Source organism: Taibaiella soli (assembly GCF_003236175.1).
Lineage (GTDB): Bacteria > Bacteroidota > Bacteroidia > Chitinophagales > Chitinophagaceae > QKTW01.
The window spans coordinates 1-57,671 of record NZ_QKTW01000013.1 but is presented as its reverse complement, the minus strand read 5'-3'; the positions used below and the strand labels follow the sequence as shown (position 1 = coordinate 57,671).

The window sequence follows — 57,671 nt, the reverse complement described above, 5'->3', positions numbered from 1 at the left end:
TCTGTGTTGAAGAATACAAGTATTGATGGGTTGCGTGGCAACTTTCTGGTGCGCGACGGATTGCTGACTTCGCACGAAACGGGGTGGCAATTGCAGGTAGAACGGAAAACAATAGATGTATTACTAGCACAAATTCCATGGGGTTTTACGACAGCGGCATTTCCATGGAGAAGAGATTTGATTTTGACAGAATGGTAAAATCTAAAAAGCATGCTGAATGAATCGGTAGAAATATTAAATGGAAACAACGGATCAAAATTGGGACAGAATGCGCAAAGTTTGGCGCACGAGGTATCCTGGTTTGTAAAACGGGTCAATGACCGGCTCAAACATTATTTTGCCGCAGACGAAAATACATTGCAGGAAAATCAACAGTCCGTTGAGCTTGCCGCACCCGATCTTAGTAACGATCCCTCAGTTTATGCTGAGTTTGTCAACTATTACCGGCTTACGGAAGATGAACGAATGTTGTTGATGTTGGCGTTGATCCCTAATATCCAACCAAATTTGCTGGATGTTTTCTTTTCTGCCAATAAAAGTTCAGGTCGTGGCTACACTGAGTTTGGTGGTATTAAAGGTGCGCGGCACAGTGGTTTTATACCCACCGTAGAAACGGCGCTTTTTTTATTGGCGGGGCATGATCTGACACATCGCTTTTATTGTTACCGCTTATTTGAGCCCGATCATATTTTTTCGGCGCATAACATTATCAATATTGACCACGGCAGTTCTGCGGAACCTTTTTACAGCAGCGCCATTAATATTTCAGAAGAATACGTTGATTTTTTTACAACAGGTGTGTTTCGTAAACCGCAGTTTAGTCTTGAGTTTCCAGCCAAACGTCTGACGACGAAGATGGATTGGGAAGATCTTGTTGTGGATGAATATACTGGTCAGCAACTGGATGATTTACGCATCTGGCTGCAGCATGGCCGCCGATTGTATGAAGAATGGGGCATGGATAAAAAATTGAAACCCGGATACAAAGCATTGTTTCATGGTCCGCCGGGAACCGGCAAATCACTGACGGCTGCATTGCTTGGAAAGCTTTATCAGCTTGATGTGTACCGTATTGATTTATCTATGGTGATCTCGAAATATATTGGTGAGACAGAAAAAAATCTGGAAAAAGTTTTCTCCAAAGCAGAAAATAAAAACTGGATTCTTTTCTTCGATGAAGCTGATGCATTGTTTGGTAAACGGACAGGTATATCAGATTCCCATGATAAATATGCCAATCAGGAAATCGCTTATCTGCTGCAACGCCTGGAGGATTATCCAGGGTTAGTAATTCTTGCATCTAATATGCGTAACAACGTAGACGAGGCATTTACACGCCGTTTACAATCGATCATACATTTTCAGAAACCGCAGCCCAAAGAACGTCTGCGGCTTTGGACGAATGCGTTTAGCGGTGCCTGTACACCTCCGGATCGTGGCGAGCTGGAGCGTATTGCTAATCAATATGATCTTGCGGGTGGAGCTATAATGAATGTGGTACAATACGTGTCATTGCTGGCTTTGAACCGGAATGAGAATGTGATTAGCCCTGATGATATTATTAAAGGAATTAAAAAGGAATTGAAAAAAGAAGGTAAAACCCTTTAACCAACGCCCCATGACGAAGCACGACAACAGCAATGCAAATAATCAGCCAAGTGCACCGGCTGCTTTTCTTCAGACGAAGCTAACCGTGGGTGCCGTTAATGATCCGATGGAAACCGAGGCAGATGAAATGGCTGATAAAGTGATGCGCATGCCCGAAACAAATTTTGTACAGCGAAAATGTGCACATTGTGAAGAGGAAGAAAAGGCACAGCGAAAGCAATTGCCGTCATTCCTGCAAAGAAAAGAGGTTTCGGCGGCGGGAGGTGCTGCTTCCGATAAAGTAAATAGCGGTGTGCAGACAAGCAAAGGAAATGGAGATAGAATGGACAGCGATACCAAATCTTTTATGGAACGTGGATTCGGCGCTGATTTCGACAGTGTAAATATTCATACGGATGGTAAAGCCACTGAAATGAATACAGAATTGCAGGCCCGTGCATTTACCGTAGGCAATGATATTTATTTTAACCAAGGACAGTATCAACCAGGATCATCCGACGGAAAACGTTTGCTGGCGCATGAACTCACGCACACCATGCAGCAGGGAAATGTGGCCCGCAGAGATATGCCGAAAGATCCGTATGGTCGTCCTTTAGGTTTTGTGTCAACGCCTGAACAGGAAGCTTATGATCGCGATACTGCTGATATAAAAAAGCAGTGGGAAGACGCATTGCAACGCCTGGACAAAGGAGAACTGGACGATAATGACCTTAGTAATACACGGCTCCGAAACCGGATGACAGGCCTTACAACTGCGGAAGTAACCGCGCTGATCACTAAAATACGACAGTGGCAAACGACTCATCCGAAGATTCATACTTCAAAAATTATTGAATGGCTGGAAGTGCGCAAAGTGATTTCGACACCAATGCAGGACGGCGCTACCGTAAAAAGGAATGCAAGTAACGCCGTGGAATCTTATTCCATGACGATAAACGGTGTGTTGATACGAGTGGTGCAGGATTCAACCAGTACAAAAGGAAACGAAACAAGTCCGGCAACCAATTTTTCCCAAAGTCTGCATTGGAAAGCTAACGCCAGCACTGGCGTACTTACCGAGTTGAAAAATGATGCTGGCGTTAATGTTAATCCGAGGCAGATTGTGGTTACTATAAAAACCGTTTACAAAGGCGATGTAGATGCGCCTTCTGCCTATGGTAAAGGAACTACTAAAGAGGATGTGGAAGAAAAAACCACCACGCTTCGTGCACACGAGGGACAACATGGTACTGATTTTATCGATTATATACGGAATAATAAGCCACCGGCAGATCTTTCGCGTGGCCTTGTAAATGTCTTGACGCATGATGATCTTGACGCCATTATTCAATACACCAATGAGATTTCGAAAGCATCCTGTGAGCTGACTGATCAGATTGGTACTACACAGGATGAATTTTTGGCAACACCGGAGGGACAATCAAGTGGGATTACGAGTTGCAGAAATAATCCGTAATCAATTGACTATGGTCAAACGTCAATGGGCAATCCTTTGCGTCTTTGCTCCTTATGCTTCATTGCGAGAAACTTTTTATAAATGGACAATAAACAATGGTTAAAGGTACCCATCCACTTGTCGTTCTATGTTTGCTGTAGAATGTTTTATTCGGGTTTGTCCCGATGAAAGAGGGATCCGGCGAAATGTGGGCCCACATTTCGCGGGACGTCTCCTTAGGTCGACGAGATATGGGAAAAATACACCACTTGTGATCCTGAGCGGAGTCGAAGGGTAACTCTGGCAAGGGTCTTACGTAAAACGTAAAATAATGAGTTATGAAAACGCAATCAATTCATCGTCAGTCGGAAGGAGCCAGCGCGGCTCAGCATGAAGCATCTGGCTCTATGCGTCGACAGGATGCGCCGGTGTTTATACAGCGAAAATGCAAAGACTGTGAAGAGGAAATCCGGTTGAAGCCGGCGAACTCTTTTGCACAAAAAAAAGGCGCTGAAACACAACATGCTTCTGATGCGGTGACAAATAAAATTGCACACACAAAGGGCGAGGGTAATCAGTTGCCGGAACAGACGCGCAACTTTATGGAGCAGCGTATGAATGCAGACTTCTCCAATGTGCGCGTGCATAAAGATGCAGATGCTGCACAAATTTCTGAAGATTTGAATGCGCATGCGTTTACAGTTGGCAGCGATATTTATTTCAACGAAGGGAAATACGCGCCAGAATCTTCACAGGGACAGCATTTGCTCGCACATGAGCTGACACATACAATGCAGCAGGGTGGTACTGCACAGGGCATTCAGCGTGATGATAAAGATGGTGATAAAACTTATGCTCCGAAGCCAGAATTTGATTTTAAGTTTTTACCTCCGGATCTTCAATTCAAAATTTTTCATCTGCTATTAGAGGCTGATACCAGCAAAGTGCATTTGGATTATCACACCAAAACTTTTATGGCTGGCTTGTCCTATCAATATGGTGATGCACTTTCGTTTAACCTCAAGTACAAAGATTTTACAACTAAGTTTGGCTGGACACCAGGCGATAATAAGTTCGCCCTCGGGTTTAATACCGGCGCATTCAGCGCAAATCTTTCTGCAACACCTGGCGAAAGTAAGTATGGGCTTGGGTTACATTATGGCGCACCTTTGTTGCCGTATAATTTCCAGATGGCAGATACATTTAATGCAGGAGGACGATCTGTTGGAAATCTGGCTGGTGGCTTGCCGGGTGCAATCAATGATCCGATCGGATTTTACAAACAATACAAACCTGATATTGAAAATGTTTCCAAAACAGTAGATCTCGTAAAGAAAATTACAGATGAGGGGAAAAGTAAAATTCGCTTTGGTGCAGATTTTTCACTCTCTTATGATCCAGTGAATAAAGTATTGGTGACAGCAAAGGTGGGACTTCTTTTTTAGCATTTAAACTATTATGAAGCATGGCAGAACATTCGTTAGTAGCACCGGAAAGTAAAGCCCAGGCAGCCGCGGAATCGGTGGGCCCAGAAATGGATACCGAATCGTTGAAGGAACCATTGTCTTCGCTTTCGATTCAGTGTAAACTCGTGGTTGGTTCTGCTGATGATCCGTTGGAGCAAGAAGCGGACCATATGGCCGACACGGTGATGCGTATGCCTGATTTGTCGGCGAACCAATCAAATACAGTGCAAAGAAAAGCGGGCCATAGTGAAGATGATGAAATGGCGCAGCGTAGGCCTTTGGGTTCATTTATACAGAAGAAAGAAGCAGAAAGCAGGCAGACAGCCGGTAATTCAGTTTCGGATAGGATCAGTGAAACAAAGGGTAGCGGCGGATCTATGAATGAATCTACCAGAAGTTTTATGGAACATCGTTTTGGCACTGATTTTTCGAATGTAAATATTCATACAGGTGGTTACGCTGCGCAGCTTTCCAACGACTTAAACGCGCAGGCCTTTACCATTGGCAACAATATTTATTTTAATGAGGGCAGGTACTCGCCGGAATCGGCAGAGGGAAAACACTTGCTTGCTCATGAATTAACCCACACGTTACAACAGACAAATAGCGCTAACAGGAAAATACAACGTCGCGAAATTGACCCCGGATTATGGTGGCGATTGTCTCATGCGCGACAGCCACAGGATTGGTACATGGCCGACAGGATAGAATGGCAGGATGCGAGCGTAGGCGGCTATATCGCCGGACTCTCGCAATCCAATACTTTTATATTGGCAACGATATATAATACGCACAATTTATTGCCTGGCGAATATCAGAATGTTGAGCAACGGCATGACTATTACGATATCATCAGTTATGTGATCGCGAATGATCCCAATACGCCTGCGGCCATACGGGATATTCGTTTTTTTGATGCTACAACGTTAGTAACGGGCTCTCCCGGAATCGGATCGGTAGATTCTCCTGCGGGGGCGGTGATGCTCATGCAACAAAGCAGGATCATTTTAAGAGAAGTAAATGCGGAATTGTTTGCTTTAAACATGAGAATCATCAGAGACTTGTTATTTAACTGGCAGGAACCAAGACATCCGACGAATCCGCAGGGAGCCATCACACCGTTCGATTTTGATATGCTGATGGTAGATACAGAACAGAGTACGGTAGAACAATACATCAGTAGAAACCGTTCCAGATTTACGCCGGAAGTCATAGCAGATATAAATGATACGCTCGTTCCTACAGGATTGGGTCGCTTTAATCCTGAATCAACTATGTTTCAATGGGCGATGCAGGCGTTAAGTGTATCAGCATTAGATTTCACTGTCCTTGCGCACAGAGTTGCCATAGGCAGAGCCGCAGTGCATATTTTTCACCGAAGGTCTTTACAGGATTATCTGACTTATATGCAGCAGCACCCGATTGTTCAGCCACAGGCTGGCACAGGTGCTACGGGTGCCACGCCGGGCGGAACAGGAAGTACAACTGCACCACCGGTTGCACGATAATTTCATGGATGGCTAAACGATTTTTTTTATGTCTGAAAAAGCAGCAGTTACCCCGGTTAATGCCGCGCAGCCGGCGTCGCAAAAGGTTGCGCCTGCTGCAGAAAAGTCCGATCATGAATCGAAAGAGGATTTGCAGTTTCAATCCATTCAACGAAAGCTGACCGTTGGCGCTGCTGATGATCCGATGGAAAAAGAAGCGGATGAAACTGCGGATAAAGTAATGCGCATGACAGAGCCATCTTTTGTGCAACGCAAATGTGCTGCTTGTGAAGACGAAGATCGTGTCCGATTAAAGCCGCAGAATTTTGCGCAGCGGAAAGCGGAACCTGTAGCCGCGTCTTTGTCGCAACAGATAAATAATTCAAAAGGAAATGGATCTCCGCTACCTGATCAGACGAAGAGCTTTATGGAATCGCGCTTTGATACGGGTTTTAATGAGGTGCGTATTCACACTGACGACAATGCCATTCAGATGTCGCGTGATTTAAATGCACAGGCATTTGCAGTGGGCAGAGATATTTATTTTAACTCAGGAAAATTTGAACCACAATCAGAAAGTGGCAAACATTTATTGGCACATGAATTGACGCATACTATTCAACAGCGGAGTACAACTGAAACCGTAAGTCGTCAGGTAACGGAAACGGATGTGCATTTTCGCTCGTTTGATCAGATGATGCATATAACCGTTACACAGTTTATCGCGTATGTTCAGTCGCAATCGGACTGGTTTACTAATCCCGCATTCACAGATGATCAGCGGGAACGGGCACGGAGGTTGTTATTATTTATCAATGATGATATCGCGGCTATTTTCGGTTATGCGGGCATGTGGTATGTTGATATGCTGATCAATCAGGTGAGCAGTGAGGAGTCTGATGCGAATGCAGATGCGCTGCACACTTATGCTTCTGCAATGTCGGCTTCCCATATGCCTTTTACCATGTCTAATAATGCGAGAGCTATGCGAACTGCTATTGCGATGGGCAATGACATGATTAAACTCCGCCAGGAGTTCCAGGATTATGTGCTGCATGATGCACTTGATGAAACTCAATTTCTGCATTTGCATTGGTTGGGTTTTGTGGACGATGTGGTCCGTTATCATCGTGATGCTTCGCAGCGGCCTACATTTCAAGCTTCAGATGGAAAGGATTTTGAATCATTCATCAGTTTCAATCGTGAAAATGGCAGAAATCCTTTGTTCTACGACAGCACAGCATTGCGCGGGCGCATCCGGAATTTTCACCGTTTTCAGAAAAGAGCGTTGGATAAACTGGTGGATAACTACGGAGATACTTCCAAATCAAAACCACTTACATTGATTCTGCATTCTGCATTGGATCATAATGGTGCTTTTCATCGCGACCCGAATCTTACTGCAGTAATCACTGCGCATACGCGCCAAATGCTGACGCTGATGATTGAGGGCTTCGAACATTTGTCCGATTATCAGGCTTTGGTGAGGCCTTTGGCAAGCACCTACGGACGGAATAACCTGATTGATCAGGTAATGTTTGCAGGTCATGGTAATGCACAGATTATTGAAATGGCCGGAACGATCCGTGAAGATCCGGCCCATCCGGGACATATAGATGAAGTAGACCAGTCGCTCCGTGTAACGAGCAGCGATCCTGCGCACAACGATCCTGCAACGATGAGTTTGCTGCGTGAGGTGCGAAATTTTATGGCTAATCCTGCAAACGGTACGGGCGGCATGTCGCCACACAACAGAGTCGTGTTTAATGCTTGTCTTACCGGATCTAATAGTGTGTCATCGGCAGTGACGGCGGGAGATGTGCCTGGCGCACAAACGGAGATTGTCAACTTTATCAATACACACCCAAGTTTGTCGATGTTTATGCAGCAGCTCGGTGGTCCGGGATTACAATCCGTTGGTGCCAATGGTTCTTTCGGCACTGTTGGGTTGATTGATCGTACAGGAACATTGGATATTCTCAGTGAAGATGATCCGCAACTCACCGATACGAAATTGCGATATACAGAAACCGGTACGGAGCCAACGGGCGCGCTCCGTGCGGCTCTGGAATCATGGGCACATGATGCGGGCGCTACGCGATTGGCTATGGAACGTCGCGTAACACACGCTGCGAATGACTGGGACAGCGTTCTGATTAAGAAAGCGTACCAGATCGTTCTTGCGCGGTATATGAATGATGCGGAACATTTCAGACTCGTAGGAAGCGCAGTAGAACTGCTTTCTGAAATGAAATTTGACAGCATCGCACAGGTCGGTAACGATACGCTGAGGGCGTTCCAAACGATGGATCGCCTGAATATTAATGCAGATGCCGGTGAATTGATAAATGCGGTACTACATACACCCGAAGGCCGGGTTTTCGGTGTAGGGCTTGCATTGCTGCAAGTCTGGATGACGCTTGATGCAAATAAACAGGCTGATTTCATGACTGCCATCGGTGCGCATACTTGTAATCAGATGGTCAATTATATAGACGTTCCTTTCCTTGAATCGAAAGGTCTGATGAATACGTTACTTACCGGTGCGGGCGCGGCAGAATCAAAACTCCGGTTGGCGTTGCTGGGCATACTGGGCCAAAATGATAATCCAGCCGCAAGAACTCATCTCAACGGTATATTGAACGGTACTCATTTTCCTGCCGGCACCAATGTTACGGCTGCATTGGGTGGTGCATCTACCGAGCTGGCAATACTTACGAAGCTGGGTGCCTTTGTTGCGCCTGGTGCTCCTCAGATGGCGAACGTACATGCAGACGGTGCAGCAAGAAATACCATTTTTGTGGAACGACTTAACACGCCCGGTACTGTTGAAAATCCATATGGGGCTGATGTGCATGAAGCACCAGATGATACTTCGGCATTGCTCGCAGAATTGAATGTGAATGACCCTGTAGATATAATTGGTCACACCGGTGATTGGTATGCAATTGATTTTATGAGAAACGGCGCACATACAACGGCTTATGTATCGCGTTGGTCTGTACGAACTTTAAGCGCTTATATTTTTTAGTTATGGTTTTAGAAGAAGGATATGGTTTCAGTTTTGCATTCGCAAAAGACAGCCATTGGGCATCCGCGGATATTGGCATATTGCATGTCTGGAACGGGTATTCATTAGTGGAAAGCTATGATGTGCCAGGCTTTGCAAAAGGCAATCTGTTTTTCGGGGATGATGGCGTTTATGCAGGCTTGTTTTTTATCTCGACGATTACGAAAGAAAAAAAATACTTGTCTGAGATAACCGTGCAGCTGGCTGCAGGAACGAAAGCACATTATAGTCAATACCGCGTTGATGAAGTTTTTCATTCCGCTGAAAATGGTCTGATGTTAGTAGCAGTTTCATACCAGCCGCCAAAAGGTCTGCGGACATCGGGCAGTTTTTCAGACGTTACCAATCGCTTGTTGTTATTCCGTCGCAGCGATCAGATGCTGCTTAAAACAGTTGCCGAGAACGCCGACCATGTACCTTATAGTCATTTGTTTTTGAAAGACGGTTGTATTGTTTTTTCGGTAGATGGCTATCATACGCGCATTGCATCAGCAGAAGGGAATGGTATGCCATCCGGTATGCCAGGGTTTACTGCTTTTGCACTTTGTGGCCCATCTATATTAATTGGCGCCGGTGTGCAGCGGATTTTGTCTTATGATGTTGTTACGTCAAAGTTGCTCTGGCAGTCGCCGGAATCTGTAGATTTAGTCAATGCGATAGCGACGATCAATGATGTTGGTTTTCTTGCAGCGGTAAATGATCAGTATTTACAGTTGTGGAAAATGGATGGAGGCGGCTTTTTACTTCAATCATCGATAGATCTCAAAGATACTATAGAGGGCATCGCCGTTGGTCCGTCAGGAAAATGTTATGTGGCGCTTGCAGGCGAGGAGAATTATATAGAAATACTAGACAGGGAACAGTTGGCCGTTGGTAGTTGACAACGGTTGCAAGCTAATCTCTGCTTTTTGAGTCAGGCGTGTTGTTCAATTGGAACGCTGCTGATGAACGGAGCGTCGCAACGATGTTTCTTCGGCGTAGTAACGCTGGTTTCAAATAATTTCCGCGTAGATGTTTATTTATCCAATAATTCCTGTGCGTGTTTTTCGATAGTTTCAATATCGTCTCGCAGCGGACTGGTATCTTCGGTGCGGTTTTTCTTTTTATGCAGTGCTTCCTGTTTTTGCAGCGCCGGCAATTCATTCAGAAACTCCTGATAGTATTTTTCTACCTGCTGCGCATACTGTCTGGCATAGTACAAAAGGGAATCTTCCCAATCGCCTTTTTTTGCGAAATCGATCAGTTCGTCTGTAATTGCAGAACCCGACTGGCCCGAGCTTCTGAGTTGCGATGATGCGGTAAGCATGCCCATGGTATCGATGACGCTGCACATGTCTTTGTACCGAAGCAACAGGCCGAAATTGAGATTGTCTTTCGCCGGTTGCATTTCCTGCATGATAAAAGACTTGCCGTTGAATTGACAAACACTTAATAGCGCCGGACAGCGATTTTGCATTTTTTGTTGAATGGCAATCACGCGTTCTGCTTCGCTTTCCCAGGTTGGCTGTTTAATGGGTGTGTAGGACGACAGGGAAGAAGGTGCCGCTTCTTTCATATCGAGTAAGATGTATTTGTGGCCGATGTCGTTGGAGCTTTTCAGCAGAAATGCATATCGCTCCAGGCCAACGCTGCCGGTGCCTGCCAGTCGAAATACCACATCCACCACGCTATAATTGTACGGGCTTTTTTCATCCGTTTTTAGCCATTCATTTATATGGTTAATCAGCTTTTGTTTAAGGTGATTTCTTATTTTGAAATGCTTTGGATTTGCGGTATGCATCTGAACTCTTTTCTTTTTGAGCGTAGTACGTTTAATAAGAATACGCCTTTGCTTGCGACGGTTTACCTTGGTCAGGAACTCACAGATAATCCCCTTGGCTGTTGATGCTTCTACATAATCTGGCTTGCCTTTGAGCAATGTGTTTTTATATGATTGCAGGAAAAGATGCGCCATTTTTCCAGCTTTCTCATCCTCAATGTTTAAGGATTTGAAACCGACGTAAATACTGATCAATGCGCGGAGTAATTCCCAGGTTGCGGGCGCGAGAATTGCTTCGTCAAAATCATTTAAGTCGAAATAAACTTGCTCATTATCTCCGGTAAAGCTCCCGAAATTTTCCAGATGCAGATCTCCGGATATCCATACTGGTGGTGCATTTAAAAAATTGGAATCGCCGGCGAGGTCTTCGTAAAACATATGGCAGGTGCCTCTGTAAAAGCGGAACAGATTTTGCTCCATTAGCCGGTACTTTATCGCTACCATTTTCGGTAATCTGGTTTTGTTGAACGCAACAATGCGGCTTAATGTGTTGTTCATGTGTTGGTTGATTTATGAATACTGTCGTTAATAGAAACAGAGAAAAATAGCGTGCCAACAATATAGTTGATCGTCGGCAATGGAATAACATGGTCGGAGGATGCGGTTGGAGTTGTCCTCCTTTGGATGAGTTAGAGGAGGCCAGCTTTGTGTGTTAAGTTTTTGTTTCCAAATCGTTACCTCATTTTTACTAATCTGAAATTGGATCATTTATTCAGAATCTGTTCAGGATTCGACGGAAAGATTTGCCGTAAATATTCAAAACCGAATGCGGCTACCTTTACGAATCTTCCTGATTTCTACTGCACTTTTCTCGTTGTCACCGTTGGCGCGGGCGGCCGTCCTGAAAGGGGTGGTGCTTGATAATAAAACCGGCGAACCATTGGCCGGTGCTCCAGTAACACTGGCAGGCACATCTTATATTTCTGTTACAGGCCTGGATGGTAGTTACGAGTTTAAAAACATTCCCGGTGGTAATTATAAGATTGTGACGCACTACGCTTCTTATGAAAAATGGGAAAAGGAAATAACGCTCACGCAAGATGAAAACATAAAGTTCAACATCGCGTTGAAGCAGGGGACCACACAGCTGAAAGAAGTGGAGGTGAAAACGCACCTGAAAAATGGAACCGATGAGCAGGCGCGTAACAAGGAGAAGAATTCCGATCAGGTGATGAATGTCATGTCGGCCCGCAGTATTGAAATGCTGCCTGATATTACCGTTGCGAATGTATTGCAGCGCGTGTCCGGCGTAACGGTTCAGCGTGATGCCACAGGAGATGCCCGCTATGCAACGATTCGTGGCATGGACAAGCGTTATAGTTATACTACGGTAAATGGTGTAAAGATTCCAAGTCCGGATGATAAGGGACGTTACATACCGATGGATATTTTTCCGGCAGAGATTCTGGATCGTCTGGACGTAGTGAAAACACTGACACCAAACATGGAAGGCGATGCGATTGGCGGCGTAATGAACCTTGTAATGAAAGATGCGCCTGACCGCTTTACGTTTTCAGCAAGCGCTGCTACTGGTGTAAATGAATTGCTGCTCAACCGTAGTTTTGAGAAATTTAATTCTTCTGCAATCAATGCTAAAGATCCTGCGGCACGTAACGGAGGAATAGGGTACAATGCGGTTACAAATGATTTTACCCGCGCCAATAGTGATTTTCAGCATGGAAACGTAATGCCGAATGCATTGTTTAGTCTTACCGTTGGGGATCGTTTTCTGAAAGATAAAAAGCTCGGTGTGATTTTCTCCGGCAGTTATCAGAACACATTTAAGGGAAGTAACCAGATCATTTATAAACCATCGTCTCAGCCAGACATCGGCAATGAGGTTTCGTTGACAGACCTGTTGCTTCGCCAATATTCTACTCAGGAAACCCGCACGGGCCTGCATACAAAAGTAGACTACCGTTTTAATTCACGTAACCAGATCAGTTTATACGGTTTATTTCTTCAGCTCAATGAAAGGGAAAGCCGTTATACAATCGATACAACTGTGAACATCAACCGCACAGGCGCAGGCACAGGCCCGGTGGATATTACAAATCGCTCCGCTTTGCGCAAGCAAAACATCATCAATGCGACATTGATGGGCAACCACATCCTTACTGATAAATTGAAAGTGGACTGGCGCGGTGCAATTTCGCGTGCTACCCGCGATGTTCCGGACTTGTCTGAAATTCATACTTCTACCGGCGCGGATAAAGATAGTTTAGGAAACCAGGTAGTGAAGCCTGAGCTTATTAATAAATGGAGCCATAGCTGGGAGAATACCACAGATCAGGATTATGAAGGCTATTTAGATATTACCTACACGCCGAAAATTTTTGGAAAGGATGTAGAGTTTATGGTTGGCGGTATGTATCGTCATAAAGACCGGGTCAATTATTACAATGATTACAATCTGGTACCTAACGGTCAACAGTTGTTTACCAATATTTACGATGGATCGTTCAGTGTGCAGACGCCTGCCGGTGAAACCCAGTACAACGATCTTTCTTACACAGTGACGGAAAATATTTCAGCTGCTTATGCGCAGGGTAAAATGATGATGGGCGATAAGCTGCAGGTATTGGGTGGTGTGCGTGTAGAAAACACTTTTCAGCATTATACGATCAAGGAGGATCCGAACAAATTTGTAGGGCAGAACGGAACGATTACCTATATGAACATATTGCCTGGCTTGCATTTTAAGTATATGCTGGACAATAAACAAAACATCCGTCTGTCTTATTATAGCTCCCTTTCCCGTCCGGGTTTCTTTGAAATCGTACCATACACATTCCCTGGCGAAGTATTTGACGAAGGCGGGAACTACAATCTGAGACCTGCTGTGGCAAATAATCTGGATGCCCGTTACGAATGGTTCCCGAAAGGTATTGATCAGTTGCTGGTTGGCGCTTTCTACAAAAACATCAGTGATCCGATTGAATATGCTTTACTTCAGAATGGTGGTCCGTCAAACCAGATCATCAAGCCAATTAATCAGACCAGTCAAAATGCAACCAACTACGGATTGGAAATTGTATTTACTAAGTACTTCCATCGTTTCGGTGTTTCCTTGAACTATACTTATACGAACTCAAGTATTGTGGATTCGGTACGTTCCTATATACGTGACGCAACAGGCAGTGCGCATTTCTATAACGTAACAGAAACGCATCCGCTGCAGGGACAGGCAACCCATATAGGTAATATGTCACTCATCTACAAGTACCAGGAAATAGGTCTGGACGCCCATTTTACAGTCGCTTATACCGGCCGCATGATTGCCTATATCTCTCCGTTCGTTGGGCTGGATTATTGGCAAAAGGGAATGACAACACTTGCTCTTTCGGTGGAGAAAAGAATTGCGAAACATGTCTATGCATACGCTAAAATCAACAACCTGCTGAACACTGCGCGCGTAGTGGAGATGAAAACTTCTAAAGATAAATACATGGCCTATCCGTACGAGCTTCCGTATCAGACTTTACCAAACAGTGTGCTGATCGAGAAAGATCTCTACGGTCGCAATTATCTCGTGGGTATCCGTTTCAAACTTAATTAATCAAACAACCAATTTTTAAACAATCAATACAAAATGAAGACAAGAAACCATTTTCTGCTGATGCTTGCAGCAGGTGCCATGTTTGCAACCTCCTGCAAAAAGAATGACAGCGGTAGTACAACTATCTCAACGCCGCCATTGCAGGTTGGTCAGACCGTGAGTGATGCACAGCCTCTGTGTGGTGCCATCAAAGGAACGATGCTTTCAGGTAAAACGTACACGATCGGTTGCGACGTAGTCGTGCCCGCGGGCGATACACTGCTGTTGCAGGCTGGCGTACGCGTGAATGTTACAGGCAATTATTCAATCGCTGTAAAAGGTACATTGATTTCATTGGGTACGAAAGACAATCCAAACTGGTTTACGGTACCGGGTTTGACTAAAACAGATGTTGCTTCTGTCGATCCTTCTACCGATCCTGCGTTTGCTGGTAAATGGCTGGGGATTAATGCGGATACTTCTTGTCAGCTCCTTGTATTGAAATGGACGCACCTGGAATATGGCGGTGGCGCATGGACTAATCCAAGTGTAAATGGTGTGAAATCTGGTGATCTTTCCCGTTTGATCTTCTTCCAGAACCCCGCCGGTTCTTTGATTATCGAAGATAGCTGGTTGTATGGTTGTGTGGATGACGCAGTTCGTATTGCCGGTGGTAAATTCAGCATTATGCGTAACACAATTGAGAAATGCGGTTATCAGGGTGGTGACGTATTTAACGCAAAAAGTGGTAGCGTAGGTGATATGGCGTACAATATGTTTGTGGGTACTGCAACTACTGGTACCAAAGCATCTAACAAAGGTGGTCTGAATCCACAGACGAATATCAACATGTACAACAATACGTACGTAAATGGTGGTTACCGTCAGATTCAGACTGGTCGCGGTGGTAGCGTTAACTACGAAGAAGGTTCAAAGGGCAGTGCGTACAACAACCTGATCGTAAACTGTAAATTCGGTCTGCGCATCGTAAACAATCCGGCTGCAGATACATTGAACATGCACTATGGTTATTCTTACAACTATGGTGATTCATTGAGCATCGTAAATCAATTCTATCCGCAAGGTTATATCACAGTGCCGCAATCTTCTGATATGCCGAATCCATCCAGTTATCTGCCTTCAGGATATGTACTGGGCGCACCTTACAATGCTTCGGCATTGGTTGGTCAGAACAATCCGCAGTTTGTAAATTATCCATTGCCTGCTCCGGGTGTGCAGAACATTACTTACGCTACAGGTTTCGATTTCCATCTGAAATCAACTTCTCCGTGTATCGGTAAAGGTTACACAGCATTCTCAGCGTTGGCTGTAGTGCCGGTAGATCCAAACTTTGGTGCGACTACAATTTCTCAACCAGGTAAAGACATCGGCTGTTATCAGGCTGATGGTTCAGGTAACCAACACTAAAAATTATCAGGACTGTACTGCACCTGCTTAGCCTGGTAGCGGCAGGTGCATCTATCCTGAAACATCGAATAGCCGCAACGATGAAAGAAAACATATTGAAACATACGATCGCAATATTCTTCCTGCTTGTAACCCTTTCTGGGAGTGCAACCGCGCAGACTGATACACTGCATGTAATGGCCTATAATGTGCTCAACTATGGCGAATATCCGTTATGCCAGGGCGACAATGGTACTTATCACAATTACCTGAAAACAATAGTTCAGTTTACTAATCCAGATATTTTGAGTCTCGAAAAAATGGGCTCTATCAAATTAAGTGCTTCCGATTTTCATGGAACAGCACCGCTTGGTTTTGGCGATTCGATTGTGCAGTACGCGCTCAATGCGGCGTATCCCGGTAAGTATGCTTATTGTATGCCTACCAACAATTCGCAGGCAGATAATATGTCTGTTCTGTTTTACAACCGCCAGAAATTAGGTTTTGTAGCGATCGTTAGTTCGTATGCCAATATCACGGATTTTAACACCTACAAATTATTTTATAAAGATCCGAACCTTGCAGCAACGCACGATACCACATTTTTGTATGTAACAATCAATCACGACCAGTCGGGCTCTTCAAGTACTTCGAGAGATCAGCAGATTGCCGGAGAAATGCAGCAATTACAAACACATTTTTCTCATTTGCCGAATATGATCAATATGGGGGATTTCAATACGCGCAGTTCTGCTGAACCATGTTATCAAACGTTGACCGCAACGCCTGACACTGGTTTCCGGTTTTACGATCCACCTTTTACTTTAGATAATCATCTGACGTATCCCGCAAATTGGGATGCGCTGCCGCAAAATTATTCAGCTTATCTCACCACGTCTACGCGGCAAAGTGCCAGCGTTCCAAATACTTGTGGAACCAGCGGTGGTGGTAAATCCTGGTATGATCATATTTTTCTTTCACCCTGGATTGCACACAATACAAATTATATCAGCTATCTGCCAAATTCGTATCGCACTATTGGTAACGACGGCCATCGCCTGAGTGTTTCAATAAATGATAACAGTACAACGGCCAATAATGCTGCGCCGGCAGATGTGATAGAAGCATTGTTTCAGATGTCGAATAAATATCCGGTAATGGTGGATTTGTTAGTAACACAAAACACAACGGGCAACAGCCCTGCAGATCCCGAAATGGCTGCCACTGCCGTTCCTGGTATGTTGCTAAAAAATGCAATTGCTGTGGTGAACCCTGTTGGTGGTGACATCTTGCTGCATTGTGCAACATCTCTAATGAACAAGAAAATAGAAATCGGTTGTTACAATACAGATGGAAAAGTAGTCCTGCAGAAAGACTTCGTGGTGGATAATCCGGTTGTGGCAATACCGTGTATGTTCAATCCGGGTATCTATTTCATACGTGTGGTAACGACTGGTCAAACCTTAATTCAGCAAACAATCATTAAATCATAAACACATTTCTTTTTCCAACTCAAGTAAAAAAACAAAACAACAGTATGAAAAAAGTTAGACTCGTGATTGCCTGTGTAGGCGCTTTAATGGCCATGACTCCTGCTGCAGATGCGCAAACAACATTGCTGCACTACTGGAATTTCAATGGCATCACCACAGCGTATCACAATCCTTCTATTCCGGTAATGCACGCCAATTATTCCGCGATCGACACCAACAAAGCCAACGTGGTGTATCATCTGACGGGATCCAACACTTATGCAGGTTATATCGACAACGTAGCCGGCGACACAATGAATGCACGCATGAGTGCGGTAGCTGGTAATGCATTGCGTCTCCGCAATCCAAGCGATAGTATGGATTTGCGTGTGTACGCGCCAACCACCGGTTACAATGGTAATATAACTATCAAGTACGAAGTGCAGTCTTCGAGCACCACCAGTGGTCAGCTCGCACAGCTTTTCGATTATAGTACAGATAGCGGCGCTACATGGAAAACAACCGGCATCAGCATGACGATCGATTCTATCAGTCAGTCACAGTTTCAGGGGGCTTCATGGGGATTGATTGCAGTTAATTTTATAGATACTACTGTTCGCAATAACGGAGGTTTTGTATTTCGCGTGAAATTTGCCGGCAATACTTCACTTACCAGTGGCAACAATCGCTTTGATAATCTGAGCGTTGAATCTACGATAACCACCACTACGCCGACCGCTGTAACTAATGTAGTAGCTAATGAAGAAAAATATACGCTGTATCCGAACCCGGCGAGCGACAATATTCACATCGTTACACCAGAAGCCGGTGCTAAAACCGTTTCCGTATATAATATGTCCGGCAGCAGAGTAGTGCTCGTTTCATCAGCTGATAAAGAAATAATGGTTAATACAGCCGCTTTACCCCAAGGCGTGTACTACGCTTATATCACTACGGGAAGCCACACACAGGTGATTCCTTTCGTGAAAAACTAAATTCCTGCCAAGGAAGATTGCAGAGGTATACAGGTGGCTTTCGCGCCACCTGTTTTTGTTTTTTATACTGCCAATATTAAGAAATTGTTACTCCAGAAAGTCTCCATAATCGTCGCTCAATTTCGCTACGGGTTTATGAGCTCGTCACGACGAAGGATGCAATCTGCACGATGTCTTTGTCGTGCAGAACGGAGTCGAAGCACGACAACTGAACCTCGAACACAAACAAGTTTTTCAAAATAATAAACATTCAAAATGAACTTTGCCGCAAAAATTACACTAGCCGCAGCGCTCCTGAGCACAACGGCCTCCTTCGCACAAAAAACAAATTACCGCATGCTACAATCCTTTCCTGTAGCGGGTAATGAGAAGTGGGATTATCTTGCTATCAATCCGACGACTAACAATCTTTATATCGCACACGGTTCACAGGTTAATATCATCAATAAGGTAAACGGTGATTCTGTCGGTGTTTTGAATAATACCAGCGGTGTTCACGGTGTAGCTTTTGTGCCGGCACTCAACAAAGGTTTTATGAGTAATGGCAAACTCAATACGGTGACGGTTTTCGATATGCAGACAAATGTTGAAATTGTACAAATTCCGGTAGGGCAAAATCCGGATGCGATTATGTACGAGCCAGTTTCTGGTTATGTTTTTGTCGGCAACGGAAAAAGTGCGAACATAAGTGTGATTGACCCGAAAGAAAACAAACTGCTGAAAAGCATCGATTTAGGCGGAAAACCAGAGACTGCGGTTTCTGATAATGCCGGAAAATTGTACGTGAATATTGAAGATAAAAGCGAAATTGTGGTTCTGGATGTGAAATCACTGGCGGTGGAAGCACATTGGCCGCTAGGCGCCGGCAAAGAGCCTTCCGGTCTGGCCATCGACCCTAAGCAAATGAAACTTTTTGCAGGTTGTGACAATGAGAAATTGATTGTGATGGATGCAAAAACCGGAAAAGCGGAACAAGAATTACCTATTGAGGAAGAATGTGATGGCGTAGCATTCGACCCTGTTTCTCAACATATTTTCAGCGCCAACGGCGAAGGAACCCTCACCGTTATAGCCCGGAACGCTAATGGAAAATATTACGTAGCGCAAAACGTAAAGACACGTAAAGGCGCGCGTACGCTCACTGTTGACCCAACAACCAATAAGATTTATTTGCCTGTGGCTGATTCGGAATCACCCGCTGGTGAAAATGCACAAAAGCACACGAAACCGGTATTTAAGCCAGGAAGCTTCCGGGTGTTGGTAGTAGGAATTTGATGTTAGCAGTTAAAAGAATTTTTCTGGAAAAATGAAGTTGCTGATCGTAGAGGACGAAGCGCCGCTCAATAAAAGTATGGTTGAATATCTTTCTTCGCAGAAGTATCGCTGTGAGTCAGTGATGACTTACGGAGATGCACTCGAGAAAATTGAGTCACATCAGTACGATTGTATTGTGCTGGACATTATGTTGCCCGGCGGTAGTGGAATTAAGCTTTTGCAGCAACTTCGCGAAACCGAAAAGGAGGTAGGAGTAATCATTATTTCCGCACGTGATCAGATGGATGATAAGATCACCGGCTTACAACTGGGAGCAGATGATTATCAGACCAAGCCGTTTCATATGGCTGAATTGAGCAGTCGTATTGCCGCTATTATCCGCCGGAAAAATCTCTCGGGCAGTAATATGATTCGTTTCGAAGAAATTCAGATTGATGTAAATGCAAAGCAAGTGACTGTGAATGATGATGCGTTGACACTGACCCGGAAAGAATACGATTTGCTTTTGTACTTCATCATCAATAAAAATCGGGTACTTTCGAAAAGCGCTATTGCAGAACATCTTTGGGGGGATAACATGTATCTCGTCGATAATTACGATTTCATGTATGCACACATCAAAAACCTCCGGAAGAAATTAGTGAAAGCAGGCGCGGGTGATTATATCCGCAGTTTGTATGGTATGGGATATAAAATCTCCGTGAAATGAAGCTCTTCACGCGCTATAGCCAACTGAATATTGCAGTTACCATCGGTATTTTTCTTTTAGGTAGCTGTACGTTTTATTTTTTGATTCGCTACGTACTTATCAACGAACTCGACAGTACGCTGTACACCGAGCAGCAGGAAATTACCGAGTATGCCAGGGAGCACAATGCACTGATGGAAATCCTGCCGGCCAACGATCAGTTTGTTACTTACCGGATGGTTGATAAACCAGTGGTACAGCGTTTCGATAATACGGAACTTGTCGTGGATCAGCGTCTGGAGCCATTTCGGGAAGTTGCATTTGGCCTCAGTGTAAAAGGGAATAATTATCTCATTACGGTTAGTAAACCATTGAAAGAAACGCAAAAGCTGCTCGCAATTATTATCCTTGTTTCGATTTTAATGATTGGGCTTATTCTTCTGGTAAGTTCTTTAATCAACAGACGTTTGCTGCACAAGCTCTGGCAGCCGTTTTACAATACTATCGAAAAGGTGAAGGGATACAAAGTTGCACAGAAAGGTGTGCTGGAGCTGGAAGAGACAAAGATTGACGAGTTTTCGCTGCTCAACCAAAGCATCACAGCAATGACCGAAAGAGTGCAGCAGGATTATGCATCACTGAAAGAGTTTACGAGTCATGCGGCGCACGAGATGCAGACGCCGTTAGCCGTTATCAGAGGAAAGCTGGATATGTTGGTGCAAAATGAAGCGGTACTGAAAAACAATCCGACACAAATATCTGATATAGAGAAAGCGGTACACAAATTATCTCGTTTATACCAGGCATTACTGTTGCTGACGAAAGTGGAGAATCGTCAATTCATTTTGAATGAGCCGGTGGAAATACATGAAATTATCGAGGAAAAACTTGTAGAGTTTTCAGAGCTGATGGAATCACGTAAGATAGATTTGCAGGTGTTTTTAAAACCTGTAGATGTTGTTTTTCACAATCAACTGGCTGAAATTGTGATCGGCAATTTGTTTTACAATGCTATTCGTTACAATAAGCCCGGAGGGAAGATTGAAATATCGCTGGATCTAAAACGTCTGATGATTAGCAACACATCTGCTGTTTCCATGCTGGATAACGATCGTTTATTTCAGCGCTTTTATCGTCATGAAGAGGTAAAGGAAGACGGCAACGGGCTCGGGCTTTCTATTGTAAAACAGATCTGCGATATGGCGGGCTATCAGCTTTTTTATTTCTACACGGAAGATAGCATGCACACGTTCGAAGTTTATTTTGATCGCTGATGTCTGATTCTCTGATTTCTCGCACAAGAAAAAAGCTTCGCATCGCGAAGCCTTTAATAAAATATTGATGTTTGACTTTTGACGTCTCTTGCAAATCAGCGATCGAAAAATCAGACATCAGCGATTTTTACTTTTTCTTCCGCTTCTCATTCTTCTTCGCTTTCTCTTCCTCTTCCAAAAGCAGGCGCCAGTTGTCGTTCGGAATATCTTCAGTGAGCTGTACCGTCTCAAAATAGTCGGCTTTATCTACTTTCATTACGGTCACTTTCTTGTCCATATACTTTTCAATAGCGTCAAGCAACGGTTTTTCTTCCGGAGCGCAGAATGAAACCGCATGGCCTTTCTGCACACCACGACCAGTACGGCCTACACGGTGTACATAGTTTTCTGGTTCTTCCGGCAGATCATAGTTTACTACATAATCCACGTTTGGAATATCTATGCCGCGAGCGCTCACATCCGTCGTGATCAGCATTTTCACAGCATTACCTTTTTTAAAGTCATTCAGCACGTTCAAACGATCATCCTGTTCCATTCCACCGTGCATCATAATGGAGTCGATGTCCACACGTTTCATAGCATTGTGTACACGCTCAGCGCGCACCTTAGTACGTACGAACACCAGAATTCTCGCTTCCGGCAGCTCTTTCACCAGTCGTTCCAGAAAGAAGCGTTTATCATCCATGCCGATGAAAGCCACCGAGTGGTTGATGTTTTTAGAAACCGGATCTTTGGGCGATATCTGAATGCGGATTGGATTACGCACAAGCGAATACGCCAGATCTTTAATTTCTTTATCGATAGTTGCGGAGAAAAATAACGTCTGATGTTTGCGTGGCAGAAAACGGATCACGTCCTGGATATCCTTGATAAAACCAAGGTCCAGCATGAGATCTGCTTCATCCAGTACTAGGATTTCGCAGGAGCGGATGTCGATATATTTCTGATTGATCAGGTCGAACATACGTCCCGGCGTAGCCACCAATATATCTACACCTTTATCCAGTTTGTTGATCTGTGGATCCTGATCTACACCGCCAAACAAACCCAACACCGAAAGACGCGTGTATTTGCACAGTTTTTCGAACACTTCGGAAATTTGCATGGACAGTTCACGTGTTGGTACCATCACCAGGCATTTTACTTCCTTCGGTCCCTTCCGTTGACGTTGCAACAACTGGTGAATAATCGGAATCGCAAACGCAGCAGTTTTACCTGTACCTGTTTGGGCAATCGCCAGCACATCATCGCCCTTCAAAATAGAAGGTATCGCGCGGAACTGTATATCTGTAGGCCTTTTGAAACCCAGTTCTTCCAGGCTTCGTTTAATCTCAGGCGCTATATTGTATTGTTCAAATTTCATAGAAAATCAAAAGTCAAAAGTGAAAAAGCTGAAAGCTTACTCGTGTTGGGAGTCGTCCTCCTTTGGAGGAGTCAGAGGAGGCCCAATTAATCCACCGGGCAATTTGTAAAAATCGCATCGCTCAGCATTTCCTCCAACGGCAGATATGGTGCAGGGCAGGCATCCTGCATGGTAACGCGGAATACTTCACCGTCACGCTGCATATGGAAACGAACCCGCTCGCCTTCGTACAGACAATATACCTGAAACAGATTGAGGTCCTTGATATTCATTGGATGAAAATCAAATTCAATATTGTTTCCGTCTAATGGCAGTACAGTTTTGAAACGCTGGATCATGCCGCAAAGATAGCCAACCATAAGAGAATAACCCAACCGCGCCAAAAGCCCCGAATATGCCTAATTTTGGGTGGTACAACGCAAATGGAATCCGCTAATAGGGCACGGAAGATTATTCATATTGATATGGACGCATTTTATGCGTCTGTAGAGCAGCGTGATCATCCCGAATATCGTGGCAGACCTATTGTTGTGGGTGGATCGCCGGAAGGGCGCGGTGGTGTCGTAGCAACAGCGAGTTATGAAGCCCGGAAATTTGGTATTCGTTCGGCAATGGCTTCCAAACGTGCACAGCAGCTCTGCCCTGAAGTGTTATTTGTACGCCCGAGGTTCGATGTGTACAAAGATGTTTCGCAAAAGATCCGCAGCATTTTTCGGCGCTATACAGATTTGATCGAACCGCTGTCACTTGACGAGGCTTTTCTTGATGTCTCTGAAGATAAACTGGGTATCGGTTCTGCAATCGAAATCGCGAAGCAAATCAAACAGGCAATTAGAGATGAATTACAACTTACGGCCTCGGCCGGTGTTTCCATCAATAAGTTTGTTGCGAAGATTGCTTCTGATATGAATAAACCGGATGGACTTACGTTCATTGGTCCGTCGGGCATCGAAGATTTTATGGAGAAATTACCCGTAGATAAGTTTTTCGGAGTAGGAAGGGTAACCGCGGCGAAGATGAATGGCATGGGATTACATACCGGCGCCGATCTTAAAAAACTCTCGGAATCCGAGATGACGCAGCGTTTCGGAAAGGTCGGACGTTTTTATTATAACATTGTCCGCGGTATCGACAACCGTTCGGTGCAGCCACATCGCGAAACAAAGTCTTTAGGTGCAGAAGATACTTTTCAGGTTGATCTCACCGATATTGACAGTATGTTTACGGAACTTTCTAAAATTGCTGAAACAGTAGAAGAACGCTTACGGCGGCATGGATTAAAAGGCCGGACGATTACCCTAAAAGTTAAGTATCACGATTTCCGGATCATCAACAGAAGTCATTCTTTTACCGAGCCGGTCGATGATTATGAAACCATAATTACTACCGTGCAGCAGCTATTGCTCGGTACCGCCCCGGAAGATCACAAGATCCGGTTGCTCGGTATTTCACTTTCCAATTTCGGAGAATCAAGGCCTGGAAGAAAAATCAATCCAGAACAGCTGAGCCTCTTCTAAAAGAGGCCGTTAATAGGTTGGTAGGTTAAAAGGTTAACACGTCGTGGGGTAAAAACTCATTATTTCCCAGACTATGTTGGGTCACCCTGAGCGTAGTCGAAGGGCCATAACACAATGCTTCGACTACGCTCAGCATGACCACGCGCGCAGGTAGAAGTAACAACTGATTTAACCCTTTACCTCTTTAACCATTTAACCACTCTTCAGAAACCTGATCAAGATAAGACGCATTGCCGGTTAGCTGCGCCAGTCTTTCAATCACACGTTCTACCAGTGCATCCGGACAAGAAGCACCACTGGTAATCATCACACGCAATGGTGTACGTTGTGGCAGATAATTTTTCGTCTCCAATTCCGTATGGCTGTGCAGATCAAAATGACGAACCGTTTCCCGATCTACAAGACAATTTTCCTCCTTGATAAAATACGTAGGCAGTTTTTCCTCACAGAGTTCTACAAGATGTGAAGTGTTAGAGCTATTGTAGCCTCCAATCACCAAAGCCAGATCAGCCCGGTGTTCCAGCATGCCTTGTACAGCACTTTGGTTGTCGTTCGTAGCGTAGCAAAGGGTATCACGTGTATCCGCAAAACGCTCACTTGCGTTTTCAGGAGCCACATTGTAATGCCCCAATATCTCTTGTTTCAGATAATCTGCAATAGCTTGGGTTTCACTCGCCAGCATGGTTGTTTGGTTCACCACACCGATGCGTTGAAAATCTTTTACAACATCAAATCCTTCTGAGAACTGACCGGCAAAATCGCTATAGAATTGTTCCGCAGGAAGGGCGCCAGTAATGAATTTGGCTAGATGTACAGCCTGTGTCATGTCCTTTACAACAACCGTCGGCGTTACATCCTGACTATGTGAAAAAGTAGCACGTGTTTCCTCATGTTTCGGTTTGCCGTGAACCACAATTGTGTAACCATCTTTGCCGATTTTTTCCGCACGGTTCCATACTTTTTCTACAAACGGACAAGTGGTTTCATAACGCGCCGGTTCAATACCGATAGAACGCAATTGAGCTGCCAGCTCCAGCGTGGTGCCAAAAGCAGGAATGATTACGATATCGTCACTGGTCAGATCATCCCAGTTCATCAGCATTTTGCCGCCGGTATCCATGATAAAACGCACGCCCAGATTTTGCAGATCAGCATTTACACCCGGATTATGAATCATTTCGCTCAGCAGAAAAATACGTTTGCCCGGATTTTCCTCCACCGCCCGGAATGCAATCTCAATGGCATTTTCCACACCATAGCAAAAACCAAAATGGCGCGCAAGAATGACTTCCAGTGAACCGATCTGCAAAACAGTCGGAACAAAATCCTTCTTCATCTTATCTGCCGATTTTCTTTTCTGCTTGATCGCGGTAACCAGAGGGCTGCGGTAATGTGCCGGAACGTTAAATGACTTCATGTGCCGCAAAGTTACGTTGATAGGTTGAAAGGTTAATACGTTAATAAGTTGATACGTTGCTACGTTTTATGTGGTTGTTTTTTAATTTTTATTGGGCTGATTTATAGGTAAAATTGGTGTGCTCGCGTTTGTCATGTCGACGGTATGAGACATCCCGCGGAAATATGTGCTCTCATAACGCGGGTCATTGCTGAGGAGTTGCCCAACAGCGAAGCTGTGGAAACGACGTGGCAACCTGATTTCGCGTCGGGAAAAAATATTTTTGCAGCCAGCTCTTCCACTCCCATTAAACTCCCTTGCGTCGCACCTTTCAGCGCCAGAATTGCTACTGAATCTGCTTGTATAAAAAAACAACGGTCTGACGACTTTAAGCCGTCAGACCGTTTGGCATAGCGCCGTATTGACTTTTTTACATATTAACCTAGGAACGCACTTTCGTCAGTTTCACCTCCATGCCTGGTTTCACCTGCATCAGGCCCGTAGTCAGAATAGTATCGCCGGCACTGAGTCCTTGCAAAACCAGCACCCGGTCAGTAGTACGATCGCCGATGATGACAGTATTCAGTTCTGCTTTACCGCCTTTTAAAACGGCTACTTTCTTATCTCTCGTAGTAGGAATGATCGCCTGAGAGGGTATCAGAATCGCATCCGCTTCCGTATTAAATGGAATCATCACATGGGCAAAAGAGCCGGATACAAGTTTGTTATCGCCATTCGCCACCAATGCACGCACTTTGATGGTACGTGTGGTCGGGTCGGCACCAGGATCAATGGCGCTGATCTTGCCGCTCAAGGTATCCAGCGTTCCGTCCACGTTAAAAGAAACAGTATTGCCTACTTTGAGGTTTTCACGGTATTGATCCGGAATGGTAAAGTCCATTTTCAGCGGATTAATCTGCTGCAGATTGGCCACAATTGTAGTGGTTGCAATCACCGCTCCCGGACTGATGTTACGAATCCCGATCTTACCATCGAAAGGAGCTACGATTTTGGTTTTTTGGAGTAACGCACGCTGGTAAGCGATATCAGCATCAATTGATTCAATTTGCGTCTGCGTGGTTTCATAGTCCTGACGACTGATCCCGCCGATTTTCAGCAGGTCTGCCTGGCGCTTTTCCATTTTTACCTGTAGATCACGCTGTGCCTGCAATTTTTGAATCTGAGCAATGATATCCGCATCGTAGAGTTGAACGAGTAATTGCCCTTTCTTTACAATACCACCTTCTTTAAAAAATATTTGAGTAACACGGCCACTGATTTCCGGATGAATGTCGATCACTTCATTCGGAAGCAGAGAGCCGCTGGCGGCGTAATCGTTGTTATACCGTTGTGTGGTGACTACCCAGCCTTCTGCCCGCAGCGATTTCGGAGCGCCCTGTGCTTTAGATTTGCTGGCGTCTGTTTTGTTTCCCTGGCAAGCCGTAATAGAGGATACGACAGCCATTCCGACAAAAGCTGCGAAAAATTTGTTAGAAAAAAATAGCATTCACGTTGCTTTTACAGGTAATTTAGAAATAGAGAAACAAAGATAGGACTAGAATGGCTTGCTCCGGTTTAAATCTGCTTGATTATGCGCTACAGAAATAAATTGATCATATTGGCGATACTCGTAATGCTTGTGGCTGCAATGCAGTACATCTTGCCGAATAATGCCCATATGGTCAATGTGTACAATGTGTATATATTTCGGCCGTATCAATCGTTTCGCAATATGCTGCTTGGTAAGATTCCAATCAGTGTAGGTGATATCCTGTATCTGGTGCTGGGCGTGCTGATCTTACTCACCGTAGTGCGGTGGTTTTATTTTGTCTTCAAGTTCAAAACGCACAAGCACTATCTCGGCCATTTGTATATCCGGTGCATGATTTCGCTTTGTATCGCTTACGTATTGTTCTTTGTGGGCTGGGGCGGTAATTATTACAAGCCTTCGTTGGCTGATTATTGGCATCTGGAGATTCCAAAGCCTTCGGCGCAAACAGATACTTTACTGATTGCTTACGATAATATGCTTATCGGAAAGCTCAACGAATATGCCGCACACTATAAGGATTTAAGCTTTCGCCAGGTAGACCGGCGCGCACAGAGTTATTACAAAGCTTTTACCGATAGTAAAACAAAACTGCACGGGCTCAATGCCAAGCCTTCCATTTTCGGATACATGATGCAGTATTTTGAAATACAAGGCTATTATAATCCGTTTACGGGAGAAGCGCAGGTCAACCGATACTTGCCGCCGTTTATGCTTCCGTTTGTCGTTTGTCATGAAATGGCTCACCAGTCGGGTATTGCAGCAGAAGGTGATGCCAATCTGCTTTCTTATGTGATTTGCTCCGCCGTAAAAAAAGACACCGCCTTTGGTTATTCCGCTTATTTCAATTTATGGTTGTATGCGCACTCGCGTCTGCGTGCCTGGGATTCCACAGTTGCTAATTCGTTGAAAAAACAACTTAATCAACTTTCACTTGCACACTTAGATACTTTACGCGCCATCAGAAGGCAATATCGTAGTAGTGTAAGCGATTACTCGGGTTGGCTCTACGATGGCTATCTGCGTATGCACAATCAGAAAGATGGCATTGCTAGTTATAGTACGGTAGTTATGAGCGCCTGGGCCTGGGATGAGCAAAGAAAATTTAGTACAGACTGGATGATACGAATTCCTTAGAAGCTGAAAGCCTAAGACCTAAAGCTAAAAGCTTTTCCACGTTGTCATGCTCAGCGGAGTCGAAGTATAGACGTCAATGGTCAATGGTGAATGGTCAAACGTGAAACGTGAAACGTCAATGGCAACTCGTTAATGCCGTCGTTACTCGTTCCCGGCTTTGCGCCTTTGTGCACGTTGTGAGAGATTTGCCTTTCATGCGTCTTTGGGCGAAAAGGCTAATTTTGTGACATGAACGCCGGCACTATTTTAAAAAGCACCGCCTTACTCGATGGCACTATTTTCGACAATGCAACCATTCTCATTACCGAGCATAACGAAAACGGTTCGATCGGTTTTGTGATCAACAAACTCTTTGATCGAAAATTGAATGAGCTGGAAGAATTCAGACACAGCATTCCTTTTCCTTTATATGATGGCGGCCCGGTAGATCGGGAACATCTTTTCTTTATACATCAACGTCCCGATCTTATCAAAGACGGAGTGAACGTGCACGATAACACTTATTTCGGCGGCGATTTCAAAACCGCTGTAAGGCTCATCAACGACCATAAGCTTACAGAAAAAGATATTAAAATATTTATCGGCTATTGTGGCTGGGATGCCAGCGAACTTGAGGCAGAAATTGCGGAAGGCAGCTGGTCAATGGTGAATGGTCAAATGTGAAACGTGAAACGTCAATGGTCAATCTTACTTCGTTGTCATACTGAGCGGGTTCGAAGTAGACAATGGTCAATGATTCTCGCGATTGTCATTCCGACTAATTATTCGGTGCCCACAATCAAAAGACAATGACACCTTGATTTAGCAATAGTCCTTCAAGTCTGGCTTCGAACCATCATTCTCCTACTTTTTTTATGCCAAACGGCGAAGCCCTCATGAGCGACCCGAGAAGATATGAACGCGAGTGAAAAAGTAGGTAAAAAAGGGCAGTCTAAGCCAGATCACTCCGTGGCTTAGGTGGTGGCTCAATTGAGCTTCATTGCTACTGTGCTGCCAAACTAAGAGCCTTGAAATTGAACTTATACCAATTGACTACCAAAAAATGGCATGGTTAATTGTGTAAACATGGATTTACGGAACACCACCGGCCTAAGGAAAGCAGGCGTTAAAAAATGAAATGCATACAGCGTCCGCAATTATGATGGTGAACGGAGCAACACAGACCAATTATAGATTAGCAAGGAAGGAGTATAAAGCAGCATAGTAAGCTTTAATAATTGCAGCGAAATGCCTTTTCATTTTAGCCGTAGTTTCCTTCAGCCTTGAACTTTTGGTTACTTTTGCTTCAAGGCAAAAGTGACAGAAAACACTTCTGGGAAATTGATTGAGCGGAAAATTTTTAATCCCGTTTTTGAAGTCCAATTGGTATTAATTTTAAATGTGTCATTGACACGAAGGAGGGATCTTGCGGAAATACGGGACCACATTACGTGAGACGTCTCCTTTGGCCTACGTGATATTTTAAAATAAACATAAGAGGAATATAAAATTGAAAGGCTCCGCTAATGCGAAGCCTTTCAATTTTATATTTCAAACGTCTGATGTTTCACCACGACGTACTAACGTATTAACCCTTATACTCTCCCCATACGCCACGCAGTGTGTCTGCAATCTCACCGAGTGTACACAGATTTTCAACAGCTTCAATCACCGCAGGCATCAGGTTTTCAGTGCCAAGTGCGCATTGTTTGATTGCTTCGAGGCTGGCCGCAGCTTTCGCCGCATCACGTTTCCCACGCAGTTGCTGCAGCTTTTCCATCTGCACCTGACGGATTGAATCGTCAATTTTAAATACAGGCGTGTCACTCATTTCCTTTGAAGTAAATTTATTTACCCCAACAATGATTTTTGAACCGTCTTCAATTTCTTTATTGTAGGTGTATGCAGAGCGTGCAATTTCATCCTGGATAAAGCCTTGTTCAATCGCTTTTACAGCGCCGCCCATTACATCGATTTTATCCATCAGTTTTTGTGCCGCAGCTTCCATTTCATTGGTGAGAGATTCTACGAAGAAAGAACCTGCCAGCGGATCTGCCGTTTGTGTAATGCCGCTTTCAAAAGCAACGATTTGTTGTGTGCGCAATGCAATGGTTGCGGCTTCTTCCGTAGGCAAAGACAATGCTTCGTCATAACCATTGGTGTGTAGTGATTGCGTACCACCCATTACTGCTGCCATCGCCTGAATAGCGACACGTACGATATTGTTTTGCGGTTGCTGCGCCGTTAGCGTACTACCTCCGGTTTGTGTGTGGAAACGCAACATCTGTGCTTTCGGATCAGTGGCGCCGAGTTCTTTTGTGATGTGCGCCCACATGCGGCGTGCCGCGCGGAATTTCGCTACTTCTTCAAACAAGTTGTTGTGTGCGTTGAAGAAGAAGGAAAGACGTTGTGCGAATACGTTGATGTCAAGACCTTTCGCGATAGCTGCCTGCAAATAAGCTTTACCATTCGCCAGCGTAAATGCCAGCTCCTGCACGGCATTAGAACCTGCTTCGCGGATATGGTAACCAGAAATGGAGATCGTATTCCACTTCGGAACTTCTTTACTACAGTATTCGAAGATATCCGTAATGATACGCATGGATGGCTCTGGCGGATAAATATAGGTGCCGCGTGCCGCGTATTCTTTCAGGATATCATTCTGGATGGTGCCGGATATTTTTTTGATATCAGCTCCTTGTTTCTTCGCTAGCGCGATATAAAATGCCAATAAGATGAAGCCTGTTGCATTGATAGTCATGGACGTGGAAATATCCTGCAACTGAATGTCGGCAAACAGACGTTCCATGTCTTCCAGAGAATCGATGGCTACACCTACTTTTCCTACTTCGCCTTCCGACATAGCATGGTCAGAATCATAACCGATCTGCGTTGGCAGGTCGAAAGCAACAGAAAGTCCCATCACACCCTGGCTCAGCAGGTAGTGGTAACGTTTGTTGGATTCTTCGGCTGTACTGAAACCTGCATATTGGCGCATGGTCCAAAGGCGGTCACGGTACATCGCCGCATGTACGCCGCGCGTAAATGGAAACTGCCCCGGTTGCTCGGTCATTTCTACAGGTTGATCATAAACCTGTTTGATCACAATACCGGAATCGGTAATGAATTTTTTATCTGACATTTCTTACTATTGACGATTTTAGATTGAATATTTGCGATTGTTCCGTTAGATTCAATCGCGATGGATATTGACCATTCACCATTGACGTTTCACCATTGATCATTGACCATTCACCATTCACCATTCACCATTCACCATTCACCATTCACCATTCACCATTCACCATTCACGTTTGACCATTCACCATTCACCATTGACCATTTCACCATTAAACTCCCATACTTCCATACGAAAGCACCTTCTTCGCTTCATCATTAATAATCTGCAAAGCTACGTCAGTTGGCAATTCACCTTCCACAGATAGTAAATATTCAACAATACGGGCATGCAGTTCTTTTGCAGGTGCGCCGGCGTTGAGCTGCTGCGCGATCTGATTGATCATATTGAGCTCTTGTTCTTTCACGCTTTTCACAGTGCTCCAGACACCTTGTGTTACATAAACCTGCTGCGAAAGATTGTGTTCAAACTCAACATTGATATTGTATATCAGCATCTGTTGCAATTCACTTACAGTCATGCCAGGTTCATAGATACGTGGCACCAGCTGACGGGGATGAATACGTTCAACAAACAGCACCAGACGTTCGTAGGCCTGCAGACGCAGTTTGATGGTCACATCATTCGTGTCTTTCAACAATGCCAGTTGTTTCTTCTGTACTTCAGTGACCAGAAATTTCTGAACAATAAAATAACAGGCAGCCAACACTATAAGGGCAGGTAAAATGTATTTTAATATCTCGATGAGCGTGCTCGTATACATGCAGTAAAATTTGGGCGACAAAATAAGACGTTTTTTCCATTCTCTTTTTATTACAAAAAAGCCACATGTTGTTGCCTCATTTCTACAATCAACAATAGGTACACTCTATTTGCGGTTTGATGTGTATGGTAAATTTTTATCTTATATGTTTGATAATGAGTTGGTTAATGTCTGATCGGACATTCTTAACGCTGGCAGGTTTTCCGTTGGCAAAAAATTGTTAGCGTATTAGGCAAAACTGATTTTTATGTGGACAGACAAAAATTTTCAACCGGATAATAACAATAGAGAGGCAGCTAAGGCGAATATTCCATTCATGAGTACGATGGTGGAAGTAATGAATAAATCAGTTCGTATGGGTTACATTGATAACTTCAAGGTTACGAAACGAGGTTTATACTCGCTGGCGAAAAGCCGTTACTATCGCCCCGAACAAGTAAAAGTGGTAAACTTCTACCGTTTTGAAGGTCAATCTGACCCGGCCGATAACTCAATCCTTTATTTGATAGAAACTACTGATGGGCAAAAAGGGTCCTTAACTGACTCTTATGGCGCTTACGCCGATGCTTCAGTCAATGCCTTCATTCAGGAAGTGGAAAATATTGAAAAGAAAATCACCGATAGCCAGAAAGGCCATTGTTAATCTATACTATTATTTCTGGGTTTGTAAAGGTGCATATGAAGAAAAGCCGTTCGGATACTCCGGACGGCTTTTGGTTTGTGGAACGTAAAATGTCAAAAAAGTAAAGGGTTAATACCAATTAACCATCAAAAAATGGCAGGGTTAATTGTGTAAACATGGATTTACAGAACACCTCCGGCCTAAGGAAACGTAGGCGTTAAAAAATGAAATGCATACAGCGTCCGCAATTATGATGGCGAACGGAGCGTACAGATCAATTATAGATTGGCCAGGAATGGGTATAAAGCATCATAGTAAGCTTTAATAATTGCAGCGAAATGCCTTTTCATTTTAGCCGAAGATTCCTTCAGCCTTGAACTTTTGGTTACTTTTGCTTCAAGGCAAAAGTGACAGAAAACACTTCTTTAAAATTGATTGAGCGGAAATTTTTAATGCCGTTTTTTGATGATCAATTGGTATAAAGGGTTAATTAGCCGTTTTGACAAATTACCCCTTTGACCTATTAACTATTAAATTTTTTAACTGATTAACTCTCCAGCGGAAAGTACAATTTAAAAGTAGCACCTTCATCTGGCAGGCCGTCAGCTAGAATATAACCCATATGATTAGCCATTACACGTTGGCAAATTGCAAGACCGGTTCCCTTTCCTTCGTATTCTGAACGCTGATTGTGCAGTCGTTGAAAAAGCAGGAACATTTTGTGCATAAACTTGTTGTCAAAGCCAATACCATTGTCCATTACCGTCACTTTGTAAAATACTTTGTCCACGAGATTCTGGTTGATACCTGCTAGCTCAATGCCCGTTACTTTTTGCCCGCTTATCTGAATGTTTAAAGGCTTTCCTTCCTTCGAAAATTTAATTGCATTATCGATCAAAGCTTTAAAAAGTAACTGCAATTGTCCTGGATAACCATTGATCGTGATCAACGGCGTTACTTGTATTAATGATTGCTTTTGCTTGATCTTCTGATCCAGGTCCAGCAATACTTCTTTTACTACTGCATTGAGCGAAGTCTGTTGCTTTTCGCCCTGATTCTGGACCAGACTGGTGAGGTCGCCCAGATCGTCTATCAGTTCCTGCATACGACTTGCTGAAGCCTGAATACGTTCCAGCGAATTCATCGTTTCCTGATCAGCAATCTTTTTCTGGTACAAAATCTTATTGGTGAATACCTGTATTTTCCGGAGCGGTTCTTTCAAATCGTGCGACGCTGCGAATGCAATCTGTTCGAGCTCGGAATGTGACCGCTGCAGATCTATCAGTTTCACCTGCAATTCTTCCTGGTATTTAAAACGTTTGTTCAGCTCACGCATCATGATCACAAACAAAAACAGGGTCACGAAACTGAAAATGAAAAACAGATACTTAATGCTGGAGTAGGTGAGTTGCTGGTATTCCGTTTTTTGTTTCATCCGGTTTTCGAGCAAATCTTTCTCCCGGTCTTTCATCCGTTTAATGTAATACTGGATTTGCAGTACGTCTACCTTTCCTTTATCATACGTAGGCGGCAATGAATCTGATTTTGCACTGTCCTTATAGGCGATATCGGCGTTCAGATTCTCCACGCGGTTTACCAGATAGCTGCGTATCCAGATCAGGTCCTGATGCGAATCTTCATTGTCTGTTACCAGTGTTTTGATTTCTTCCGTAATCGGAAATATGCCTGAAACTAAAGGCTTAAGTGTTTTTAAATACTGGCTGTCGCGGGTAAGCAGATAACCTCTTTCATTTTTGTCGATATCCTTCAGCGTGATCTCCATTACATCAAACTGACGCATTACATCGTAAGTGTGCTCTACCATTTGAGAGTAGCTGCTGAGCGTGTTAAACCGTTTTACGGCATAAAACGCAAGCATCACCATTATGGCAAAAGAGAGCGTGAAAGGAATTATAATAAACCGGAGTCTTTTCTTCATGTGCTTTATCAAACCTACATAAATTTTAGAAGCTAATAAATTAGTTGGGCGTTCCTGGCGAAAGGTTGATGGCAAAAAGACAATAGTCCACAGTGGCCATTTTGCGAAAAAAAACTATTCGACAGCTGTTTGCTGGTCGAGACGGATTAAACGATATAACTATGTGTTTATTAGGATTGTAGAAAGCATTCCCCAGTTTTTGGGACAATCAACAAGATGAGAACAAAATTAATTTCGTATTTCTTATTTTTTATATTCATAATTGTTTTTTGTGCAGTTGATTAATAATTTTTTCGAAAAATGAAAACTTTGGCTTCATGCTTGATTTACATAAATCATACAGAGAGAACTACTCAAACACCATAAAGCTATTTTCTATGATTTCGCAGCAACAGACACAGAAACAACTTTTAAAGATCTTGCCTCAGCAAATTCAATTGCTGAACCTGTATTTTTTGAATGCGCAGGAGCTGGAGCAAAGAATCATTGCCGAACTGGATGAAAACCCGATTCTGGAAGTAAATGAAAAAACGGACGACGATGAAAATGCTGATAAGAATACAGAAGGAGAGTCTGTACAGGATTTTCAGGATTGGGATGAATATGGTTATGATGACATCCCTGACTATAAACAGGAATACCAGAATTATCTAAGCACGGAGGATGTGCCGGAAAAACCTCTGGTAAATGTTGATCATTTTAAAGAGGATCTCAAACAACAGTTGCGTCTGTTACATCTTTCAGACGAAGAGTATATCACTGCAGAATATCTTATCGACATGCTGAATACACACGGTATGCTCGATAAACCCATGGACGAGATCGCTGATGATCTTTCTTTTCAGGTACAATCATTGATCGATGTGGAAACGCTCGAAAAATCATTGGAGATTGTGCAGTCGCTGGAACCGGTTGGCGTAGGTGCAAGAAGCATTCGCGAGTGCCTGTATCTGCAGTTGAAACAAATGAATACCAAACGTCCGGATGTGAAATGTGCGATGAAACTCGTAGGCCAGTTTTACGAAGACTTGATGCACCGTCAGTTTGAGAAGCTGATGCACCATCTCGGCGTTGATGAAGAAGAATTACGTGTAGTATTGAATTTTATGGGGACACTCAAGTTTTACCCGGTAACGGAGCCCGCTGATGCATTTGAACCGAAGAACACGATTATACCGGATTTTATTATCAGTAAAAATGGTGAAGACATACATGTTGCTTTGTACAGCAGTCGATCCAACGCTGTCTTTGTAAATCAGACTTTATATGATCAGCTGGCCGAACAATGCAGCAAAGGCGATAAATCTGCAAGTCAGTATATCAAGAGTAAACTGCAGTCTGCACAATGGTTTGTTTCTGCCGTGCGCCAGCGCGAAGAAACCATGATGCGTATTATGCAATACATCACGCATCATCAGAAAGAATATTTCGAAGAAGGAGATATTCGCCTGTTGAAACCAATGGTGCTGCGTCATATTGCAGAGCAAACTGGATTGGATATTTCTACCATTTCACGCATCACCAGCAATAAATATGCTGAAACGCATTTTGGTCTGGTGTATTTGAAAAACCTCTTCAGTGAGGGTATTGCAGACAAAAATGGTGAGGTGATCAGTAATAAGGTAATCCAATCAGTGATTGAAGAGGCGATTACCTGCGAGGATAAGAAACATCCTTATACCGATCAGCAGCTGGTACATATTCTATCTTCAAAAGGTTACAACATCGCACGTCGCACTGTGGCTAAGTATCGCGAACAATTACGTATCCCGATCGCGCAGATCCGGGCTGTAAGGGCATAACGAATAAAAGATTGTATATTTCTGTCACCACACACTACAAATTAGAACGAATTATGGCAAATAAAATCCTGGTAATTGACGATGATAATGACATGTGCCTTCTCCTCAACCGTTTTCTGACTCGTCATGGATATGAAGTGACCGGAAAGAACAACGGGCATGCTGCAATCGATTGGTTGAAACAAAATGCACCGGATCTCGTACTCTGTGATTTCAGACTGGAAGATATGACTGGTGCCGATTTGCTGGTAAAAATCAAGGAAATGCATCCGTCTGCCATTGTAATTATTATCACCGGATACAGTGATGTAAAAGATGCAGTAGAAGTAATGAAAATGGGCGCATACGATTATGTTACCAAACCATTGTTTCCGGATGAGATTTTGCTGACGATCAAAAAAGCATTAGAAGAAAGTACAAGAACAGCGAAAGCTGTAGAAGCAGTTGCCAGCAGTGTCAATCATCATCACGAAACAGTTGATACGCCGGCACAGCCAAAGGTGAAACTGAACGCGGCAGGAGAGAGTTATATCGCAGGTTCCAGCTCGGCTTTTGTACATATTGCAAAGCAAGTGGAACTTGTCGCGCCAACTAATTATAGCGTCATTATTTATGGTGAAAGCGGTAGCGGTAAAGAAGTAATCGCGAAACTGATCCATGAAAAAAGCAAACGCGCAAGCAAGCCGTTTATCGCTATCGATTGCGGCGCATTGTCTAAAGAACTGGCAGGCAGTGAACTTTTCGGCCACGAAAAAGGATCTTTCACCGGTGCCTTAAATCAAAAAATAGGGAGCTTTGAGCTGGCTAATGAAGGAACCATATTCCTCGATGAAATAGCCAATCTTTCTTACGATATACAAGTATCGCTGCTGCGTGTAGTGCAGGAACGCAAAATGCGCAGAGTGGGCGGTAACAAGGACATTGAACTGGATGTACGCATTATCGTAGCCAGTAACGAAAAGCTTTGGGATGCAGCCCGCAACGGCAAGTTCCGCGAAGACCTCTTCCACCGTTTCAACGAATTCAGCATTGATGTGCCACCATTGCGCGAGCGCAAAGAAGACATCATGGTTTTTGCATTACACTTTCTGCAATTGACCAATGCGGAGCTTGGTAAAACAGTAAGAGGTTTTTCGAAAGAGGTAGAAGAAATATTTCTGAATTATGTGTGGTACGGTAATCTGCGTGAATTGAAAAACGTTGTGAAACGCGCTACACTTTTAACTGACGGACCATTGGTAGAAGTAAAATCACTGCCATTTGAAATCAGTAATTTTCATAAGCTCCAATTTGACGTAGCTGGCAATGCCGCTGCAACAGCACCTTCCGAAGCCACGAAAGCGCCGGAAAAGCATATACCCTTTGAACATAAATTGAAATCGGCCAACATTGATGCCGAGTATGAGGTAATACTCGACGCCCTGAAACAAACGAATTTTAACAAGAGTAAAGCTGCCAAACTATTGAATATAGACAGGAAGACGCTCTATAATAAAATGAAGCAATACAAAGAATTTAATAATCAGTGATCGTATGAAACAGAACGGTGAAGTCTATACCGGCATTGCGTACAATAATCAACCCTACTTTGAAATGACCCGCGAACTGAGCGTTTTAAAGCAAATGGCATCTATGATAAGTTCGCTTGTCTGGGTTTGTGATGTGCAGCAAAATTCTGTGGTGTTTGTAAGCCCGCGTGTCGAAGCTCAGCTTGGGTGGACTGACATGACCAATGTGCCAGCAATGCAGTTTTGGAATCATATCCTTCCGAAAGGAGACCAGGTGGCTATTATGACCATTGCAGATGCCGCAATGACCAATGCCGAATATACAGATCAGCCGCTTCAGTGCAGCCTGAAGCACCGTGATGGAACAAGCATTCCTTATGCGGTACGGTGCTCGCTTTTTAAAACTGCAGATGCAGGAGATGTACTGGTATTTACTGCTGAAAAAACGGAAACTGTTGAACAGCTGGAAAAAGCACACCAGGATATTGAAGAGAAAATGGCTGCGCAGCTGGAAGAACTGAATCGGTCTAATCAGGAGCTCGAAGAATTTGCCTACGTAGCCAGTCACGACCTGCAGGAGCCTTTACGTAAGATCAGCACCTTTAGCGGCCGTATCCAATCTAAGTATGGAGATCTGCTGCAGAATGAAGGCAAAATGTATCTTGATCGTATACTTGTGGCAACAGAGGATATGCGTACGTTGATCGACAATCTGCTGGATTTTTCCCGTGTGATCCGGGCTGACCATACTGTTTCTACTGTTAATCTCAGCGCTGTCGTACATGATGTCGTTCGTGATCTGGAGCTGGTGATTGAAGAAACGAACACCACCATTACGCAGGGCGATCTGCCAAAGATCACTGGTGTAACGGTGCAGATGAAGCAGTTGTTTACCAATATCATCAATAACGCAATTAAGTTCCGCAAAAAAGATACCCCCGTTCATATCGATATTCAGCAGGGTTCTGTGAGCGCGGAAGAAGTGGCCAGATGGAATCTGCTTCCTGAAAAGAAATATTTTAAGATTACGATAGCCGATAATGGTATTGGCTTTGAAGATGAATATGCGGAAAGAATCTTTAAGATATTCCAGCGTTTACATGGAAAAGCGGAATATCCGGGTTCCGGAATCGGGCTTGCCATTTGTAAGAAAATTGTAGATTATCATCAGGGCAGAATCTATGCTGAGAATATTGCAGGTCAGGGCGCCCGTTTCACTATCATTTTACCTGAAAAGACAGAAAAAACCAACCACTAAAAAATGAACGTTCCCGGGCTCGTAAAAATCTTAATTGTAGACGATGACGAAGACGATTTTATCATAACCTCAGATCTGATCAAAGACATCGATGGTGTATCTTTCAGGATCGACTGGTGCTATCGTTATGCTGATGCTTTGGAGCGTATGCTGCAAAAAGACTACGATCTTTATTTTGTGGATTATCGCATGGGTGCGAAAAGTGGGATGGATCTCCTGCGCGAAGCCTATGAGAAAAATATTACAGAGCCGATTATTTTGCTGACGGGTAAAGGCAATTATAAGGTCGATATTCAGGCCATGCAGCTCGGCGCCGTTGACTATCTGATCAAATCAGAGTTGACTACGGAGAAGCTGGAAAGAAGTATCCGCTACGCTATTGAGCGCACAGCCAGTATCAAGGCTATTAAAGCTAATGAGCGTAAGTATCGCAGTATTTTCGAGAAATCGAAAGATCTTGTATTTCTCGCAGATGAATCCCTGAATTTTATTGATGTCAATGCTGCCTTTGTTTCGCTGCTTGGTTACAGCAGGGCGGAATTACTGGAAATGAATCTTGCCGATCTCATTGATCAGGCGCAGCACAAACGTTTTCTCCAACAATCATTGCAAACCCGCAAGGAAATCAATGACTGGGAAGTGACACTGGACACAAAATCCGGTGAACAAAAAGTATGTATCCTAAGTGCCGTACAGGACGACGAAGCTATTGACTATGCCCAGGTGCAAGGGATCATTCACGATATTACCAATCTGAAGCGTGCGGAAAAAGCGACGCTGCAAGCTGAAAAACTGGCTGCAGCCGGCCGTCTCGTGCGTACACTGGCGCATGAAGTACGCAATCCGCTCAATAATATTACGCTCTCGGTAGAGCAGATGCAGCAGGAGACTGACGATAATGAACAGATGGATCTGTATCTGAACATCATTCAGCGAAACAGTAAACGTATCAGCGATTTGATAAGTGAATTGCTTAATACTTCAAGGCCTTCAGATATCACACTGCGGGAGTACACGTTCCAGTCGCTTATTGATGAAATGATTTCAGCGGCAATAGACCGTATCACACTCAAGAAAATCAAATTGACACTCAACTACCCGGAGCAGGCGATTTTGATAAAAGCAGATAAAGAAAAATTCAACATTGCTTTGCTCAATATTGTCATCAATGCAATTGAGGCAATGGAAGAACAAGGTGGCGTGCTGGACATTTTGCTTTCAGAAACGACCGACTATATTGTGCTTAAGATTACAGACAATGGCTGCGGGATCAGTGAGGAAAACATCACCCGTTTGTTTGAGCCTTATTTCACGCAAAAAAGAAACGGCGTCGGTCTGGGGCTGGCGTTTACGTTAAATATCCTTCAGGCCCACAAAGCCGAGCTCGAAGTTCGGTCTGTGTTAGGTGCCGGCACTTCATTTATTATCAGCTTCAGCAAGAGAGCAGAGTCAGAAGTAGAACTTTAAGGCTGCGTGGTTGAGACGCTCAATTATAAAAAGCAGTAAGCTTAGGCCTAAGGCGAAGAAATCCGTTGGCATGATTTTTACGTATGATTTAGTGTAAAAACATAACCATCATGAGAGGACTATTGTACATTATTGCAGTTATACTAGTAATTGGCTGGGTATTAGGAGTGTTTGTTTATAGCGCAGGCGGCTTAATACATATTTTACTGGTTATTGCGATTATTTCGTTGCTGCTGAGTTTCATCAAACGGGGCACCGTCGATTAATAAGAATTTGCTTTTATGTTTCAATTAGGGATAATGCGCGCCCCCACAATGTTGTGGGGGCTTTTTTATGTCATGGGCACATCTGGGGTAAGTACTATAAAGAGAAAAGAGACTGCAATTTGCAGTCTCTTTTCTCTTTATAGCATGATGCTTTTATTAGAATTTGAAGCCCAAAGTGATGGCTACATTGTTGTTGTTATTTTTTATCGTTGCAGTTGGAATTACTACGTTTGGATACGGCAATGTGTAAGGCTGTTCTTGTGTAGAATACATACTGTGGACATACCCGATATCAATAAATGCGTGTTGGAAGCGGAATCCAAGTCCGGCAGAAATATCAAACCGGTCTGAACCTGAATAGTTGTAAGGTGATTGGTACGGACTGCCATAATAGCCAAAGCCACCGCGGAACATCATCATATCAAAACGGAATTCTGCGCCTGCTCTGAAGTTGAATGCCCCCTGATAGGTGTTTTTAATAATCGTATTGATCTGCTGTTCGTAATCGCGGTAATCATGCATATGATAGCGCATCGAGTTGTAGTCTACATATTCTGCATCTGCGGTAATGAACCCAATTTTGCCCAACATGGCCGACGCACTCAGTAAGCCTCTCCACGGTGTAGTAAGGCCATAGTTAAAGTTCTGATGTGCATAGAATGTAGAAATCGATCCTGTATTATCGTTAAACACAAGTGACTTCAGGTTGCGGGTATCAGAAGCAATACTGTAGTCTGTGTTGTCATACATTTGATAAGCGGTAGGCGTATGTATCGCACCGCCAATGCGGAACTGGTCATTGATCTTATAGATAAAGCCAAGTTTCAGGTTGATACCGTAACCGTGTGTCGTCAGGTATTGGTTGTAGTTGAAACTGCCAAAAAACTGGTCCTGAGCCGGCGTTAGCGTGTTTGTTTCTGTAATAGAGGATTCCTGGTAGAAATTTATGAATGGCAAACCCAGTGTAGCACCAAGCATCAGTTTTTCTTTATAGTTACCACCAAAAGAAAGTACCATTTCATTCACGCCGCCTCGTTCCGAAACAGATTTGCGTTGAATGACGCCTTGCTGCCAGGCTACAATAGTTCCATAAGAACTGCTGTTGGCACCGTACAATGCGCCTGTATCTACCAGATAAGCACTATATCCCATCTGCGCAAGACTTGCCGGCTGAAAGTTGCCATAGCTATATCCATTCTGGTTGGCATCTACCACCATCGGTTCGCTGGCAGAGCTGGTATTATTATATCCCTGATAATTATAGTTCCGGGTAAAATCGGCGAGACGGTTTACTCCGATACCAAATGATACCGATTTCCAGTTGCTGTTTTTATATCTGCGGCCTTTCTGTGCAGTTGTAAATACTGCACCAGCGTTGTTGATATTGAAACGGGTGCGACTGTCTCCGAATGAGCCCGAATTACCATTGGTGCCGGTATATGCGGTGTTTGTGCTGTTAATCTTCAATGAAGGCGTAAATATAATCTCCGAAGACCGGTAAATGCCAATACCTGCCGGGTTTACACTCAGGCTGGTAAAATCTCCGCCAATGGAACCGAGCGCACCGCCAAAACCCATAGAACGGGCAGTTCCCATTGGTGAGAGGTATGAATAACGCAATGCGTCTATTTCATTTTGTGCCCAGGCTGCAAATGAAATGGATGATAATAATCCGGCTGCAATAAAAAATTTTGTGATACGGTTACTGCTCATACACCAAACTATTTCTGATTAGACCGTTATACAGGTTCATTGTTTAACGGTCCGGGTTCAAACTAAAAATATTCCATTTAAAAAATCACCACGCTGATTGGCGTGGTGATTCTTAATTTCTTTTGTGATTATCTTCTTCCGCCACCACCGCGGCTGCCTCCGCTAAAACCACCGCCACCGCTGTGGCCGCCGCCGAAACTACCACCGCCGCCGCTTGGGCGACCGCCGCTGAATCCGCCACCACCGAAGTTATGTGGCTGTTCCATGCGTTGTGGTTGTTCTGCACGCTGTGATTGTTGGAAAGAACGTTGTTGTTGTCCACCGTTGTTCCATGAGCGTTGCGGTTGTTCGCCGCTATACGATGAAGAACGTTGTGATTGCTGATATTGTTGTTGCTGTGGTTGCTGGAATTGACTTTCAGAACGTGTATAGTTATTGTCCTGATTGAAACGTCCGCGACCGGAACCAGGTTCTACATTGCCATTGTTGTTTGCCGTAGATTGCCATCCGCCGCTTCCACGGGTTTGAGCCTGCTGCTGTGTTGGTTGCTGATTATTCTGAAAGCTGTTTGGACGAGTATTATTTTCAAATCGGCCAGGGTTTGCTGTTTGGCTGCCAGGTGCTGCGCTCAGGTTTTGACGACCTTGCTGATTGACTGCCGCTGTATTTGCATTGCCAGGATTAAAGTCACCACGGAATGGTTGTGGTGTATTGGCGCGTTGCTGTTGTGTATTCGCACTAAATGCATTGCCGCGTACTGATTGTTGCCATCCGGCAGGCGTAGTGATTGCCCGGTTGCCATTTGTTCCGTTCAGGTTGTTACGAACAGCTGTGTAGTTAGTATTCATTGAATAACGCGGACCGTAAGCTACGTTGCTTGCACCGTGGTAACCATAACCATATCCGTTGCAGACGCCAGAGTAGTATCCGTTCCAGAAGTTATTGTAATAACCGCAGCCATATCCGTAACCATAGTAGCCCCAGCCACCGTAGTAAGGATAAGCATAACAGCTATAGAAACTTGGGTAACCCATCCACATATTCCAACCCCAGGCAGAGCTCCAGTATGGACCGCCGAAACCAACACCGATGCTGACACCAAAACTAGGTCCCATCCAAGGGTTATAGCCCCAGTATGGATCTACCCAATATGGATTGTACCAGTATGGATTATTGAAAGTGCTGTAATAGCCGAGATTAGAAAAAGAATTATCGAAACGGCGCATGTTCGTTGCATACGAATAGTCATCATCGTAATTCACATAATCGTCGCCTGAATAGCTTTGGCCATTATTGTTTGAATAACTGCCGTCGTTATAATTGTTTCCGGAATTGCTGTAGTTATTGCCTTCGTTTTGAGAATTTTGCTGGTTATTGTTGTAACTGTTGTTGTTATTATAACGTGCGTTGTTCTCGTTACGCGCATCCTTTGAAGCTTGCTTGTCAGCATCCGAACCGCTGGTGTAGATATCATCCTGATACGTGCTATTGCTTTGAGCAATTGCAGGCACCTGACCAAGTCCCATCAACAAAATCCCGGCAAATAGGAAGCGTTTCATTTTTAATTGATTTTACGTAATAATTGCTTAGTGAAATTAGTACTTTTGCGCCACTCCACCAATTTAATAGACCTTCAAAAAACATGCCAGTTTAATATGAGTAATATTTTAACACCCCGTTCACAGGACTACTCCCAGTGGTACAATGACTTAATTATAAAAGGCAATCTGGCGGACTATTCTGCGGTTCGTGGATGTATGGTGATAAAACCTTATGGATTTGCACTTTGGGAAAACATGCGCGATGTTCTGGACAAAATGTTTAAGGATACTGGTCACCAGAACGCTTATTTCCCGTTGTTCGTTCCAAAAAGCCTTTTTGAAGCTGAGGAGAAGAATGCAGAAGGCTTTGCGAAGGAATGTGCGGTTGTTACACACTACCGTCTGAAAACAGATCCCAATAATAAAGGAAAACTGATTGTAGACCCGGCTGCCCGACTGGAAGAAGAACTGGTTGTCCGCCCGACATCAGAAGCTATTATCTGGAATACATATAAAAACTGGATTCAAAGTTACCGCGATCTGCCGATCCTCATTAACCAATGGGCAAACGTAGTTCGCTGGGAAATGCGTACTCGTTTGTTCCTCCGCACTGCAGAATTTCTCTGGCAGGAAGGACATACGGCACATGCTACCAAAAAAGAAGCGATTGCGGAAACTACACAGATGTTGGACGTGTATGCTAAATTTGTAGAAGAATATATGGCATTGCCGGTGGTGCGTGGTGTAAAATCCGCGAACGAGCGTTTTGCGGGTGCGGAAGATACTTATTGTATTGAGGCGCTGATGCAGGATGGCAAGGCTTTGCAGGCTGGTACTTCACATTTTCTGGGTCAGAACTTTGCGAAAGCGTTCAACGTTCAGTTTACCGATAAGGAAAATAAAATGGACTATGTATGGGCAACTTCATGGGGTGTTTCCACTCGTCTGATCGGTGCGTTGGTAATGGCGCACAGCGATGATCAGGGTCTGGTAATGCCGCCACGTCTGGCTCCACTGCAGGTTGTGATTGTTCCAATTTATAATAAGGATGTAGAAGCTCGGCAGAAAATTGATGCGAAAGCAGAAGAGATTATGAAAGAACTGCGTGCTAAAGGTATTCGTGTGAAATTCGACAACGACGACAATAACCGTCCGGGTTGGAAATTTGCAGAGTACGAATTGCGTGGCGTTCCGGTTCGTATCGCTTTAGGCGCACGTGATCTGGAAAATAATCAGGTAGAAGTAGCTCGTCGTGATACTAAAGAAAAAGCTTCGCAGCCGTTAGAAGGTCTGACTGACCACATCGCACAATTATTGGAAGATATCCACAATAATATGTTCCAACGCGCGTTGGACTTCCGTACAGAACACACTACTAACGCGGATACCTGGGAAGAGTTCATGAAAATACTGGACGAAAAAACAGGTTTCGTTTATGCGCATTGGGACGGTACGCCTGAAACAGAAGAGAAGATCAAAGAATTGTCGAAAGCGACCATTCGTTGTATTCCGCTGAATAATGAACAGGAAGCCGGAAAATGTATTTTGACAGGAAATCCTTCTACGCAGCGTGTTTTGTTTGCAAGAGCTTACTAGAAACTATTGGTCGTATTGATGTTTTTAATCACTTTTGCGAAAATCCTTCTATGATAAGCGACAATAGACATGGTTCAGATATTTTTCATCTGGAAATAGATGAAACAGCTAAAGCCAGTATGCTGGAAACAGCACGCTGGTCGAAGTTTCTGACGATTGTGTTTTTTATTTTCTTTGGTTTGCTGATACTTGGCCTCGTGATAGTGGGCGTTTCGATAGCAAGCGTAGGTCCCAATACGAGTCAGGCACTGGGATTGCTTTACGGTACCATAGCGATTTTCCTTTACGTGTATCCGGTCTATGCATTGTTTCGTTTTTCCACATTGCTGAAAACGGGTATTCGCACGGCAAATCAGGAAATATTTAACCGGGCGCTGAATTATCAGAAAAACATGTTTAAATACATGGGCATTCTTACGATTATAGGATTGGTTATTTATGGATTGATACTCGTTTTATTATTAGTAGGCGTAGCGGCATCAAATTTATAAGCAAAAATTCCGATAAAATGAAAGGGCACTCCAAACGGGTGCCCTTCTTGTTTGCACATTTTCTGTGAAACAATATTTGCAATATATTCGCGGCCGGTTATGAAAAAATTCTACCAGACCCTATTGGCTATAATCCCGTTTTGCGCGACGGCACAACAGAACTCTCTGAGTCTGGACCTGTTTCTTAAGACGAATCTGATGTATGCGAATACGGAGAAAATTAATACTGCTGATCGTTATCATTTTCGCTCTCCCATTACAGGCGGCGCCGCCATTTTGTACGGTGTTCCAGTAAATGATAAGGTTTTATTCCAGGCTGGTATTGGATATTCATCCAATAAATATGCGCTTAAGTTTTCCTTAGATACAAATTCCCTTCATTATAAATACAAAGCTGGGATAAGTATTGGTACTTTAAAATTGCCTATCCGCTTTCAATTTCTTCTTACCCCTCATGTCTTATTGGTTGCGGGTGCGACATTTAATTATAATAGAAACTGGCCTTCTTACACTAGTAAAGACTATCATTACTCGACAGTAGATAATTACTTGTATGTCTCCTCCGTGGATCAATACAAAACTTCTTACCTCGACGAAGATTTTATTACATTTTCAGGAGACCTGGCTGTAAAATATCGTTTGCGGAGTTGGCTGGAATTTTTTGTAATGGGGAGTTATGATTTTGGGAAATATCCGTCCGTTTCTGCAATGAACCTAATTACTACAAGAAATGGCGGCCACTTGTATGAAGGTGCTATTAATCCAAAGATATTTACGTTTTCGATAGGTGGGTCTTGGCGTTTGCGACAATATGAGCGTAGCGGAAAGCCCAAAACGAAAAATGTAACACCATATACTCCTGGCGAAAAAGGCGTAAATGTTGATGTTTTGAATGGCGTATTGCCGCAGTAGTGTTGATACGTTGAAAAGTTGATATGTTAGCCGCATCACAAAAAGAAACACCCCACAAAACTAGACTGCGGGGCGTTTCTTATTATGCGTTACAACGTTTTAACCTATTAACTTATTAACGTATCAACTACTCCCCGTACATTCCTTCCACCACTTTTGAATATTTCTGTTCTACGAATTTCCGTTTGATCTTCAGTGAAGGGGTTAATTCACCCGCATCAATCGTCCATTCGTCTGGCAGCAATTCAAATTTTTTCACTTGCTCCGGATGGCTGAATAACGGGTTGTATTTATCGAGTTGTTTTTGAATCAGCGCAATCACTTCCGGCATTTTGATCACCTTGCTGTTGTCCGATTCAGAAATGTGCAGCGTCTTTTTTACTTGTCCGAAGTTGGGAACAATCAGTGCGCTCACAAACTTACGGCTGTTGCCGATCACCATCATTTGCTCGATGAAAGGACTTTCGCGGAGCTTATTTTCGATCATCTGCGGCGCTACATATTTACCGCCCGATGTTTTAAAGATTTCTTTTTTACGATCCGTGATTTTCAGGAAACGGCCTTCCTGCCATTCGCCGATATCACCTGTGTGAAACCAGCCATCTTTCATTGCTTCCGCAGTAAGTTCCGGTTTTTTATAATAGCCCATCATGATGTTCGGACCTTTAGTCAGGATTTCACCATCTTCTGCAATTTTCACTTCCACATTATTGATCAACGGACCGACAGTGCCTACGCGACGATTTTCGCTCTCGTAGCGGTTTACAGAGACTACCGGGGAAGTTTCCGTAAGGCCGTATCCTTCCATTACAATCACATTTGCTGCTGTGAAAATGCGGATTAAGCGTTCCTGTAACGCAGCAGAACCGTTTACTACGGCTTTCACATTTCCGCCTAAAGCTTCGCGCCATTTATTGAACACCAATTTATTTGCGATAGCCAGTTGAAAACGATACCAGGCACTCCCGTGATTTACGTTGTCGAATTTTTTGCCAAGCTCCAGTGCCCAGAAAAATAATGCGCGTTTGATACCAGTTAGTTCGATACCTGTAGCCATAATACGCTCGTATACCTTTTCCAGCAAACGAGGCACTACGGTAAATACCAATGGTTTTACCTCTTTGAGATTTACGCCGATCGTGTCCATACTTTCTGCGTACCAAACCGCCACACCTGCATGCAGATAAATGTAGGTCACCATGCGTTCGAAAATATGGTTGAGCGGCAGGAAACTCAATGCACGGCTGCCTTTTTCGGCAAACGTAAAAGCGGGCATTGAGTCGCTGACATTGCTGACGATATTGTGATGAGAAAGCATTACTCCTTTAGGATCGCCGGTAGTGCCGGAAGTATAGATGATGGTCGCTAATGTTTCAGGCTTGATGCGGTCGATTACCGACTGATCCATCGGTGCATTTTTTTCGATCAGTGTATTCCAGCTGGGTACGTTTTCGGTTGGATCGAAGCTGAAAACATGTTGCAGCGTGGGTACTTCAGCAAATGCATCTTTGAATCGTCCGTATAATTCCGCATTGGAGACGAATACGATTTTTACTTCCGCTTCCTTGAAAATATGTGCGAGTTCATTCGGGCTGATCGTAGGGTAGATGGGCGTCAGCACGGCGCCGGTCATTTGTACGCCAAGGTCTACCATCATCCATTCTGGTCTGTTGAATGAAATAATAGCAATTTTTTCCTGAGCTTCTGGCTCCAGCGTCTGATTTTTGATGCCGAGTGTCAGCAATCCGCCGCACAGTTTCTGAGCTGTTTCCCATACCGTTTTACAGGAATAGGTTTTCCACTGTCCGTTCTCTTTTGCGGCGAGCATTTCAGCATTCGGATCTGCGGCAGCGCGTTCTGCTACGATATCAAAAAGACGTTCCATCATGTTTTAAATATAGGAAGAAAAGGGCAATGGTCAATGGTGAATGGTCAAACGTGAAACGTCAAATGTCAATAGGGTAACTGGTCAATTGGTTAAATCAGTTGTTACTTGCTCGGGCTTTGCGTCTTTGTGTGCGTTGTGAGAGATTAATGTGTCGCCGTGAGAGATAAAAACTTTGCCCCTTACGCATGTTGTCCTGAGCGACGCGTGAGGATGCGGGAAAGATAGTAAGTCTGTATGGGAAAGGACCGCGTCGCTGTGCCGCTGCGAGAAAAAAGCCTATTTTCATGTTATGCAGTTACAATTGTCGCAATTGGTACCCATTCCCATCCGTGAAAAAATCAGTAACCGTCAGTCTGATGTATGGCTGAAAGAACTGAGCATTTCGCGTGGCGAACGCATCTTTATACAAGCGCCTTCCGGTACCGGAAAAACGACGTTTATCCACATGCTTTACGGTTTGCGTTATGATTTTGACGGACGAATTTCCTGGAATGGGAAACCGCTTTCTGCGGCGCAAAGAGAAGATTGGGCTGAAATCCGTCAGAAGGAACTGAGTGTTGTTTTTCAGGATTTGCGATTATTCTCCGACCTCTCCGCCTGGGAAAATCTTGAGATTAAAAGAAATCTTACCAACACTGTCACCGAAGATGAAATGGCACAATGGCTGGAGCGACTGGGTTTAAAAGACAAAAGAAATTCCCTTGGTCAGACACTTTCTTACGGAGAGCAACAACGTGTAGCGATCATTCGAGCATTGTTACAGCCATTTCAATGGTTACTCATGGACGAACCATTCAGCCATTTAGACAAAGCCAATACCGCAAAAGCTGCGGCATTAATACAAGAAGTTGCGGACCGGAACAACGCAGGCTTTATATTGGTTGATCTTGACGAAAACGACTATTTCCCCTACACTAAAACGATGATGCTTTGAGCCGGAATAATACTGAAGTACTGCTGCGCAAGCTAATGTTTCATAAAAGCGGCAAAACCCGTTTGTGGACTGCATGGATTGCTTTGTGTGTCGGATTGATTCTGCTTTTTTCTGCGATAATGATTTGGTGGAATTTTCGTGAATTACTGGCCGGAAAAGGAACGAACGACAGTCTGGGCAGTACATTTATCACGATCAATAAAAAAATTACCAATGAAAATATGGTGCAGCCAGCGGGTAATTTCTTCACCGAGCCTGAAATAGAAGACCTGCGAAAAGCACCACAGGTGCAGGATGTGGGCATGCTGGAATCAAACCATTTTCCGGTATCGGCAAGTATGGGATCTAGTCTGAGGTTTTATACACAATTGTTTCTGGAATCCGTTCCCGAACGTTTTATTGATAAAAAGCCGAAGGACTGGCATTGGCAGGAAGGGGATTTTCAGGTGCCGATTATTGTTTCTACAGAGTTTCTGAATTTGTACAATTATGGTTTCGCACCGAGTCAGGGCTTGCCACAGTTGTCTGAGCAGATGATTACTACACTCGGTTTTGATCTTACGATTGGCGGCGGCATCCAGGAAAAATACAGCGGACATATTGTTGGGTTCTCCGATAGGATTACTTCTGTTTTGGTGCCCGAATCATTTTTGAAATACGCGAATGCAAAATTTGGGGAGAACAATTCGGTGCGCGCTTCACGGTTGATTTTAAAGACAAAAGATCCGTCCGACAAGGCTTTTGAGAAGTATCTCACGGATCATAATTATACAACAAACACAGAACAGCTTCGCTGGAATAAACTGCGCGCCATTGTGGAAACCATTACCGGCGCAACCGGTGTGCTGGCGGTTTTGCTGATTGGTATCAGTTCGTTGGTGTTTATTTTGTTTATCGAATTGTCTTTGGCCAAAGCAAGTGAAGCTGTGAAACTACTGCTGCAATTGGGATATAGACCTTCTTATCTGAGTAAGTTTATCAGCAGAAGATTCCTGCCTTTTATTGTAAGTGCAGTTTTGATCGGTGTGGTCATTGCCGTGTTGTTGCAATTCGGCTGTTATCTCTGGGTGCAAAAAATGGATCTGCAATTATCTGTGCTGCCAGGCTGGCCAATCTGGGTAGCAGCTGCATTGGCATTGATCGTTTTGATAGTGCGGATGAAGCGAACCATCCGCGGCGCTATTGCTGATGTGTGATTTAATTAAGGTTTCCCGCATCCTCACGCATCGCTCAGGACAAAATGCGTAAGAGGCAAAGCACGCAAGGGTTTTCTCGCAACGCCCGCAAAGGCACTACGTCTTTTTACTTAAGGTTTCCCGAAAAGATGCGTAAGGAGAAAAGGAGGCAAAGTATTTTACATACTATATTGTTGTGCCTTAGTGCCGTTGCGAGAAAGAAAGGCCCTCGCACAGGGCTTCGACTCTGCTCAGCCTCACAGTTCGCGTGTAAATCAGCGATCGGAAATCAGCCATCAGCGATTTAACGGTTGTCAATAAACCTTACCTGCTTTCTGCTTGCCGGTGGAAATTGCATTTGATGGATTTCAGAACCTGAATGGAAGTGAAGTAGTGGCACTACGCGCAGTTTTGATTGTAACAGCGGCTTCAGGCGCAACTCACATTCATCTACTGAAAGAGGTGTATGCAAATGCAGGCGGATTTCATCAGTGTTGATACTGTTGGTAAATACCTCTACAATATATTCCTGGATATAAGGCAGGTTGTTCAGAATATCGAAGATAGCAGGGGGGTAGAAGGTGGTGCCTTTGTATTTGATCATCTGCTGTTTGCGGCCCAGCACCGGACTCAGGCGTTTGGATTTTCTGCCGCAGGCACAAGATTCTTCGTAAAAAGCACAGATATCGCCCGTGCGATAACGGAGCAACGGCATACCTTCCACACCAAGTGTTGTGATAGCTACTTCGCCGTATTCACCTGCGTGCAGCGGATTTCCGTGATCATCGATGATTTCCAGAATAATTAAATCCGGCTGTTCATGACCGCCGTGACTGAACCCACATTCTGTAAATGCCGTTTGCATTTCAGTAGAAGCGTAGGTGCTGTATAATTTAATCGGCCATTGATCGTAGATCTTCTGACCAAGTGCATTCAATTCAAAATCGGCCTGACGCAGACTTTCACCGATACAAACTACTTTTTCAACTGGTGTGTTTTGCAGGTCAATCTGGTTTTCCTGCGCGTATTGAATCAACTTTAAGATAAACGATGGTACTGCTACGATGCTGTTAGACTGCACCCGCATGATCGTATCCCATTGCATCGGCGGCAACCCCGGACCCGTACGCACCAATGCAGCGCCCAATTGACGGATACCACTATAATAAGCGATACCGGCCATAAACTGGCGATCGAGCGTAAGCATCAATTGGTAGACATCTTCTGGTTTGCCATCCGCGCAGCGAAAAGATTGATACTCGTTATATGCAAGTCTTTTCAGGTCGTTTTCTGTCAGCGCGATGGTTACCGGTTGGCCCATCGTGCCCGAAGTAGCGGTGTACTCTTTAACTTCTGAGCTGTGTACACTGAGAAAATCCCAGTTGTGCATTTGCATATCGGCCTTGCTGGTGGTCGGCAAAAAACGCATATCGGCCAGCGATTTTATATTATTGACATCGACATGGTGCTTGTGAAATAGCTTTTGGTAAAACGGCGAATTGTTTTTCAGATAAACGAGCAATTGGTGTAAAGCGGCCGTTTGAAAAGCTCTTTGGCTGTTCAGTGGTTCAAAAGCGAGATCTTGCAGAAAGGTCAAAGCGGGTCAATTTTAATGCAAAATAAGTTATTCCGCGGTGAAACCGATTTTAGCCGGTGGGTTGGAGTTGAAGGAATTGTTGGAATGATAATATATAAAATGGGATCGAAGTCCAACTGCGGATGCGTTGTAATCTGCTCTGCGCAAGCAATAGGGATATATTTAAAACCAATTTTTTATTTTTCGAGATACAATACTACCTTTGCACATGGCTGCAAAATCTAAGTTCTACGGTGAAGGTCTCACATTTGACGATGTACTCCTTATGCCGGCTTACTCTGAAGTCCTTCCAAGAGAGGTAAGCATCACTACACAATTAACTAAAGACATTACGCTGAACATTCCGATGATCTCTTCGGCAATGGATACAGTAACTGAAGCTCGTTTGGCTATTGCACTGGCTCGCGAAGGCGGTATCGGCATGCTCCACAAGAATATGAGCATCGAGCGCCAGGCAGAACAAGTACGTAAAGTAAAACGTTCTGAAAGCGGTTTGATCGTTGATCCGATCACCCTGCGTCCGGATGCAAGTGTAGGCGAAGCAACCCGTCTGATGCGTGATAATAAGATCGGCGGTATTCCTATCATCGACGAAAATCATAAACTCGTAGGTATCCTTACCAACCGCGACATGCGCTTTGAAAAGAACATGAAGAAGAAGGTAAGCGACATCATGACGAAAGAAAACCTGGTAACTGCTGCGGTAGGTACCAACATGATCAAAGCTGAAAAAATCCTGGAACAGTATAAGATTGAAAAATTGCCAATCGTCGATAAAACGGGCAAACTGATGGGTCTGATCACTTTCCGCGATATCATTCATGTAAAAAGCCATCCAAACGCTGCGAAAGACAGTATGGGTCGCCTGCTCGCAGGTGCAGCCGTTGGTATCACTGGAGATACGCTTGATCGCGTAGAAGCACTGAGAGCCGCAGGTGTAGATGTGATCACGCTCGATAGCGCACACGGTCACTCTAAAGGTGTGCTGGATATGGTGAAACTCGTGAAGAAAACATTTAAAAACCTCCCTGTAATTGCCGGTAACGTTGCTACCGCCGCTGGTGCGAAAGCGCTCGCTGCTGCTGGTGCAGATGCAGTGAAAGTTGGTGTTGGTCCTGGTTCTATCTGTACAACCCGTGTTGTAACAGGTGCCGGTGCGCCACAGCTGACTGCAATTATTGAATCAGTTCAGGTATTGAAAAGAACAGGTGTTCCGGTTATTGCCGATGGTGGTATCCGCTACACTGGTGACATGGTAAAAGCAATCGCAGCCGGTGCAAGCTGTATCATGGCAGGTTCTATTTTCGCAGGTACGGAAGAAAGTCCTGGTGAAACCATCATCTATGAAGGCCGTAAGTTTAAATCTTACCGTGGTATGGGCTCTGTAGAAGCAATGAAAGAAGGTTCCAGCGATCGTTATTTCCAAAGTGTAGACGTAGAAGCAGATATTAAGAAACTGGTTCCAGAAGGTATCGTTGGTCGTGTTCCTTACAAAGGTATGCTCAACGAAGTAGTACAGCAGTTCGTTGGTGGTCTTCGCGCTGGTATGGGCTATTGCGGTTCCAAAGACATCAAAACCCTGCAGGACGAAGCACAATTCGTACGCATCACTTCAGCATCTATGGCAGAAAGCCATCCGCACGATGTGGTAATTACGAAAGAAGCGCCTAACTATAGTCGTTAATTAGGTTGATAAGTTAATAGGTTGAAACGTTGATATGTTTTAACTGAATATAAAAGAAGAGGTCGCAGTGATGCGACCTTTTTTGTTTCGCTTGGGAATAGAACGGATTCGGAAATCCGTTTTATCTGTCGTTCGACATGCGCTGCGCTAACATGTCGAACAGCACAAACACGGGTTGTTGTGAGGAGGTAGGACGTTGCAATCTGATTTCGCGGCTGGCAACCTTAACGCCATTATCGCAAAAACGGGTGACTGCAATAGTCCGACCATTTTCTACTTTTGCATCATGAATTTAAAAGCTCTATTGTTTGTTGCTATAAGCCTTTTGTCGTTTCAAAATATTGCGAAAGCCCAGTCTGATACTACATATTATGACCACCACTACAATGAAATTTCCCGGTTCAGATACTGTTATTATTATAGGATAACCACTGCTACTTCCGAAGGCCGCGGTGAAGTGAAGGAGTTTTATAAAGATCATCAGGTGAAATTTACTTGTGGCTTGGTGATCCGTGATTCTGAAAAGATAAATGATGGTGACGCTGTTTCTTATTACGAGAATGGCCGGAAAAAAAATGAGGGCGTTTATCTGATGGGGCAAATGACAGGTGATTGGAAATTTTATTACGAAACAGGTACGCTGAGAGAAGAAGGACATTATGCCAATGATTCATTAAATGGCAGGCTGCACACTTATTATAAAAATGGGAAGTTGAAAAGAGAGGAGGATTTTGAGCATGGCGTCAGCCTGGGAGGTAAATGTTTTGATGAAAGTGGCAAACAAATACCGTTTTTCCCTTACAGAGTTTGGCCTGAATTTCCTGGTGGACTGCCGGCATTGTATCAATTTTTAGGACAGAATATTCGCTATCCGGAAAAAGCGCGGAGCAAAAATATTGAGGGTAAAGTAATTGTTCGTTTTGTAGTTACACGTGATGGTTCGCTTGATGATTTTCATATACTCCAGCATGTCAGATATGGTTGTGATGAAGAAGTCATCAGAGTGATGAAACTAATGCCTAAATGGAAGCCAGGAGAGCAGGAGGGTGAAAAAGTGGACGTTTTTTATAAGCTGCCGGTAAGTTTCCGGTTGGAGTAATTTCGAATGATTAAGATGTTAAGAAGGTCGCAGTGATGCGACCTTTTTTGTTTCCACTCGCGTCTCTGCGAGGAACGAAGCAGTCAGCACGAAAACGGGGATCTCCACAACCACATGGGCCGTCACGAGGCAGAGGCACGACGACGTCGTGAACTGGTTTCGCGGAAATAGACGCTTTTTACTCCGATGTCCATGCTCGGAACCCCAACGTTGATACTTTTTACCTCGACGTTCATGTTTTTAGCTTCGACGTTGATGTTCTGAACTTCGACATCGATGTTTTTAACCTCAACGTTCATGTTCCGAACTCCAATGTTGATGTTTTTAACTCGGACGTTCATGCTCTGAGCTTCGACGTTCAGGTTTTTAACTCCGACGTTCATGTTTCGAACATCGATGTTGACTCTTTTTGCATCAACGTTGACACTAAAAGAGTCAACTTGGCAGGTTTGTAGGTTGTTTGGCACTCCGATATATCTAGTCCCCCGGGTCATTGCGAGGAGGTACGACGTGGCAATCTGATTTCGCATGTTGTTGGATAATAAGGATCTAAGAATATTGATTCGCAGCTACATAATTTTTGTTTTTTCATCACTCCCATTATCTTTATTTAATGCAACAACAATCCTCACAACGCCCTATACTTATCGTAAACCCTCCTCAATCCAAACCACCTTACTGGCTGGGAATATTTTGTTTAATGCCACTGCTCGGGGCCATTCTTGGCGTAGGTATTCTGATTACAGGAATATTCAAGTACAAAGACAAATGGTTTATTGCAATTGGCGTTTTTGGAATATTGTTCACGGTCGCCGTTTATGGTTCTCTCTTTTATTTTAGTAAAAGTAAATTTGTGGGACAAGGATTTGTCAAGATCTCTCAGATGGAGTTGAATCAGCTGGTGAGAAGCATTGAGTTTTATAATCTGGAACATGGAGTTTATCCAGACAGTTTGCAGCAACTGAGGACCGAAGATTCATTGACTTCAATTTCCGATCCCGTTCAGGGAATGAATGCCAAAATCGATCTCCACTATAATTATCATAAGATAGGAGACAGGTACACTGTTTTCTCTTCCGGTATAGACGGGTTTCCCAATACTCAGGACGACCTTTATCCAAACATAACAATTCGCGATAGTAGCAAGATTGGTTTTGTGAAAGTGCGTTAATAACTCCTTTAATAAAAAACATGAACAAAAAACTTTCAACAGATTTTGAGTATTTAAAAGACATGTATGCAGACGATTATTTTCCAGATTTTTTGGTTGATAAAGTTCGCGACGCCATCAAAAAAGTAGTTTCGTTTATAGAAGAAGGGAATCATTCTAACGAAGAGATTCAGCAATCATTGGATGAGATGACGGCAACCGTAAACGAACTTCAAGAGGAGTTTTACGAAAATGACAGTGAAATAGAAACAGGTGCGCGAGAATCGATAGGAGAAACTATTGATAACGTTCTTTGCTTTTTTGAAATTGATATCGATATAGAAGAAGCCATCCGGGCGCGGGATTGGTAGTGGTTCTCTATCGAGATGGTTTTACCCGGCGCGAAATCAGGTTGCCACTTCGTTTCCCCAGCTTTGCTGTTTGTCAACTCATCGCAATGACCCGCGGGGTTGCACAAAATGTGTGTATTAATTGATGCAATGAATAACAATAAGACGATTCGAAGTCGTCCGATTATTATGCACGTTGTGGCGTTGTGATCGCCGTGAGAGAAAAACTTTGCGCCTTCGTAAACGAACTTCAGGAGGAGTTTCACGAAAATGACAGTGAAATAGAAACAGGTGCGCGATAA

At 43.9% G+C, this 57,671-nt stretch carries 45 protein-coding genes (1 of these 45 running past the window's edge); 32 read left to right on the top strand and 13 right to left on the bottom strand.

All coding sequences use genetic code 11. From position 1 onward, the window contains the following. The 7 genes from DN068_RS08310 to DN068_RS08280 form a co-directional block, all read left to right on the top strand. Nucleotides 1–198, top strand: partial view of a contractile injection system tape measure protein gene (locus DN068_RS08310; protein WP_110998447.1) — the 3' end only. It extends 1,167 nt beyond the left edge of the window; 198 of the gene's 1,365 nt are visible here — the last part of the coding sequence; the start codon falls outside the window, past its left edge; its stop codon occupies nt 196–198. 12 nt (nt 199–210) lie between these two features. Continuing rightward, nucleotides 211–1,608, top strand: coding sequence for an ATP-binding protein (locus DN068_RS08305; protein WP_110998446.1), 1,398 nt, complete (start codon nt 211–213; stop codon nt 1,606–1,608). Nucleotides 1,609–1,618: 10 nt separating this feature from the next. Beyond that, nucleotides 1,619–3,064: an eCIS core domain-containing protein gene (locus DN068_RS08300; RefSeq protein WP_110998445.1), complete on the top strand. Its 1,446-nt coding sequence runs from the start codon at nt 1,619–1,621 to the stop codon at nt 3,062–3,064. A 317-nt stretch (nt 3,065–3,381) separates the two neighbouring features. Further along, the gene (locus DN068_RS08295) at nt 3,382–4,488 is read left to right on the top strand and encodes an eCIS core domain-containing protein (RefSeq protein ID WP_110998444.1); all 1,107 of its coding nucleotides are present in this window, start codon (nt 3,382–3,384) and stop codon (nt 4,486–4,488) included. 20 nt (nt 4,489–4,508) lie between these two features. Then, on the top strand, nt 4,509–6,017 hold the full coding sequence (locus DN068_RS08290) for an eCIS core domain-containing protein (RefSeq protein ID WP_110998443.1): 1,509 nt from the start codon (nt 4,509–4,511) through the stop codon (nt 6,015–6,017). Nucleotides 6,018–6,045: 28 nt separating this feature from the next. Continuing rightward, a complete protein-coding gene (locus tag DN068_RS08285) occupies nt 6,046–9,027 on the top strand; it encodes an eCIS core domain-containing protein (protein ID WP_110998442.1) in 2,982 nt (993 codons plus the stop codon). A gap of 2 nt (nt 9,028–9,029) precedes the next feature. Further along, nucleotides 9,030–9,947, top strand: coding sequence for a WD40 repeat domain-containing protein (locus DN068_RS08280; RefSeq protein WP_110998441.1), 918 nt, complete (start codon nt 9,030–9,032; stop codon nt 9,945–9,947). A gap of 134 nt (nt 9,948–10,081) precedes the next feature. Here the strand turns inward: DN068_RS08280 and DN068_RS08275 are convergent, their stop codons facing one another. Then, nucleotides 10,082–11,383, bottom strand: coding sequence for a DUF2252 domain-containing protein (locus tag DN068_RS08275; RefSeq protein ID WP_110998440.1), 1,302 nt, complete (start codon nt 11,381–11,383; stop codon nt 10,082–10,084). Nucleotides 11,384–11,651: 268 nt separating this feature from the next. Between DN068_RS08275 and DN068_RS08270 the strand changes: the two genes are divergently transcribed. The 7 genes from DN068_RS08270 (at nt 11,652) to DN068_RS08240 (ending at nt 21,534) form a co-directional block, all read left to right on the top strand. Beyond that, nucleotides 11,652–14,444 carry a TonB-dependent receptor gene (locus DN068_RS08270; RefSeq protein WP_110998439.1) on the top strand — a complete coding sequence of 931 codons (2,793 nt, stop codon included), beginning with the start codon at nt 11,652–11,654 and terminating at the stop codon, nt 14,442–14,444. Nucleotides 14,445–14,477: 33 nt separating this feature from the next. Further along, nucleotides 14,478–15,851, top strand: coding sequence for a hypothetical protein (locus tag DN068_RS08265; protein ID WP_110998438.1), 1,374 nt, complete (start codon nt 14,478–14,480; stop codon nt 15,849–15,851). A gap of 80 nt (nt 15,852–15,931) precedes the next feature. Next, the gene (locus DN068_RS08260) at nt 15,932–17,323 is read left to right on the top strand and encodes a T9SS type A sorting domain-containing protein (RefSeq protein ID WP_110998437.1); all 1,392 of its coding nucleotides are present in this window, start codon (nt 15,932–15,934) and stop codon (nt 17,321–17,323) included. A 44-nt stretch (nt 17,324–17,367) separates the two neighbouring features. Further along, nucleotides 17,368–18,297, top strand: a complete 930-nt coding sequence (locus tag DN068_RS08255) for a T9SS type A sorting domain-containing protein (protein ID WP_110998436.1) — start codon at nt 17,368–17,370, stop codon at nt 18,295–18,297. A gap of 336 nt (nt 18,298–18,633) precedes the next feature. Continuing rightward, on the top strand, nt 18,634–19,572 hold the full coding sequence (locus tag DN068_RS08250; protein ID WP_243630165.1) for a YncE family protein: 939 nt from the start codon (nt 18,634–18,636) through the stop codon (nt 19,570–19,572). Between the two features lie 31 nt (nt 19,573–19,603). Further along, nucleotides 19,604–20,281, top strand: coding sequence for a response regulator transcription factor (locus tag DN068_RS08245; protein WP_110998434.1), 678 nt, complete (start codon nt 19,604–19,606; stop codon nt 20,279–20,281). Further along, nucleotides 20,278–21,534: a sensor histidine kinase gene (locus DN068_RS08240; protein ID WP_110998433.1), complete on the top strand. Its 1,257-nt coding sequence runs from the start codon at nt 20,278–20,280 to the stop codon at nt 21,532–21,534. Before DN068_RS08245 ends, DN068_RS08240 begins: the two co-directional genes overlap by 4 nt. A 127-nt stretch (nt 21,535–21,661) precedes the next feature. Here the strand turns inward: DN068_RS08240 and DN068_RS08235 are convergent, their stop codons facing one another. Together DN068_RS08235 and DN068_RS08230 are read right to left on the bottom strand one after the other, a co-directional pair. Next, nucleotides 21,662–22,897: a DEAD/DEAH box helicase gene (locus tag DN068_RS08235; protein ID WP_110998432.1), complete on the bottom strand. Its 1,236-nt coding sequence runs from the start codon at nt 22,895–22,897 to the stop codon at nt 21,662–21,664. Nucleotides 22,898–22,983: 86 nt separating this feature from the next. Beyond that, nucleotides 22,984–23,235, bottom strand: coding sequence for a hypothetical protein (locus DN068_RS08230; RefSeq protein ID WP_110998431.1), 252 nt, complete (start codon nt 23,233–23,235; stop codon nt 22,984–22,986). Between the two features lie 84 nt (nt 23,236–23,319). On the opposite strand from DN068_RS08230, the gene dinB reads away from it, so the two are divergent. After that, nucleotides 23,320–24,414: a DNA polymerase IV gene (gene dinB / locus DN068_RS08225; RefSeq protein WP_110998430.1), complete on the top strand. Its 1,095-nt coding sequence runs from the start codon at nt 23,320–23,322 to the stop codon at nt 24,412–24,414. Nucleotides 24,415–24,598: 184 nt separating this feature from the next. Here dinB and DN068_RS08220 read toward each other — a convergent pair whose 3' ends face one another. Then, the gene (locus tag DN068_RS08220) at nt 24,599–25,831 is read right to left on the bottom strand and encodes a 4-hydroxy-3-methylbut-2-enyl diphosphate reductase (protein ID WP_110998429.1); all 1,233 of its coding nucleotides are present in this window, start codon (nt 25,829–25,831) and stop codon (nt 24,599–24,601) included. A 421-nt stretch (nt 25,832–26,252) separates the two neighbouring features. After that, entirely contained in the window at nt 26,253–27,275 is a 1,023-nt protein-coding gene (locus DN068_RS08210) for an efflux RND transporter periplasmic adaptor subunit (protein WP_165836322.1), read from the bottom strand. Nucleotides 27,276–27,401: 126 nt separating this feature from the next. Between DN068_RS08210 and DN068_RS08205 the strand changes: the two genes are divergently transcribed. Both DN068_RS08205 and DN068_RS08200 read left to right on the top strand, forming a co-directional pair. Then, nucleotides 27,402–28,496, top strand: coding sequence for a DUF3810 domain-containing protein (locus DN068_RS08205; protein WP_110998426.1), 1,095 nt, complete (start codon nt 27,402–27,404; stop codon nt 28,494–28,496). A gap of 228 nt (nt 28,497–28,724) precedes the next feature. Further along, nucleotides 28,725–29,159, top strand: coding sequence for a YqgE/AlgH family protein (locus DN068_RS08200; protein WP_110998425.1), 435 nt, complete (start codon nt 28,725–28,727; stop codon nt 29,157–29,159). A 904-nt stretch (nt 29,160–30,063) separates the two neighbouring features. On the opposite strand, the gene DN068_RS08195 is transcribed toward DN068_RS08200, so the two are convergent. Both DN068_RS08195 and DN068_RS08190 read right to left on the bottom strand, forming a co-directional pair. Next, nucleotides 30,064–31,617, bottom strand: coding sequence for an acyl-CoA mutase large subunit family protein (locus tag DN068_RS08195; protein WP_110998424.1), 1,554 nt, complete (start codon nt 31,615–31,617; stop codon nt 30,064–30,066). 208 nt (nt 31,618–31,825) lie between these two features. Further along, nucleotides 31,826–32,377: a DUF7935 family protein gene (locus DN068_RS08190; protein ID WP_110998423.1), complete on the bottom strand. Its 552-nt coding sequence runs from the start codon at nt 32,375–32,377 to the stop codon at nt 31,826–31,828. 247 nt (nt 32,378–32,624) lie between these two features. Here DN068_RS08190 and DN068_RS08185 point away from each other — a divergent pair, with 247 nt between their 5' ends. Further along, nucleotides 32,625–33,020 (top strand): hypothetical protein, encoded by a 396-nt coding sequence (locus tag DN068_RS08185; RefSeq protein WP_110998422.1) that lies wholly within the window; start codon nt 32,625–32,627, stop codon nt 33,018–33,020. Nucleotides 33,021–33,546: 526 nt separating this feature from the next. On the opposite strand, the gene DN068_RS08180 is transcribed toward DN068_RS08185, so the two are convergent. Further along, on the bottom strand, nt 33,547–34,938 hold the full coding sequence (locus DN068_RS08180; RefSeq protein WP_110998421.1) for a sensor histidine kinase: 1,392 nt from the start codon (nt 34,936–34,938) through the stop codon (nt 33,547–33,549). A 317-nt stretch (nt 34,939–35,255) separates the two neighbouring features. Between DN068_RS08180 and rpoN the strand changes: the two genes are divergently transcribed. From rpoN to DN068_RS08155, 5 genes are all read left to right on the top strand, one after another. Further along, on the top strand, nt 35,256–36,740 hold the full coding sequence (gene rpoN, locus DN068_RS08175) for an RNA polymerase factor sigma-54 (protein ID WP_243630161.1): 1,485 nt from the start codon (nt 35,256–35,258) through the stop codon (nt 36,738–36,740). A 53-nt stretch (nt 36,741–36,793) separates the two neighbouring features. After that, the gene (locus DN068_RS08170) at nt 36,794–38,269 is read left to right on the top strand and encodes a sigma-54-dependent transcriptional regulator (RefSeq protein ID WP_110998419.1); all 1,476 of its coding nucleotides are present in this window, start codon (nt 36,794–36,796) and stop codon (nt 38,267–38,269) included. A gap of 4 nt (nt 38,270–38,273) precedes the next feature. After that, nucleotides 38,274–39,506: a sensor histidine kinase gene (locus DN068_RS08165; RefSeq protein WP_110998418.1), complete on the top strand. Its 1,233-nt coding sequence runs from the start codon at nt 38,274–38,276 to the stop codon at nt 39,504–39,506. 3 nt (nt 39,507–39,509) lie between these two features. Continuing rightward, nucleotides 39,510–40,973 carry a hybrid sensor histidine kinase/response regulator gene (locus DN068_RS08160; protein ID WP_110998417.1) on the top strand — a complete coding sequence of 488 codons (1,464 nt, stop codon included), beginning with the start codon at nt 39,510–39,512 and terminating at the stop codon, nt 40,971–40,973. A 110-nt stretch (nt 40,974–41,083) separates the two neighbouring features. Next, nucleotides 41,084–41,239 carry a lmo0937 family membrane protein gene (locus DN068_RS08155; protein WP_110998416.1) on the top strand — a complete coding sequence of 52 codons (156 nt, stop codon included), beginning with the start codon at nt 41,084–41,086 and terminating at the stop codon, nt 41,237–41,239. Between the two features lie 156 nt (nt 41,240–41,395). Here the strand turns inward: DN068_RS08155 and DN068_RS08150 are convergent, their stop codons facing one another. After that, nucleotides 41,396–42,952, bottom strand: a complete 1,557-nt coding sequence (locus DN068_RS08150) for an OmpP1/FadL family transporter (RefSeq protein ID WP_110998415.1) — start codon at nt 42,950–42,952, stop codon at nt 41,396–41,398. Nucleotides 42,953–43,080: 128 nt separating this feature from the next. Next, the gene (locus DN068_RS22250) at nt 43,081–44,511 is read right to left on the bottom strand and encodes a hypothetical protein (protein WP_207798877.1); all 1,431 of its coding nucleotides are present in this window, start codon (nt 44,509–44,511) and stop codon (nt 43,081–43,083) included. A gap of 96 nt (nt 44,512–44,607) precedes the next feature. Here DN068_RS22250 and proS point away from each other — a divergent pair, with 96 nt between their 5' ends. The 3 genes from proS to DN068_RS08130 all read left to right on the top strand — a co-directional run bounded on the left by proS (nt 44,608) and on the right by DN068_RS08130 (nt 47,492). After that, a complete protein-coding gene (gene proS, locus DN068_RS08140) occupies nt 44,608–46,089 on the top strand; it encodes a proline--tRNA ligase (RefSeq protein WP_110998414.1) in 1,482 nt (493 codons plus the stop codon). A 50-nt stretch (nt 46,090–46,139) separates the two neighbouring features. Then, complete coding sequence (locus DN068_RS08135) at nt 46,140–46,580, top strand: DUF5362 family protein (protein WP_110998413.1); 441 nt, start codon at nt 46,140–46,142, stop codon at nt 46,578–46,580. A 99-nt stretch (nt 46,581–46,679) separates the two neighbouring features. Beyond that, nucleotides 46,680–47,492, top strand: a complete 813-nt coding sequence (locus DN068_RS08130; protein ID WP_110998412.1) for a hypothetical protein — start codon at nt 46,680–46,682, stop codon at nt 47,490–47,492. A 127-nt stretch (nt 47,493–47,619) separates the two neighbouring features. Here DN068_RS08130 and DN068_RS08125 read toward each other — a convergent pair whose 3' ends face one another. After that, a complete protein-coding gene (locus DN068_RS08125) occupies nt 47,620–49,380 on the bottom strand; it encodes an AMP-dependent synthetase/ligase (RefSeq protein ID WP_110998411.1) in 1,761 nt (586 codons plus the stop codon). A gap of 289 nt (nt 49,381–49,669) precedes the next feature. Here DN068_RS08125 and DN068_RS08120 point away from each other — a divergent pair, with 289 nt between their 5' ends. Both DN068_RS08120 and DN068_RS08115 read left to right on the top strand, forming a co-directional pair. Next, on the top strand, nt 49,670–50,314 hold the full coding sequence (locus tag DN068_RS08120) for an ATP-binding cassette domain-containing protein (RefSeq protein ID WP_110998410.1): 645 nt from the start codon (nt 49,670–49,672) through the stop codon (nt 50,312–50,314). Continuing rightward, nucleotides 50,311–51,510: an ABC transporter permease family protein gene (locus tag DN068_RS08115; RefSeq protein ID WP_110998409.1), complete on the top strand. Its 1,200-nt coding sequence runs from the start codon at nt 50,311–50,313 to the stop codon at nt 51,508–51,510. Before DN068_RS08120 ends, DN068_RS08115 begins: the two co-directional genes overlap by 4 nt. A 283-nt stretch (nt 51,511–51,793) precedes the next feature. Here DN068_RS08115 and DN068_RS08110 read toward each other — a convergent pair whose 3' ends face one another. Further along, the gene (locus tag DN068_RS08110) at nt 51,794–53,086 is read right to left on the bottom strand and encodes a phenylacetate--CoA ligase family protein (protein ID WP_110998408.1); all 1,293 of its coding nucleotides are present in this window, start codon (nt 53,084–53,086) and stop codon (nt 51,794–51,796) included. A 208-nt stretch (nt 53,087–53,294) separates the two neighbouring features. Between DN068_RS08110 and guaB the strand changes: the two genes are divergently transcribed. Then, entirely contained in the window at nt 53,295–54,770 is a 1,476-nt protein-coding gene (guaB, locus tag DN068_RS08105) for an IMP dehydrogenase (protein WP_110998407.1), read from the top strand. Between the two features lie 286 nt (nt 54,771–55,056). Next, nucleotides 55,057–55,869: an energy transducer TonB gene (locus DN068_RS08100; RefSeq protein WP_110998406.1), complete on the top strand. Its 813-nt coding sequence runs from the start codon at nt 55,057–55,059 to the stop codon at nt 55,867–55,869. A gap of 122 nt (nt 55,870–55,991) precedes the next feature. Here the strand turns inward: DN068_RS08100 and DN068_RS08095 are convergent, their stop codons facing one another. Then, entirely contained in the window at nt 55,992–56,399 is a 408-nt protein-coding gene (locus DN068_RS08095; protein ID WP_110998405.1) for a hypothetical protein, read from the bottom strand. A 170-nt stretch (nt 56,400–56,569) separates the two neighbouring features. Between DN068_RS08095 and DN068_RS08090 the strand changes: the two genes are divergently transcribed. Beyond that, entirely contained in the window at nt 56,570–57,040 is a 471-nt protein-coding gene (locus DN068_RS08090; protein ID WP_165836321.1) for a type II secretion system protein GspG, read from the top strand. Between the two features lie 20 nt (nt 57,041–57,060). Then, nucleotides 57,061–57,390, top strand: a complete 330-nt coding sequence (locus tag DN068_RS08085) for a DUF5713 family protein (RefSeq protein ID WP_110998403.1) — start codon at nt 57,061–57,063, stop codon at nt 57,388–57,390. Nucleotides 57,391–57,671 lie beyond the last annotated feature (281 nt).

What these genes read in the sequence shown, in the direction of transcription:
- DN068_RS08305 (WP_110998446.1), top strand. Translation starts at nt 211, where the DNA reads ATGCTGAATGAATCGGTAGAAATATTAAATGGAAACAACGGATCAAAA.
- DN068_RS08300 (WP_110998445.1), top strand. Translation starts at nt 1,619, where the DNA reads ATGACGAAGCACGACAACAGCAATGCAAATAATCAGCCAAGTGCACCG.
- DN068_RS08295 (WP_110998444.1), top strand. Translation starts at nt 3,382, where the DNA reads ATGAAAACGCAATCAATTCATCGTCAGTCGGAAGGAGCCAGCGCGGCT.
- DN068_RS08290 (WP_110998443.1), top strand. Translation starts at nt 4,509, where the DNA reads ATGGCAGAACATTCGTTAGTAGCACCGGAAAGTAAAGCCCAGGCAGCC.
- DN068_RS08285 (WP_110998442.1), top strand. Translation starts at nt 6,046, where the DNA reads ATGTCTGAAAAAGCAGCAGTTACCCCGGTTAATGCCGCGCAGCCGGCG.
- DN068_RS08280 (WP_110998441.1), top strand. Translation starts at nt 9,030, where the DNA reads ATGGTTTTAGAAGAAGGATATGGTTTCAGTTTTGCATTCGCAAAAGAC.
- DN068_RS08275 (WP_110998440.1), bottom strand. Translation starts at nt 11,383, where the DNA reads ATGAACAACACATTAAGCCGCATTGTTGCGTTCAACAAAACCAGATTA.
- DN068_RS08270 (WP_110998439.1), top strand. Translation starts at nt 11,652, where the DNA reads ATGCGGCTACCTTTACGAATCTTCCTGATTTCTACTGCACTTTTCTCG.
- DN068_RS08265 (WP_110998438.1), top strand. Translation starts at nt 14,478, where the DNA reads ATGAAGACAAGAAACCATTTTCTGCTGATGCTTGCAGCAGGTGCCATG.
- DN068_RS08260 (WP_110998437.1), top strand. Translation starts at nt 15,932, where the DNA reads ATGAAAGAAAACATATTGAAACATACGATCGCAATATTCTTCCTGCTT.
- DN068_RS08255 (WP_110998436.1), top strand. Translation starts at nt 17,368, where the DNA reads ATGAAAAAAGTTAGACTCGTGATTGCCTGTGTAGGCGCTTTAATGGCC.
- DN068_RS08250 (WP_243630165.1), top strand. Translation starts at nt 18,634, where the DNA reads ATGCTACAATCCTTTCCTGTAGCGGGTAATGAGAAGTGGGATTATCTT.
- DN068_RS08245 (WP_110998434.1), top strand. Translation starts at nt 19,604, where the DNA reads ATGAAGTTGCTGATCGTAGAGGACGAAGCGCCGCTCAATAAAAGTATG.
- DN068_RS08240 (WP_110998433.1), top strand. Translation starts at nt 20,278, where the DNA reads ATGAAGCTCTTCACGCGCTATAGCCAACTGAATATTGCAGTTACCATC.
- DN068_RS08235 (WP_110998432.1), bottom strand. Translation starts at nt 22,897, where the DNA reads ATGAAATTTGAACAATACAATATAGCGCCTGAGATTAAACGAAGCCTG.
- DN068_RS08230 (WP_110998431.1), bottom strand. Translation starts at nt 23,235, where the DNA reads ATGATCCAGCGTTTCAAAACTGTACTGCCATTAGACGGAAACAATATT.
- dinB (WP_110998430.1), top strand. Translation starts at nt 23,320, where the DNA reads ATGGAATCCGCTAATAGGGCACGGAAGATTATTCATATTGATATGGAC.
- DN068_RS08220 (WP_110998429.1), bottom strand. Translation starts at nt 25,831, where the DNA reads ATGAAGTCATTTAACGTTCCGGCACATTACCGCAGCCCTCTGGTTACC.
- DN068_RS08210 (WP_165836322.1), bottom strand. Translation starts at nt 27,275, where the DNA reads ATGGCTGTCGTATCCTCTATTACGGCTTGCCAGGGAAACAAAACAGAC.
- DN068_RS08205 (WP_110998426.1), top strand. Translation starts at nt 27,402, where the DNA reads ATGCGCTACAGAAATAAATTGATCATATTGGCGATACTCGTAATGCTT.
- DN068_RS08200 (WP_110998425.1), top strand. Translation starts at nt 28,725, where the DNA reads ATGAACGCCGGCACTATTTTAAAAAGCACCGCCTTACTCGATGGCACT.
- DN068_RS08195 (WP_110998424.1), bottom strand. Translation starts at nt 31,617, where the DNA reads ATGTCAGATAAAAAATTCATTACCGATTCCGGTATTGTGATCAAACAG.
- DN068_RS08190 (WP_110998423.1), bottom strand. Translation starts at nt 32,377, where the DNA reads ATGTATACGAGCACGCTCATCGAGATATTAAAATACATTTTACCTGCC.
- DN068_RS08185 (WP_110998422.1), top strand. Translation starts at nt 32,625, where the DNA reads ATGTGGACAGACAAAAATTTTCAACCGGATAATAACAATAGAGAGGCA.
- DN068_RS08180 (WP_110998421.1), bottom strand. Translation starts at nt 34,938, where the DNA reads ATGAAGAAAAGACTCCGGTTTATTATAATTCCTTTCACGCTCTCTTTT.
- rpoN (WP_243630161.1), top strand. Translation starts at nt 35,256, where the DNA reads ATGCTTGATTTACATAAATCATACAGAGAGAACTACTCAAACACCATA.
- DN068_RS08170 (WP_110998419.1), top strand. Translation starts at nt 36,794, where the DNA reads ATGGCAAATAAAATCCTGGTAATTGACGATGATAATGACATGTGCCTT.
- DN068_RS08165 (WP_110998418.1), top strand. Translation starts at nt 38,274, where the DNA reads ATGAAACAGAACGGTGAAGTCTATACCGGCATTGCGTACAATAATCAA.
- DN068_RS08160 (WP_110998417.1), top strand. Translation starts at nt 39,510, where the DNA reads ATGAACGTTCCCGGGCTCGTAAAAATCTTAATTGTAGACGATGACGAA.
- DN068_RS08155 (WP_110998416.1), top strand. Translation starts at nt 41,084, where the DNA reads ATGAGAGGACTATTGTACATTATTGCAGTTATACTAGTAATTGGCTGG.
- DN068_RS08150 (WP_110998415.1), bottom strand. Translation starts at nt 42,952, where the DNA reads ATGAGCAGTAACCGTATCACAAAATTTTTTATTGCAGCCGGATTATTA.
- DN068_RS22250 (WP_207798877.1), bottom strand. Translation starts at nt 44,511, where the DNA reads ATGAAACGCTTCCTATTTGCCGGGATTTTGTTGATGGGACTTGGTCAG.
- proS (WP_110998414.1), top strand. Translation starts at nt 44,608, where the DNA reads ATGAGTAATATTTTAACACCCCGTTCACAGGACTACTCCCAGTGGTAC.
- DN068_RS08135 (WP_110998413.1), top strand. Translation starts at nt 46,140, where the DNA reads ATGATAAGCGACAATAGACATGGTTCAGATATTTTTCATCTGGAAATA.
- DN068_RS08130 (WP_110998412.1), top strand. Translation starts at nt 46,680, where the DNA reads ATGAAAAAATTCTACCAGACCCTATTGGCTATAATCCCGTTTTGCGCG.
- DN068_RS08125 (WP_110998411.1), bottom strand. Translation starts at nt 49,380, where the DNA reads ATGATGGAACGTCTTTTTGATATCGTAGCAGAACGCGCTGCCGCAGAT.
- DN068_RS08120 (WP_110998410.1), top strand. Translation starts at nt 49,670, where the DNA reads ATGCAGTTACAATTGTCGCAATTGGTACCCATTCCCATCCGTGAAAAA.
- guaB (WP_110998407.1), top strand. Translation starts at nt 53,295, where the DNA reads ATGGCTGCAAAATCTAAGTTCTACGGTGAAGGTCTCACATTTGACGAT.
- DN068_RS08100 (WP_110998406.1), top strand. Translation starts at nt 55,057, where the DNA reads ATGAATTTAAAAGCTCTATTGTTTGTTGCTATAAGCCTTTTGTCGTTT.
- DN068_RS08095 (WP_110998405.1), bottom strand. Translation starts at nt 56,399, where the DNA reads ATGCGAAATCAGATTGCCACGTCGTACCTCCTCGCAATGACCCGGGGG.
- DN068_RS08090 (WP_165836321.1), top strand. Translation starts at nt 56,570, where the DNA reads ATGCCACTGCTCGGGGCCATTCTTGGCGTAGGTATTCTGATTACAGGA.
- DN068_RS08085 (WP_110998403.1), top strand. Translation starts at nt 57,061, where the DNA reads ATGAACAAAAAACTTTCAACAGATTTTGAGTATTTAAAAGACATGTAT.